This is a genomic window from Nocardioides albidus (assembly GCF_006335005.1).
GTDB classification, from domain to species: Bacteria; Actinomycetota; Actinomycetes; order Propionibacteriales; family Nocardioidaceae; genus Nocardioides; species Nocardioides albidus.
This window is the reverse complement of record NZ_VDMP01000027.1, coordinates 94,555-145,266: the sequence shown is the minus strand read 5'-3', so window position 1 is coordinate 145,266 and position 50,712 is coordinate 94,555. Positions and strand designations below refer to the sequence as shown.

Annotated in this window: 48 protein-coding genes and 1 pseudogene; 14 read left to right on the top strand and 35 right to left on the bottom strand. The window is 72.8% G+C overall.

Annotated elements, in window-relative coordinates; translation table 11 throughout:
- A partial coding sequence (locus FHP29_RS19090; RefSeq protein WP_139624461.1) for an HAD family hydrolase occupies positions 1-473 on the top strand: 473 nt, incomplete at its 5' end.
- Here the strand turns inward: FHP29_RS19090 and proC are convergent.
- From proC to FHP29_RS19060, 6 genes are all read right to left on the bottom strand, one after another.
- Positions 470-1,288, bottom strand: a complete 819-nt coding sequence (gene proC / locus FHP29_RS19085; RefSeq protein ID WP_275669460.1) for a pyrroline-5-carboxylate reductase — start codon at positions 1,286-1,288, stop codon at positions 470-472. The two genes, FHP29_RS19090 and proC, sit on opposite strands and share 4 nt — an antisense overlap.
- A 59-nt stretch (positions 1,289-1,347) precedes the next feature.
- A complete protein-coding gene (locus FHP29_RS19080; protein ID WP_139624460.1) occupies positions 1,348-2,082 on the bottom strand; it encodes an ABC transporter permease in 735 nt (244 codons plus the stop codon).
- On the bottom strand, positions 2,079-2,792 hold the full coding sequence (locus tag FHP29_RS19075; protein ID WP_139624459.1) for an ABC transporter ATP-binding protein: 714 nt from the start codon (positions 2,790-2,792) through the stop codon (positions 2,079-2,081). The genes FHP29_RS19080 and FHP29_RS19075 overlap by 4 nt, the downstream gene beginning before the upstream one ends.
- Positions 2,793-3,088: 296 nt before the next feature.
- Positions 3,089-3,676, bottom strand: a complete 588-nt coding sequence (locus FHP29_RS19070; protein WP_139624458.1) for a TetR/AcrR family transcriptional regulator — start codon at positions 3,674-3,676, stop codon at positions 3,089-3,091.
- A complete protein-coding gene (locus FHP29_RS19065) occupies positions 3,673-4,509 on the bottom strand; it encodes a sugar phosphate isomerase/epimerase family protein (protein WP_139624457.1) in 837 nt (278 codons plus the stop codon). Before FHP29_RS19065 ends, FHP29_RS19070 begins: the two co-directional genes overlap by 4 nt.
- Entirely contained in the window at positions 4,506-5,444 is a 939-nt protein-coding gene (locus FHP29_RS19060) for a Ppx/GppA family phosphatase (protein ID WP_139624456.1), read from the bottom strand. The genes FHP29_RS19065 and FHP29_RS19060 overlap by 4 nt, the downstream gene beginning before the upstream one ends.
- Positions 5,445-5,482: 38 nt before the next feature.
- Between FHP29_RS19060 and FHP29_RS19055 the strand changes: the two genes are divergently transcribed.
- From FHP29_RS19055 to FHP29_RS19045, 3 genes are all read left to right on the top strand, one after another.
- A complete protein-coding gene (locus tag FHP29_RS19055; protein WP_139624455.1) occupies positions 5,483-6,244 on the top strand; it encodes a DUF3109 family protein in 762 nt (253 codons plus the stop codon).
- Positions 6,245-6,459: 215 nt separating this feature from the next.
- The gene (locus FHP29_RS19050) at positions 6,460-7,098 is read left to right on the top strand and encodes a VOC family protein (protein ID WP_139624454.1); all 639 of its coding nucleotides are present in this window, start codon (positions 6,460-6,462) and stop codon (positions 7,096-7,098) included.
- A gap of 36 nt (positions 7,099-7,134) precedes the next feature.
- On the top strand, positions 7,135-7,842 hold the full coding sequence (locus FHP29_RS19045) for a class I SAM-dependent methyltransferase (protein ID WP_139624453.1): 708 nt from the start codon (positions 7,135-7,137) through the stop codon (positions 7,840-7,842).
- Between the two features lie 27 nt (positions 7,843-7,869).
- On the opposite strand, the gene FHP29_RS19040 is transcribed toward FHP29_RS19045, so the two are convergent.
- Positions 7,870-8,904, bottom strand: a complete 1,035-nt coding sequence (locus FHP29_RS19040) for a LacI family DNA-binding transcriptional regulator (RefSeq protein ID WP_240044608.1) — start codon at positions 8,902-8,904, stop codon at positions 7,870-7,872.
- 80 nt (positions 8,905-8,984) lie between these two features.
- Between FHP29_RS19040 and radA the strand changes: the two genes are divergently transcribed.
- Positions 8,985-10,415: a DNA repair protein RadA gene (gene radA, locus FHP29_RS19035; protein ID WP_139624451.1), complete on the top strand. Its 1,431-nt coding sequence runs from the start codon at positions 8,985-8,987 to the stop codon at positions 10,413-10,415.
- 129 nt (positions 10,416-10,544) lie between these two features.
- Positions 10,545-11,618 carry a DNA integrity scanning diadenylate cyclase DisA gene (disA, locus tag FHP29_RS19030; protein WP_139624450.1) on the top strand — a complete coding sequence of 358 codons (1,074 nt, stop codon included), beginning with the start codon at positions 10,545-10,547 and terminating at the stop codon, positions 11,616-11,618.
- A gap of 91 nt (positions 11,619-11,709) precedes the next feature.
- Here disA and FHP29_RS21895 read toward each other — a convergent pair whose 3' ends face one another.
- Positions 11,710-12,462 carry a hypothetical protein gene (locus FHP29_RS21895; protein ID WP_158296645.1) on the bottom strand — a complete coding sequence of 251 codons (753 nt, stop codon included), beginning with the start codon at positions 12,460-12,462 and terminating at the stop codon, positions 11,710-11,712.
- Between the two features lie 88 nt (positions 12,463-12,550).
- Here FHP29_RS21895 and FHP29_RS19020 point away from each other — a divergent pair, with 88 nt between their 5' ends.
- Positions 12,551-13,423: an HhH-GPD family protein gene (locus tag FHP29_RS19020; RefSeq protein WP_139624449.1), complete on the top strand. Its 873-nt coding sequence runs from the start codon at positions 12,551-12,553 to the stop codon at positions 13,421-13,423.
- Here the strand turns inward: FHP29_RS19020 and FHP29_RS19015 are convergent.
- Entirely contained in the window at positions 13,408-13,992 is a 585-nt protein-coding gene (locus FHP29_RS19015; protein WP_240044607.1) for a TetR/AcrR family transcriptional regulator, read from the bottom strand. The two genes, FHP29_RS19020 and FHP29_RS19015, sit on opposite strands and share 16 nt — an antisense overlap.
- A 63-nt stretch (positions 13,993-14,055) precedes the next feature.
- On the opposite strand from FHP29_RS19015, the gene FHP29_RS19010 reads away from it, so the two are divergent.
- The gene (locus FHP29_RS19010) at positions 14,056-14,379 is read left to right on the top strand and encodes a DMT family transporter (protein ID WP_205014279.1); all 324 of its coding nucleotides are present in this window, start codon (positions 14,056-14,058) and stop codon (positions 14,377-14,379) included.
- Positions 14,380-14,470: 91 nt separating this feature from the next.
- On the opposite strand, the gene FHP29_RS19005 is transcribed toward FHP29_RS19010, so the two are convergent.
- The 8 genes from FHP29_RS19005 to FHP29_RS18970 form a co-directional block, all read right to left on the bottom strand.
- Positions 14,471-17,032: an ATP-dependent Clp protease ATP-binding subunit gene (locus FHP29_RS19005; RefSeq protein ID WP_139624446.1), complete on the bottom strand. Its 2,562-nt coding sequence runs from the start codon at positions 17,030-17,032 to the stop codon at positions 14,471-14,473.
- A 166-nt stretch (positions 17,033-17,198) separates the two neighbouring features.
- On the bottom strand, positions 17,199-17,537 hold the full coding sequence (locus tag FHP29_RS19000; protein WP_139624445.1) for a histone-like nucleoid-structuring protein Lsr2: 339 nt from the start codon (positions 17,535-17,537) through the stop codon (positions 17,199-17,201).
- Between the two features lie 88 nt (positions 17,538-17,625).
- The gene (locus FHP29_RS18995; protein WP_139624444.1) at positions 17,626-18,402 is read right to left on the bottom strand and encodes a type III pantothenate kinase; all 777 of its coding nucleotides are present in this window, start codon (positions 18,400-18,402) and stop codon (positions 17,626-17,628) included.
- 3 nt (positions 18,403-18,405) lie between these two features.
- Complete coding sequence (gene nadC, locus FHP29_RS18990) at positions 18,406-19,320, bottom strand: carboxylating nicotinate-nucleotide diphosphorylase (protein ID WP_240044606.1); 915 nt, start codon at positions 19,318-19,320, stop codon at positions 18,406-18,408.
- Entirely contained in the window at positions 19,317-20,999 is a 1,683-nt protein-coding gene (locus FHP29_RS18985; RefSeq protein ID WP_139624443.1) for an L-aspartate oxidase, read from the bottom strand. Before FHP29_RS18985 ends, nadC begins: the two co-directional genes overlap by 4 nt.
- A gap of 25 nt (positions 21,000-21,024) precedes the next feature.
- The gene (gene panD, locus FHP29_RS18980; RefSeq protein WP_139624442.1) at positions 21,025-21,444 is read right to left on the bottom strand and encodes an aspartate 1-decarboxylase; all 420 of its coding nucleotides are present in this window, start codon (positions 21,442-21,444) and stop codon (positions 21,025-21,027) included.
- Complete coding sequence (gene panC, locus FHP29_RS18975) at positions 21,444-22,394, bottom strand: pantoate--beta-alanine ligase (RefSeq protein WP_139624441.1); 951 nt, start codon at positions 22,392-22,394, stop codon at positions 21,444-21,446. Before panC ends, panD begins: the two co-directional genes overlap by 1 nt.
- The gene (locus FHP29_RS18970) at positions 22,391-23,308 is read right to left on the bottom strand and encodes a Rossmann-like and DUF2520 domain-containing protein (RefSeq protein WP_139624440.1); all 918 of its coding nucleotides are present in this window, start codon (positions 23,306-23,308) and stop codon (positions 22,391-22,393) included. Before FHP29_RS18970 ends, panC begins: the two co-directional genes overlap by 4 nt.
- 195 nt (positions 23,309-23,503) lie before the next feature.
- Here FHP29_RS18970 and FHP29_RS18965 point away from each other — a divergent pair, with 195 nt between their 5' ends.
- Both FHP29_RS18965 and FHP29_RS18960 read left to right on the top strand, forming a co-directional pair.
- Entirely contained in the window at positions 23,504-24,697 is a 1,194-nt protein-coding gene (locus FHP29_RS18965; RefSeq protein WP_139624439.1) for a hypothetical protein, read from the top strand.
- Between the two features lies 1 nt (position 24,698).
- On the top strand, positions 24,699-25,829 hold the full coding sequence (locus tag FHP29_RS18960; RefSeq protein WP_139624438.1) for a hypothetical protein: 1,131 nt from the start codon (positions 24,699-24,701) through the stop codon (positions 25,827-25,829).
- Here FHP29_RS18960 and FHP29_RS18955 read toward each other — a convergent pair.
- From FHP29_RS18955 to folP, 10 genes are all read right to left on the bottom strand, one after another.
- A complete protein-coding gene (locus FHP29_RS18955) occupies positions 25,813-27,219 on the bottom strand; it encodes a bifunctional cytidylyltransferase/SDR family oxidoreductase (protein WP_139624437.1) in 1,407 nt (468 codons plus the stop codon). The genes FHP29_RS18960 and FHP29_RS18955 overlap by 17 nt on opposite strands.
- A gap of 34 nt (positions 27,220-27,253) precedes the next feature.
- Positions 27,254-28,483 (bottom strand): hypothetical protein, encoded by a 1,230-nt coding sequence (locus FHP29_RS18950; protein WP_139624436.1) that lies wholly within the window; start codon positions 28,481-28,483, stop codon positions 27,254-27,256.
- Positions 28,480-29,313 (bottom strand): hypothetical protein, encoded by an 834-nt coding sequence (locus FHP29_RS18945; RefSeq protein WP_139624435.1) that lies wholly within the window; start codon positions 29,311-29,313, stop codon positions 28,480-28,482. Before FHP29_RS18945 ends, FHP29_RS18950 begins: the two co-directional genes overlap by 4 nt.
- Positions 29,310-30,482, bottom strand: a complete 1,173-nt coding sequence (locus FHP29_RS21890; RefSeq protein ID WP_158296644.1) for a hypothetical protein — start codon at positions 30,480-30,482, stop codon at positions 29,310-29,312. Before FHP29_RS21890 ends, FHP29_RS18945 begins: the two co-directional genes overlap by 4 nt.
- A 9-nt stretch (positions 30,483-30,491) precedes the next feature.
- Positions 30,492-34,076 (bottom strand): CDP-glycerol glycerophosphotransferase family protein, encoded by a 3,585-nt coding sequence (locus FHP29_RS18935; RefSeq protein WP_139624434.1) that lies wholly within the window; start codon positions 34,074-34,076, stop codon positions 30,492-30,494.
- Positions 34,077-34,245: 169 nt separating this feature from the next.
- Positions 34,246-34,842, bottom strand: a complete 597-nt coding sequence (locus tag FHP29_RS18930) for a hypothetical protein (protein WP_139624433.1) — start codon at positions 34,840-34,842, stop codon at positions 34,246-34,248.
- A gap of 84 nt (positions 34,843-34,926) precedes the next feature.
- A complete protein-coding gene (locus FHP29_RS18925; RefSeq protein ID WP_240044605.1) occupies positions 34,927-35,427 on the bottom strand; it encodes a DUF3180 domain-containing protein in 501 nt (166 codons plus the stop codon).
- Complete coding sequence (folK, locus tag FHP29_RS18920) at positions 35,424-35,993, bottom strand: 2-amino-4-hydroxy-6-hydroxymethyldihydropteridine diphosphokinase (protein WP_139624432.1); 570 nt, start codon at positions 35,991-35,993, stop codon at positions 35,424-35,426. The genes FHP29_RS18925 and folK overlap by 4 nt, the downstream gene beginning before the upstream one ends.
- Complete coding sequence (folB, locus tag FHP29_RS18915) at positions 35,990-36,397, bottom strand: dihydroneopterin aldolase (protein WP_139624431.1); 408 nt, start codon at positions 36,395-36,397, stop codon at positions 35,990-35,992. Before folB ends, folK begins: the two co-directional genes overlap by 4 nt.
- A gap of 2 nt (positions 36,398-36,399) precedes the next feature.
- A complete protein-coding gene (gene folP / locus FHP29_RS18910) occupies positions 36,400-37,272 on the bottom strand; it encodes a dihydropteroate synthase (RefSeq protein ID WP_240044604.1) in 873 nt (290 codons plus the stop codon).
- Positions 37,273-37,304: 32 nt separating this feature from the next.
- Here folP and FHP29_RS18905 point away from each other — a divergent pair, with 32 nt between their 5' ends.
- Positions 37,305-38,870: a glycosyltransferase family 2 protein gene (locus tag FHP29_RS18905; RefSeq protein WP_139624430.1), complete on the top strand. Its 1,566-nt coding sequence runs from the start codon at positions 37,305-37,307 to the stop codon at positions 38,868-38,870.
- Positions 38,871-39,041: 171 nt separating this feature from the next.
- Here FHP29_RS18905 and rfbA read toward each other — a convergent pair whose 3' ends face one another.
- Entirely contained in the window at positions 39,042-39,935 is an 894-nt protein-coding gene (rfbA, locus tag FHP29_RS18900) for a glucose-1-phosphate thymidylyltransferase RfbA (RefSeq protein WP_139624429.1), read from the bottom strand.
- A gap of 95 nt (positions 39,936-40,030) precedes the next feature.
- On the opposite strand from rfbA, the gene rfbB reads away from it, so the two are divergent.
- Together rfbB and FHP29_RS18890 are read left to right on the top strand one after the other, a co-directional pair.
- A complete protein-coding gene (gene rfbB, locus FHP29_RS18895) occupies positions 40,031-41,020 on the top strand; it encodes a dTDP-glucose 4,6-dehydratase (RefSeq protein WP_476703672.1) in 990 nt (329 codons plus the stop codon).
- A gap of 2 nt (positions 41,021-41,022) precedes the next feature.
- Positions 41,023-42,414 carry a sugar nucleotide-binding protein gene (locus FHP29_RS18890; protein ID WP_139624427.1) on the top strand — a complete coding sequence of 464 codons (1,392 nt, stop codon included), beginning with the start codon at positions 41,023-41,025 and terminating at the stop codon, positions 42,412-42,414.
- A gap of 53 nt (positions 42,415-42,467) precedes the next feature.
- Here FHP29_RS18890 and folE read toward each other — a convergent pair whose 3' ends face one another.
- The 6 genes from folE to dacB form a co-directional block, all read right to left on the bottom strand.
- Positions 42,468-43,094 carry a GTP cyclohydrolase I FolE gene (gene folE, locus FHP29_RS18885; protein ID WP_139624426.1) on the bottom strand — a complete coding sequence of 209 codons (627 nt, stop codon included), beginning with the start codon at positions 43,092-43,094 and terminating at the stop codon, positions 42,468-42,470.
- Between the two features lie 16 nt (positions 43,095-43,110).
- On the bottom strand, positions 43,111-45,180 hold the full coding sequence (gene ftsH / locus FHP29_RS18880) for an ATP-dependent zinc metalloprotease FtsH (RefSeq protein ID WP_139624425.1): 2,070 nt from the start codon (positions 45,178-45,180) through the stop codon (positions 43,111-43,113).
- Between the two features lie 121 nt (positions 45,181-45,301).
- Positions 45,302-45,853 (bottom strand): hypoxanthine phosphoribosyltransferase, encoded by a 552-nt coding sequence (gene hpt / locus FHP29_RS18875; protein WP_139624424.1) that lies wholly within the window; start codon positions 45,851-45,853, stop codon positions 45,302-45,304.
- A 5-nt stretch (positions 45,854-45,858) separates the two neighbouring features.
- Positions 45,859-46,839, bottom strand: a complete 981-nt coding sequence (gene tilS / locus FHP29_RS18870; protein WP_139624423.1) for a tRNA lysidine(34) synthetase TilS — start codon at positions 46,837-46,839, stop codon at positions 45,859-45,861.
- Positions 46,840-46,864: 25 nt separating this feature from the next.
- The gene (locus FHP29_RS18865; protein ID WP_240044603.1) at positions 46,865-47,914 is read right to left on the bottom strand and encodes a zinc-dependent metalloprotease; all 1,050 of its coding nucleotides are present in this window, start codon (positions 47,912-47,914) and stop codon (positions 46,865-46,867) included.
- Between the two features lie 203 nt (positions 47,915-48,117).
- Positions 48,118-49,581 carry a D-alanyl-D-alanine carboxypeptidase/D-alanyl-D-alanine endopeptidase gene (gene dacB, locus FHP29_RS18860; RefSeq protein ID WP_139624422.1) on the bottom strand — a complete coding sequence of 488 codons (1,464 nt, stop codon included), beginning with the start codon at positions 49,579-49,581 and terminating at the stop codon, positions 48,118-48,120.
- Positions 49,582-49,734: 153 nt separating this feature from the next.
- Here dacB and FHP29_RS18855 point away from each other — a divergent pair, with 153 nt between their 5' ends.
- Positions 49,735-50,223 carry an inorganic diphosphatase gene (locus FHP29_RS18855; protein WP_139624883.1) on the top strand — a complete coding sequence of 163 codons (489 nt, stop codon included), beginning with the start codon at positions 49,735-49,737 and terminating at the stop codon, positions 50,221-50,223.
- Positions 50,224-50,340: 117 nt separating this feature from the next.
- On the opposite strand, the pseudogene FHP29_RS18850 reads toward FHP29_RS18855, so the two are convergent.
- Positions 50,341-50,712, bottom strand: a pseudogene (locus tag FHP29_RS18850) (hypothetical protein); the annotation flags it as partial.

The window sequence follows — 50,712 nt, the reverse complement described above, 5'->3', positions numbered from 1 at the left end:
TCCGTGACTTCCTGCCCGGCTGGGACCTGGCCGACGACGCCCTCGCCGACGACGTGTACGCCGGCTTCCTGGGCTGCTACCGAGCGGCCTGGCGCGCGTTCGACGACGCGGCCGCGGCGATCGAGCGCGCCCGGACGGCCGGACTGCCGGTCGGCGTCCTCACCAACGGACAGCTCGCGATCCAGACCGAGAAGCTGAGGCGCACCGGGCTGCTGCGCGCCGACGTGCCCGTCTTCGCGTCGTCCGCGCTGCCGGCGGCCAAGCCCGACCCGCGCGCCTATCTCACGGCGTGCGCGTCCCTCGGCGCCGAGCCGGGGGCGACCCTGATGGTGGGCGACTCGCTGCGCCACGACGTGGTCGGCGCGCAGCGGGCCGGGCTGCAGGCCCGGCTGCTCGACCGCTACGGCCGGCACGACGCGCGCCGGGCCGGCGTACGGGTGCGGACCGTGCGCGGACTGGCGGAGGTGGCCTAGGAGCCGAGCTCGCGCGAGCGGTCCCGGGCCGCCTCGAGGGCGGCGAGGAAGGCCGCCCGCACGCGGTGCACCTCGAGCTCGCGCAGGGCCGCGGCCGTCGTACCGCCGGGCGAGGTGACCTGCTCGCGCAGCACCGCGGGGTGCTCGCCCGTCTCGCGCAGCATGGTCGCGGAGCCGACCAGGGTCTGCACGACGAGCTCGTGGGCGATGGTCCGCGGCAGGCCGAGGTGGACGCCGGCCTCGATCATCGACTCGACCATGAAGAAGACGTACGCCGGCCCGGAGCCGCTGATCGCGGTGACGGCGTCCTGCTGCTTCTCGGGCACCTGGACCACCCGGCCCACCGAGGCCATCAGCTCCTCGGCCTCGGCGAGGTGGCCCTCGTCGCAGTGGGTGCCGGGGGAGATCGCGGCCATGCCCTGGTCGACCAGGGCGGGGGTGTTGGGCATGACCCGGACGACGGCGACGCCGTCGGGCACCCGGGACTCGACGAAGGCGGTGGTGATGCCGGCGGCGAGGGAGACGAGGAGCTGGCCCGGCCGGAGCGCGGGCGCGAGCTCGGCGAGCACCTCGGCCATGTCCTGCGGCTTGACCACGAGCAGCACGGTCTCGGCCTCCGCGGCCACGGCGACGTCGGCGACCACGCGCACGGCGTACCTCTCGGCGAGCTCGGCCGCGCGCTCGGGGCGCTTCTCGACGACCACGAGCGACGCCGCGCTCCGGCCGGCCCGGATCAGTCCGGACAGCAGGGTCTCCCCCATGACACCGGCACCGATGACGGCGGTCCGCTTCTCGCCCACGCTCTGCTCGCTCACGTCCCGAAGAGTCTCAGGTCCGGGCGACGCGACGCCACTCGGCCCGGTCCGAGGACGGATCAGTCGGTACGACGCCGCAGGGTCGCCGCCCCGAGGGCCAGCGCGGCGAGCGCGAACCCGACCACGATGCCGACGTCGCGCCACACCTCGCCGGTCCGGGTGGTGGTGGCCAGGTGCTCCATGGCGTCGACCGCCCACGTCAGCGGCAGCACGTCGGCCACGGACTCGAGGACGCGTGGCAGCCGCTCGCGCGGCACGATCAGCCCGCACAGCAGGATCTGGGGGACGACCACCGCCGGCAGGAACTGCACGGCCTGGAACTCGGTGCGGGCGAAGGCGGAGACGAACAGCCCGAGCGCCGTACCGAGGACGGCGTCGACGACGCCCACCACGACCAGCAGCGCGTCCGGTCCGCGCAGGTCGAGGTCGAGCAGCCCGACCGCGACCCCGGCGGCCAGGGCGGCCTGGACGGCGGCGACCGCGCCGAAGGCCAGCGCGTAGCCGACGAGGAAGTCGAGGCGGCCCATCGGCATCGTGAAGAGCCGCTCCAGGGTGCCGCCGGAGCGCTCGCGCAGCGTGGTGATGCTGGTGACCAGGAACATCACGAAGAAGGGGAAGATCGCCAGCAGCGCCGGGCCGATCCGGTCGAACACGAGCGGCGTGTCCTGGAAGATCCACCACAGCAGCGCCTGGAGCAGGCAGGGCAGGACCAGCAGCATGGCCAGCGTGCGATGGTCGCGGCGCAGTTGCGTCAGCACCCGTACGGCGATCGCCAGGGTGACGCGCGGGGTCATCGCCGACCCTCCTCGACCAGGGCGAGGAAGGCGGACTCGATGTCGGCGACGCCCTGCGCCGCCTTGATGTCGGCCGGTGGGCCGTGGGCGATGATCCGGCCCTCGCGCATCAGCAGCAGCGTGTCGCAGCGCTCCGCCTCGTCCATGACGTGGCTGGAGACGAGGACCGCCGTGCCCTGCTCGGCGATGCGGTGGAAGAGCGCCCACAGGTCGCGGCGCAGGACGGGGTCGAGTCCGACGGTCGGCTCGTCGAGGACCAGCAGCGCCGGGGTGCCGAGCAGCGCGACGGCCAGTCCCACCCGCGAGCGCTGCCCGCCGCTGAGCCGCCCGGCGACGTCATCGCCGTGGCGGGCGAGGTCCACGGCGAGGAGGGCGTCGTGCGCCGCGGACGGCGGGAGGCCGAGGACCCGAGCGAAGAAGCGGAGGTTCTCCAGCACGCTCAGGTCGTCGTACACGCTGGAGGACTGGGTCTGGTAGCCGACCCGGTCGCGCAGCGGCCCGCTCCCCGCAGGCTCGCCGAGCACCGTGACGGTCCCACCCGCCACCCGCTGCACCCCCACGATCGAGCGCAGCAGCGTGGACTTCCCGCACCCGGAGGGGCCGAGCAGTCCGGTGACGCCCGCCCCGATCACCAGGTCGAGCCCGTCGATCACCGGCCTGCCCCCGCGGACCACGCGAAGAGCGGCGACCTCGACGACAGAATTCATCATGTGTTGAATATGCGCCTCGGGGTGGTCCGGGCGCAAGGGGTCGGCATGTAACACGCTGTTCACTACGGTCTGGAACGTTCCAATGGCCCCGGAACCGCAGTCATGCGGCGGGCAGGTCGGCGAACAACGTGTTAGAGGTTCCGCCGATAGGTGGCGGCGTCGCGAGCGTCGCGAGACGCGGGTGATGGCAAGGCGGCGGAGCGAAGACGTGCTGGGCCGCCCATCGAGCGACGCCAACGCCGCCAGCGCCCGTGTGTCGCGGGCGCGCAGCAGGCGCCACCTATCGGCGGAGCCTCTTACAGCGGACCGGCCAGGAAGCGGTCCAGCACCGGCGCGTACGCCGCCACGAGAGCCTCGGCGTCCATGGCAGCGAGAGCAGGGGCACGGACGACATAGCGCAGCATGATCAGGCCGATCACCTGGCTGGCGACCAGCTGCATCCGTCGCTCGGGGGCGTCGATGCCGAGGGCCTCGCCGAGCGGCGCGAGCACGACGGGCAGGAAGCCCTCGCGGAAGAGCCGCTCCCCGCCCGGCTCGACCAGGCGACGCACCATCGCCAGCAGCGCCGGGCGCATCGACGGGTCGTCCCAGACCGACAGCAGGGCGCGCAGCAGCCGCTCCCCCGCGCCGTCCAGCGGGCCCACGACCTGCTCGGCCATCACCGCCCGCGGGTCGACCGGGAGCTCGAGGGCCGCGACGAAGAGGTCGTCCTTCGAGCCGAAGTAGTGGTGCACGAGCGCCGGGTCGACACCGGCGTCGCCGGCCACGCCCCGGATCGTCGTCCCCGCGAACCCGGCCTCGGCGAAGCGGGTGCGGGCGGCGGCCAGGATGGCGGCGCGGGTGTCCGGGCTGCCGCGCCGGCGGCCGCGAGCGGTGGCGGTCACGACGGCTCGACCGGCACGGCGGGAACGGCCGGAACGGCGGGTACGGCGGTCAGGTGCTCGATCGCGAACTCGAGGGACTCGCGCAGGTCGGCCTCCCGCTCCTCGCGGGTCGTGCAGCGCCGGGTGTTGATCTCGAGCACCACCTCGCCGGCGAAGCCGGACGCCGCGAGGTGGCGCAGGAACCGGTCGGCACCGATCTCGCCGCGACCCGGCACGAGATGCTCGTCCATCGCCGAGTCGGTGCCGTCGGTGAGATGGACGTGCCGCAGCCGCGGACCGAGCCGCTCGGCCATCGCGACCGGGTCCGAGCGGGCGATGGCGGCGTGGGACAGGTCGATCGTGGTGTTGGCGTAGGGCTCGTCCGACGGGTCCCAGCCGGGCAGGTACATCTCCATCCGGCGGCGCGAGGCCCGCCAGGGATACATGTTCTCCACCGCGAACGCGATGCCCGAGGACTCCTCGAGGGCGGCGATGCCGTTGACGAAGTCGCGGGCGTACTCCTTCTGCCAGCGGAACGGCGGATGCACCACCACGACGCCGGCACCGACCGCCTGCGCCATCGCGGCCGACCGCTCGAGCTTGCCCCACGGCTCGACCCCCCAGACGCGCTGCGTGAACAGCAGGCAGGGTGCGTGGATCGCGCTGACCGGCAGGTGATGGTGCTCCGAGAGCTGCCGCACCGCGTCGACCTCCTGGGAGAGCGCGTCGATGCCCACCATCACCTCGACCGCCTCGTAGCCGACCGCGGCGGCGTACCCGAACGCGTGGGCCGTCGACTCGGGGTAGACCGAGCTCGTCGAGAGCCCGACCCGAGGACGCGCCCGACCGGTCATGACCGGTCGTCGACCCCGAGCTCGTCGATCCGCTCGAGGATCACGCCCTCGCGCAGGGCCCACGGGCAGATCTCCAGCTCGGGCAGGTCGAAGATGTCCATGCACGCCTCCGCGACGAGCGCACCCGGCACGATCTGGTGGGTCCGGCTCGGCGAGACGCCGGGCAGCGCGGCCAGCTCCTCGGGCGTCATCGCCACGAGCTTCGGGATCCACTCGCGCAACGCCGCCTGCGGAAGGGTCCGCGCCACGAGCGGGCCGTCTCCCGACGGCGCGGCGCCGCAGATGCGGGCCAGAGAGCGGAAGGTCTTCGAGGTCGCCGACGCGCGGTGCGTCGTACCGGCGCGCAGCAGGTGGCCCGCGTCGCGGGCGATGTCGGCGCGGATCCGGCGCCGGATCGCGCGCAGCTGATCGTCGTCGGGCCGGGCCGCGAACTCCGCCCGCGCCAGCCGGGCCGCGCCCAGCGGCAGCGACCAGGCGACGTCCGGGCGCTCGTCGGATCCGGCCGCGATCTCCAGCGAGCCGCCGCCGATGTCGAAGACGGCGAGCCGTCCGGCCGACCAACCGAACCAGCGGCGTACGGCGAGGAAGGTCAGCCGCGCCTCGTCCTCACCGGGCAGCACCTCGATCCGTACGCCGGTCTCGGCCTCGACATGGGCCAGCACGGCCTCGGAGTTGCCGGCGTCGCGGACGGCGGAGGTCGCGAACGGCAGCAGCTCCTCGCAGCCCTTCTCCTCGGCCACGACCAGCGCCTGCGCGGTGAACGCGGTCAGCGCAGCGATCCCGGTCGGCGACACGTCGCCGCGCTCGTCGAGATGCTCGGCCAGCCGCAGCGGCTCCTTGTAGGAGTACGCCGGTAACGGGGCCGCGCCCCCGTGGGCGTCGACCACCAGCAGGTGGCCGGTGTTCGAGCCGATGTCGAGGACACCCAGACGCATGGTTCGAGCCTACTGCGTCGCACCCCTAGGATTGGGCGGTGCCCGAGGTCCCGCTCGACTTCCCCCGTGCGTGGGTGGAGTTCACCAACCCCGCCGACGAGACCGAGGTCCTCAAGTGCGACCTCACCTGGCTGACGTCGTCCTTCACCTGCATCTTCGGCAGCGGCTGCGCCGGCATCTACGCCGACTCGCCCGACGTCGGCTGCTGCACGCTCGGCGCGCACTTCGCCGACAAGGACGACGAGAAGCGGGTCGCGGTCTTCGTGGAGCTGCTCACCCCGGCGCACTGGCAGGCCCACCCGGGCCGCCCGGTCAAGCGCAAGGACTGGGTCGAGAAGGACGAGGACGGTGAGCGGAAGACCCGGATGCACGAGGTCGACGGACAGCGATCCTGCGTCTTCTCCAACCGGCCCGGCTTCGCCGGAGGCGCCGGCTGCGCGCTGCACGGGCTCGCGCTCGAGCTCGGCCGCAACCCCCTGGAGACCAAGCCCGACGTGTGCTGGCAGCTGCCCATCCGGCGTACCTTCCGCGAGGTCGAGCGGATGGACGGCACGTCGTACGTCGAGGTCACCATCACCGAGTACGACCGCCGCGGCTGGGGCGCCGGCGGCCACGACCTCGACTGGTACTGCTCGGGCAACACCGAGGCCCACGTCGGCGTCGAGCCGGTCTACGTGACCAACGAGGCCGAGCTGGTGGCCCTGATGGGACAGGAGGCGTACGACGAGCTCGTCCGCCACTGCGAGGCCCACCTGCGCTCCCGGTCGGCGCTCGCGCTGCATCCTGCCGATCCCCGCTGAGGTCTGACCGGCTGGCGCGCCGCGCCCGGGGACGGTTCACCACGGGATGTAGCCGAATCGGAGCTTCCCGGGCGGAGGTCCGCTACAGAAGCGCGGGTTCGCCTACATCCCGTGGTGAACCGGCAGCCCCGCGCAACCCTGCCAACCCATCTCGACATCAAGAGACGGGGACCCCGATTCGTCGGACCTCTCAGCGCATGCTCAGAATGTGTGACATGCGCCTGGATCATCTCTCCTACGCGGCCGGCCCCGACGGACTCGCAAGCACGGCAGCCCGGCTGGGCGCGGCGATCGGGCGTGAGTTCGTCGACGGCGGCGTCCACCCGCGCTTCGGCACCCGCAACATGATCCTGCCGCTGACGGACTGCACCTACCTCGAGGTCGTCGAGGCTCTCGACCACCCCGCGTCCGACAAGGCGCCCTTCGGCCAGGCCGTCAAGGCCCGCTCCGCCCTCGGCGGCGGTTGGCTCGGCTGGGCCGTCGCCGTCCCCGACATCACCACCGTGGAGCGGCGTCTGGGCCGCCCGGCGGTCCCCGGGTCGCGCCACCGGCCCGACGGCACCGAGCTGCGCTGGAAGCAGATCGGCATCAACGGCCTGATCGCCGACCCGCAACTCCCCTTCTTCCTCCAGTGGGACGTCCCCACCGAGCTGCACCCCTCCACCGGCGCCGACGGCACCGTCTCCCTCGCCGGCATCGAGATCGCCGGTGACCCGCAGCGGGTCAGCGAGTGGCTCGGCGAGACCGTCGAGGCGCCGCTGGAGGACGTCAAGGTCGAGTGGGTCGCCCCGCACGGCACCCCCGGCATCCTCGCCGCGCAGGTGCTCACGCCGGACGGCATCGTCCGCATCTGACCGGCCGGCTCCGCGCGCCTGTGAGCCGGTGAGCCCGTGAGCGCACCGCCCAAGGGGGCCATCCCGAGCCCCAACATCTGGCACCACACGGCGACGTACGAGCTCGAGAACCGGGCCGCCGATCCCGACGGTCGGCTCTGGTCGGCGATGTCCGCGCGCGCGGACTGGTCCGGGCGCACGGTCCTCGATCTCGGCTGCGGCACCGGCTTCCACCTGCCGCGCTTCGCCGAGCGCGCCGCGCGGGTCGTCGGCGTCGAGCCGCACCCGGCGCTGGTGCGGCTCGCGGACCGCCGGCTGCGCAGCCGTGGTGTCGCGAACGCCGAGGTGCTGCAGGGCACGGCGCAGGAGATCCCGCTCCCGGACGCCTCGGTCGACGTGGTCCAGGCGCGCTGGGCGTACTTCTTCGGTCGCGGATGCGAGCCCGGCCTGGCCGAGCTCGACCGCGTCGTACGCCGGGGCGGGGTCGCGCTGGTCATCGACAACGACGGCTCACGCTCGACCTTCGGCGGCTGGTTCCGCCGCGGCTATCCGCACCTCGACCCGCCCGAGGAGACCGAGCGGTTCTGGAGCCTGCGCGGATGGACCCTCGACCGCGTCGACATGGGCTGGCGGTTCGGCTCGCGCGCCGACCTCGAGGCGGTCGTGCGCATCGAGTTCACCCGGGAGGTCGCCGACCAGGTCCTGCGCGAGCACGACGGGCTCGAGGTGGACTACGCCGTCAACCTCTGGTCGAGGATCTTCTGATTTGACGGGGCCGAGCGGCCTGGCCGGCTACCGGACGCTCGACGCCCTGATCCGAAGGCTGGGCTGGAGAAGCACGCCGTCGCTCGCCGGACGGCCGGGCGCCAGCAGGGCCCGCAACGCCGCGACGAGGTGGACCGCCACCTCCTCGAGCGGCTGGCGCACCGACGTCAGGCCCATGACCTGGGCGACCTGGGAGTCGTCGAAGCCCACGACGCCGACGTCGGCCCCCGGCTTCTGACCGCGCTGGGCGAGAGCGTGCAGGACACCGACGGCCAGCGTGTCGGAGGCGCACACGAACGCCGTGGGGCCACTCGTGTCGAGCAGCGTCGCGGCGGCCTCCCGACCCGCGTCCACGGTGTCGGAGACCGCCGCCTCGAGGCCGGTGGTGGACAGGGCGTGCGTCGCCATCGACCGGTGCCAGCCGGCCCGGCGGTCCTCGCCGATGCGGGAGCCGGGCTGCCAGCCCAGCCACGCGATCCGCTCGTGTCCCTGGGCGCGCAGGTGCTCGGTCGCGGCCTCGACGCCGGCGGCCCCGTCGACGTCGACCCAGGGATGGCTCGCCGCCGTGTCGTCCCACGGCCGGCCGAAGGCGACGAACGGCGCGCGCCGCTGCGCCAGGCCGACCGTCTGCGGATTGCCGAGATAGGTGTCGGTCACCACGAACGCGTCGACGGCCGTGGAGCGGAGGAGGTCGTCGTACCCGCCGAGCGGGTCGGGCAGCTCCCCCTCCGCGACCCGGCCGCCCGAGAACAGCAGGATGTGGTAGCCGGCCTCGCGGGACGCCTCGACGAGCGCGTGCACGAACCGGTCCATGGCCATGTTGGCGGTGAACTCCTGGGCTGGGCCCAGCCGCAGACCGACCAGGTGCGAGGAGCGGGTGCGCAGGTGGCGGGCGGCCTGGTTCGGCGTGTAGTCGAGCTGCTCGATGGCCTCCTGGACCCGGGCGAGGGTGTCGGGCCGGAGCAGGGCGGGATTGTTGATGGCGTTCGAGACGGTCTGCCGCGAGACGCCGGCCCGCTCTGCGACGTCGGCGAGGGTGGCCGGCGGGCGGGGGGTGTCCACCACCCGATCCTCCCACGACGATCTCCACAGCCTCCGCGTGCCAGGGCGGTTGCGTCGGCGGTCTGTTCTAGTGTCGTGCCATGGCTGGTTCGAAAGCACGTTCGACTTACCGATGCGGCGAGTGCGGCTGGTCCACGGCGCGCTGGGTGGGCCGGTGCGGCGAGTGCCAGGCCTGGGGCTCGGTCTCGGAGACCGCGGTCGCCAGCGCCGGACCGTCGGCACGCACGGCGGCCGCGCCCGTCACCAGCGCCGCCGTCCCGATCGGCCAGGTGTCGGCCGAGCGCGCCGTCCACCATCGCTCCGGCGTCCCTGAGCTCGACCGCGTGCTCGGCGGCGGCCTCGTGCCGGGGGCGGCCGTGCTGCTCGCCGGCGAGCCCGGCGTCGGGAAGTCGACGCTGCTGCTCGAGGTGGCCGCCCGCACCGCCGCGGCCCGCCAGCGCACCCTCTACGTCACCGGCGAGGAGTCGGCCGCGCAGGTCCGCCTGCGCGCCGATCGCACCGGCGGCATCCACGACCAGCTCTACCTCGCCGCCGAGACCGACCTGGGAGCGGTCCTCACCCACATCGAGCAGGTCCGTCCGAGCACGGTCGTCATCGACTCGGTGCAGACGATCAGCGCGTCGGGCGTGGACGGCGTGCCGGGCGGCGTGACCCAGGTCAAGGAGGTGGCCCAGGCGCTGGTGCGGATGGCCAAGAGCCGCGACATCACGGTGGTGATGATCGGCCACGTCACCAAGGACGGGGGGATCGCGGGACCTCGCGTCCTCGAGCACCTCGTCGACGTCGTCCTCCACTTCGAGGGCGACCGCAACTCCCGGTTCCGGATGCTGCGTGCGGTCAAGAACCGGTTCGGCCCGGTCGACGAGGTCGGCTGCTTCGACCTCGGCCCCGACGGCATCCGCACGGTCGAGGACCCGACCGGCATCTTCGTGGAGCGGCACCACGGCCGCGTCCCCGGCACCTGCGTCGCCGTGTCGATGGAGGGACGTCGGCCGCTGCTGACCGAGGTGCAGGGCCTGGTCACCCTCTCGCCGGCCGAGCGCCCGCGTCGCACGACCTCCGGGATCGACGGGTCGCGGCTGGCGATGATCCTCGCGGTCCTGCAGCAGCACTGCGGCCTGCGCCTCCACCAGCACGACGTGTTCGCCTCGACCGTCGGCGGCGCCCGGCTCAGCGATCCGGGCGCCGATCTCGCCCTCGCGGTCGCCATCGCCTCCGCCCACTTCGTGAGCGCACCGCCCGCCGGCGTGGTCGCGCTCGGCGAGATCGGCCTGTCCGGCGAGCTGCGGCGGGTGCGCGACCTGCCCCAGCGCCTGGCCGAGGCGGCGCGGCTCGGCTTCGCGATGGCCGTCGTCCCCGCGGACCCCGGCGCCGCCCAAGGCGTGCGCCGCACCGGCAGTGAGCGCAGCGTCGACGGGATGCGCGTGGTCGAGGCCCCCGACGTCGCGTCCGCGCTGCGCGTGATGCAGGTCCATCAGCGCACGAAGCACGCTTTGGAGGTGGTCGAGTAGGACTCCGCCCGGGTCCCGCCGGGATCCCCCACAACCGAAGGACAGCGTCCTCGGCGATAACCAGGCATGAGCAGCCACGTGCGCGGATAGGGTGACCACGTCCATCCAGCACGTCAGCAGGGAGCACCCGTGGTCACGTCGGCCGATCCGCGACTCCGCGAGGCCCTCGCATCGATCGCACCCGGCACTCCCCTTCGCGACGGGCTGGAGCGCATCCTCCGCGGCCGGACCGGTGCGCTGATCGTGCTGGGCCGGGACCGTCTCGTCGACAGCCTGTGCACCGGCGGCTTCGAGCTCGACGTGCCGTTCACCGCGACCGGCCTGCGCGAGCTCGCCAAGATGGACGGCGCGATCATCGTCGACGGCAGCGTCAACCGGATCGTCCGCGCGGCGGTGCACCTGATGCCGGACCAGGGCATCCCCTCCGACGAGACCGGCACCCGGCACCGCACGGCCGATCGGGTGGCGAAGCAGACCGGGCACCCCGTCATCTCGGTGTCGCAGTCGATGCAGATCATCGCCGCGTACGTCGGGCACACCCGCCACGTCCTCGAGGACTCCGGTCAGATCCTCTCGCGCGCGAACCAGGCGCTGGCCACCCTGGAGCGCTACAAGCTGCGCCTCGACGAGGTCTCCAGCACCCTGTCCGCGCTCGAGATCGAGGATCTCGTGACCGTGCGCGACGTGGCGGTGGTCGCCCAGCGTCTGGAGATGGTCAGCCGGATCGCGCGCGAGATCGAGGACTACGTGCTCGAGCTCGGCACGGACGGTCGTCTCCTCGCGCTCCAGCTCGAGGAGCTGGTGACCGGCGTCGACACCGAGCGCGAGCTGGTCATCCGCGACTACGCGCCCTCGCGGCGCCGCAGCCGCGAGCCCGGCGACCTGCTCTCCAAGCTGGAGCAGCTCTCCTCCACCGACCTGGTCGACCCGTCCGCGGTGGCGAAGGTCCTCGGCATCGGCACCGGCGAGCACCTCGACGGCGCCGTCGCACCCCGCGGCTACCGGCTGCTGACCAAGGTCCCGCGCCTTCCCGCCGGCGTCATCGAAGGCCTGGTGGACCACTTCGGCACCCTGCAGAAGCTGCTCTCGGCCGGCATCGACGACCTCCAGGCCGTCGAGGGCGTGGGCGAGCTGCGAGCCCGCAGCGTGCGCGAGGGACTGAGCCGGCTGGCCGAGTCCACCATCCTCGAGCGCTACGTCTGAGACCAGCCGGGACGGGCAGCAGGGCCGGAGGCTCCGAGGCTCCTCGCTGCGGCGGATTCAAGCGCTCGTCGCACCTCAACCACTGGCCGGCTCAGTTGACCGGCGTCTCCGGCAGCTTCTGCTTCTTCGTGTGCTTGGCCTTGGGGGTGACCTGGATCGTCGCCGGCGCCGGGGCGCCGAGCTCGAACTGCGCCTCGGCGGGCTCCCCACCCAACGCGGCGGCCGCGATGGTGAAGGTGCCGGGCGCGGCCCATCCCGCTCGCCGGGTGCAGCCGTCGGTGGACTCGCGCGCCTCCGCCCACACCAGCTGGACCGTGGTGGCGACGGCGCGGCGTACCACGACGGGCTGGGCGCTGAGCGCCTGCGGGCACTGTCCGGTGGTCCACACGTCCTCGGTGCCCTGCGCGACCTTCACGACCACGGTGTCCGCGCTGACCTGCCAGGTGCACGCCTCGGACTCCCGGGTCTGCAGCGACAGGGTGAGCGGGACGTCGCGCCCGGCGACGGCGCCCGGCGCGACCGAGGGCGTCACGAGGACGTCGGACGCATCGCACTCCCCGTCGGGCTCGGCCAGGCTGGGCGCGGTCGGCGTGGTGGGTCCGGTCCCCGTCGGCGCGGTGGCACCGCGCCCGCCTGACTTCTGGTCGTCGTCCGCGCGGGCCGTGGTCCCGGTCGACGCGACCCGTCCACCTGCCTGCTCCGCCGCCGGGCGGGGGTCGGAGCTCGCGTCGCTGCCCGCGGTCAGCACGCGCGCGATCACGAAGACCAGCGCGAAGGCGATGCCGAGCACGAACACCCGTCGCCGCCAGTACACCCCGGGCGGGAGCGGGCGCGACGTGGGCATGGGACGACGGTAGTCAGCCGGGCGCGGTGAACCCGGCTGACCCGCCGAGGTCCCTCGCGATCCGGAGCCACGTCACAATGGAGGTCCCATGACGACAAGCCCCCTGGTCGAGACGGTTCTGCGCTGGTACGACGAGAACGCCCGCGACCTCCCGTGGCGACGCCCCGAGGCCAGCCCCTGGTCGGTCCTGGTCAGCGAGTTCATGCTCCAACAGACCCCCGTCGTTCGGGTCCTTCCGGTCCACGAGGCCTGGCTCACGCGCTGGCCGACACCGGCGGACCTGGCCGCGGAGGCCTCGGGCGAGGCGGTCCGGGCGTGGGGACGACTCGGCTATCCCCGCCGCGCCCTGCGCCTGCACGCGGCCGCCGTGGCGATCACCGAGCAGCACGGCGGCGAGGTCCCGTCGTCGTACGACGAGCTGCTGGCCCTGCCCGGAGTCGGCGACTACACGGCGGCGGCGATCGCGGCGTTCGCCTACGGGCAGCGCCAGGTCGTCCTCGACACCAACGTCCGCCGCGTGCTGGCCCGCGCCGTCACCGGCACGGAGTTCCCGCCGCGCTCGGTCACCCGGGCGGAGCGCGCGCTCGGAGCGGAGCTGCTTCCGAGCGATCCCCCGACCGCGGCGACCTGGTCGGTGGCCGTGATGGAGCTCGGCGCGCTCGTCTGCACCGCCGACCGCCCGCGCTGCGCCGACTGCCCCGTCGCGGGCCTGTGCGCCTGGCGGCAGGCCGGGTCGCCGGCGTACGACGGCCCGCCGCGTCCCGTGCAGACCTACGCCGGCACCGACCGGCAGTGCCGCGGCCGGCTCCTGGCGGTGCTGAGGGACGCCCCCGGCCCGGTCGCCGAGGAGCGCCTCGACCTGGCCTGGGACATCGACGAGCAACGGGAGCGATGTCTGGCGTCACTGGTCGCCGACGGGCTCGCCGCCGTCGACGCCGACGGGCGCTACCGGCTGCCCTGATCCGCGACCGCCGCGACCGCATCCGCGAGGTCGGCGACACAGCGCTCCAGCGCCGCGGTGCCCCGCTCGAGCGGCAGGTCGAGGTGCAGGCCCATCAGCGCCACATCGAGCAGGTTCGCCGCTCGGGGCGCGGCGGCGCGGCTGCAGCCCGAGGCCACGAGCAGGTCGACGAGGGCGGCGAGCCAGGCCTGGTTGGACGCGCGCACCCCGCCGGCGTACGGCTCGCGTCCAAGGAGTCCGAGGGCCGCGGCCTCGACGTAGAGCCGCTGGCAGCGCTCGAGCCGGCCCTCGGTGGACGCGGCCCACAGGGCGAGGACCGCCTCACGCACCGAGGACGCCGCCGGCAGCGAGCGGAGGTGCGCGATCGACCTCTCGTTGGCGGTGTGCAGGACGGTCGCGATCAGATCGTCCTTGCCGGAGAAGTGGTAGAGCAGCATCCGGTCGCTGGTCCCCAGCGCCGCCGCGACCGGGCGCAGGCTGAGCCCGATCAGGCCGTGCTCGAGGGCGTAGTCGGTCACCTCCTCGGCGAGCTGCGCTCGTCGCTCGCCGTCCTTGGCCGCCGTTTTCACACCGGCAATGTAGCAGGTGCTACAGTTGCGTAGCAGTCGCTACATGAAAGGACGTGTGTCGTGGTGATCGCTTGGGTTGTCCTGTTCGGAGCCATCGGGGTCGAGGTCGCCGCCAGTGCTGCCCTGCCCCGCACCGAGAGCTTCCGTGACCCGCTGTGGACCGCGCTGGTCGTCGGGGGGTACGCGACGTCCATCTGGATGCTGGCCGTCGTCGTCAAGCACCTGCCCGTCTCGGTCGCGTACGCCGTGTGGGCGGGGCTCGGCACGGCGGGGATCGCCGTCGTGGGGAGCCTGTTCCTCGGCGAGAGGCTCGACGCGTTCAAGATCGCGGCGCTGGCGCTGATCATCCTCGGCGTGGTGCTCCTCAACCTGACCGGCGCTCACTGAGGATCCGCCCGCCGCGGAAAAGCGACCCGGCGCCTCCTGAAACGAGCTCAGGAGGCGCCGGGTCGAGTGCGTTCGGGCTGGTCCGCGACGGTCAGTCGTTGCCGGCGACGGGCAGGTCGCCCTCGCCGGGCTCGCCGCCGTCCCGCTTGTCGGCGACCGTCTCGAGCGGCGGCAGGTCGGGGAGCGTCCCGACCTTCTGGCCCTCGAAGGTGAAGGTCGCCGCGGGACCCTCGCCGTCGACGTCGACGAGCACGATCTGGCCGGGGCCGACCTCGCCGAAGAGCATCTTCTCGGCGAGCACGTCCTCGATCTCACGCTGGATCGTGCGTCGCAGCGGCCGCGCGCCGAGGACCGGGTCGAAGCCGCGCTCGGCCAGCAGGTTCTTCGCCTTCTGGGTGAGCTCGAGCTTCATGTCGCGGTCCTTGAGGCGCAGCTCGACGCCGGCGATCATGTTGTCGACCATCGCGACGATCTGCTCCTGCGACAGCGGCGGGAACACGATGATCTCGTCGACGCGGTTGAGGAACTCGGGCCGGAAGTGCTGCTTGAGCTCGTCGGAGACCTTCGCCTTCATCCGGTCGTAGGAGCCCGCGGCGTCACCGGAGTTGAAGCCGAGCCCGACGGACTTGCCGATGTCGCGGGAGCCGAGGTTCGTGGTCATGATGATGACGGTGTTCTTGAAGTCCACGATCCGGCCCTGCGAGTCGGTCAGGCGACCTTCCTCGAGGATCTGCAGCAGGCTGTTGAAGATGTCGGGGTGGGCCTTCTCGACCTCGTCGAAGAGCACGACGGAGAACGGCTTGCGGCGCACCTTCTCGGTGAGCTGGCCGCCCTCCTCGTAGCCGACGTAGCCCGGAGGCGAGCCGAAGAGGCGCGAGACGGTGTGCTTCTCGCCGAACTCCGACATGTCGAGCTGGATGAGCGCGTCCTCGTCACCGAAGAGGAACTCGGCCAGCGTCTTCGAGAGCCAGGTCTTGCCGACGCCCGAGGGGCCGGCGAAGATGAACGAGCCGCCGGGGCGCTTGGGGTCCTTCAGGCCGGCACGGGTACGACGGATCGCCCGGGAGAGTGCCTTGACGGCCTCCTCCTGGCCGATGACCCGGCGGTGCAGCTCGTCCTCCATCTTGAGCAGCCGCGTGGACTCCTCCTCGGACAGCTTCACGATCGGGATGCCGGTCGCCACGGCGAGCACCTCGGCGATCAGCTCCTCGTCGACCTCGGCCACCTCGTCCATGTCGCCGGCGCGCCACTGCTTCTCGCGCTCCGACTTCTTCAAGATGAGCTGCTTCTCCTCGTCGCGCAGGCGCGCGGCGGCCTCGAAGTCCTGGCCGTCGATGGCCGCCTCCTTGCGCTGGCGGACCTCGGCGATCTGCTCGTCGTACTCGCGCAGGTCGGCGGGAGCGGTCATCCGGCGGATCCGCAGCCGCGAGCCGGCCTCGTCGATCAGGTCGATCGCCTTGTCCGGCAGGAAGCGGTCGGAGATGTAGCGGTCGGCGAGGGTGGCCGCGGAGACCAGCGCCTCGTCGGTGATCGTCACCCGGTGGTGCGCCTCGTAGCGGTCGCGGATGCCCTTGAGCATCTCGATGGTGTCGGCGATCGACGGCTCGGGCACCTGGATCGGCTGGAAGCGGCGCTCGAGCGCGGCGTCCTTCTCGAGGTACTTGCGGTACTCGTCGAGGGTGGTCGCGCCGATGGTCTGCAGCTCACCGCGGGCCAGCATCGGCTTGAGGATCGAGGCCGCGTCGATGGCGCCCTCGGCCGCGCCGGCGCCGACGAGGGTGTGGATCTCGTCGATGAACAGCACGATGTCGCCGCGGGTGCGGATCTCCTTGAGCACCTTCTTCAGGCGCTCCTCGAAGTCACCGCGGTAGCGCGAGCCGGCGACCAGCGCACCCAGGTCGAGGGTGTAGATCTGCTTGTCCTTGAGCGTCTCGGGCACGTTGCCCTTGACGATGTCCTGGGCCAGACCCTCGACGATCGAGGTCTTGCCGACGCCGGGCTCACCGATGAGCACCGGGTTGTTCTTGGTGCGCCGCGAGAGCACCTGCATCACGCGCTCGATCTGCTGCGCGCGGCCGATGATCGGGTCGAGCTTGCCCTCGCGGGCGTCCTGGGTCAGGTTGCGGCCGAACTGGTCGAGCACGAGGGACGACGACGGCTGGTCGCCGCTGCTGGCGCTGCCCGTGCTGGCGGCCGCGGCCGTGCCCTCCTTGCCCTGGAACCCCGAGAGCAGCTGGATGACCTGCTGGCGGACCCGGTTGAGGTCGGCGCCGAGCTTCTGCAGCACCTGGGCGGCGACGCCCTCGCCCTCGCGGATCAGGCCGAGCAGGATGTGCTCGGTGCCGATGTAGGAGTGGCCGAGCTGGAGCGCCTCGCGCAGCGAGAGCTCGAGGACCTTCTTGGCGCGGGGGGTGAAGGGGATGTGTCCGGACGGCGCCTGCTGGCCCTGGCCGATGATCTCCTCGACCTGGGCGCGCACGGCCTCCAGGGAGATGTCCAGCGACTCGAGCGCCTTGGCGGCGACACCCTCGCCCTCGTGGATGAGGCCGAGCAGGATGTGCTCGGTCCCGATGTAGTTGTGGGAGAGCATGCGGGCCTCCTCCTGGGCCAGCACGACCACCCGGCGGGCACGGTCTGTGAACCGCTCGAACATCTGCACGCTCCTCACACGTCACACGGGGCTGTTCAAGGGATACAACCCCGCAACCACCCTACGCGTTCCGATCCAGCGACCCTGATCCGTCCGCTGTCAGCGAACAGTGCTCACCCGTGTGGTCGAGGGGGTGCCGCCGGAGCGGTCACGAGACCCGCGGTCAGGCTCAGTGGGCGGACTCGTACGCCTCGCGCACGTCGGCGGGGATCCGGCCCCGCTCCGGGACGTCGCGGCCGGTCTCGCGGGCCCACTCGCGGATCTCCTTGGCCGCCGCTCCGCCGGCCGCCGCGGCGGACCGGGCACCGTTGCGCCTCGCGCCGCCACCGCCGCGACCGACCTTGCGGCCGTGGCCGACGTACGGCGCCAGCGCCTCGCGCAGCGCGGAGGCGTTGTCGTCATTGAGGTCGATCTCGTAATTGGCGCCGTCGAGACCGAAGCTGACCGTCTGTGTGGCGTCGGTCCCGTCGATGTCGTCGACGAGGACGATGTTCACCTTCTGTGCCATGAGCGAGAACTCCCTCGGGAAGTGTCAGGAATCGAATGTGCCGAAAGCGGCGATATCGGATCCTTGCACAAATGTGGGAGAAAGCGAATCATCGCTGATTGCGCAGGAATACCTTCTCGAGTCCGCGGAGAGTCAGCCACGGAGCGTTATGGGTGAAGCAGCGGCACTCGTCGACCACGAGCGGCGCGAGATAGCCCGTCGCGATCACCGAAGCCTCGTCGACCCCACAGCCCAGGGCGGTGATCAGCCGTTCGACCATGCCCTCCACCTGGCTGGCGACGCCGAAGACCATGCCCGACTGGAGCGCCTCGACGGTGTTCTTGCCGATCACGCCGCGGGGGCGGACCAGCTCGACCATCCGCAACTGGGCGCCGCCACGGCTGAGCGCGTCGAGGGAGATCTCGATGCCCGGCGTGATCGCGCCGCCGACATAGCGGCCCTGCTCGTCGACGACGTCGTAGGTGGTGGCTGTTCCCCCGAAATCGACGACGATGGCCGGACAGTCGAAATCGGCGGCCGCGGCGAGCGCATTCACGATCCGGTCGCTGCCGACCTCGCGAGGATTGTCGACGAGAATGGGCACACCGGTGCGAATACCGGGCTCGACGATCACGCAGGCGATGTCGGGGAAATGCGCGGGCAGCATCTCGCGCCAGGCATTGAGCACGGCCGGGACGGTCGCGCACACCGCGATCCCGCTGACCTCGCTCTCCCGGGGGCCGAGCAGTCCGCGCAGGAGGACGCCCCACTCGTCGGCGGTGCGGTGCTCGGCCGTCGAGACCCGCCAGTCGGCCAGGACCGTGCCGTCGGCGACGAGGCCGAGGACGGTGTGGGCGTTGCCGATGTCGGCGGCGAGCAGCGGCATCGGTCAGCCCGTCCGGAAGTCCAGGCCGAGGTCGAAGACGTTGACGGAGTGGGTGAGCGCGCCGACGGAGATGAAGTCGACACCGGTCTCGGCCACCTCGCGGGCCCGTTCGAGGGTGAGCCCGCCGGAGGCCTCGAGGGTCGCCCGGGCGCCCGCGGCCTCGTTGATCCGCACCGCCTCGGCCATGTCGGCGGTGCTCATGTTGTCGAGGAGCACCTCGGTGCAGCCCGCGGCCAGCACGGCCTTCAGCTCGTCGAGGTCCATCACCTCGACCTCGACCCGCAGGCCGGGGTGCGCTGCGACGACCGCCTCGTACGCCGCGACGACACCGCCCGCGGCGACCGCGTGGTTGTCCTTGACCATGGCCCGGTCCACCAGGCTGAAGCGGTGGTTGACGCCGCCGCCGCAGCGCACGGCGTACTTCTGCAGCGCCCGCCAGCCGGGCAGCGTCTTGCGGGTGTCGAGGACGCGGGCGCGGGTGCCGGCCAGGGCATCGACCCACTGCGAGGTCGCTGTCGCGACCCCGGAGAGGTGGGAGGCGAAGTTGAGAGCGGTGCGCTCCGCCGTGAGGACGCCGCGCACCGGTCCGGACACGGTGAGGACCACGTCGCCGGGAGCCACCCGGGTGCCGTCCGGGACCCGGCCGGAGATCGCCACGGAGTCGCCGAGGGCGTAGACGAAGGCGAGCTCGGCGATCGCGAGGCCGGCGACCACGCCCGGCTCACGCGCCGCGAAGTCGGCGACGGCGTGGCCCATGTCGGGCATCGCGTCGCTCGTGACGTCGTCGACACCGCCGGGGAGGTCCTCCTCGAAGGCCAGCACCACGTGGTCGTAGACCGCCCGGGGATCCAGCCCGGCCTCGGCGAGCTCCGCGACGAGACGGGCGGGCAGGTCGTCGTACGGCGTGCGGACGATCACCGCAGCCCTCCGTCCGTGGCGGGCGCCGGCACGAAGGACACGGCCGTGACGCCGTCGTCCATGGTCGCGTCGAAGTGACCCGCCCACTGCGCGTCGTCGCGCTCCGGGAAGTCCTCGCGCCAGTGGGAGCCCCGGGTCTCCTCGCGCAACGCGGCGGCGTCCGCGAGCGCGGCGCTGATGGTGAGCAGGTTGGTGGTCTCCCAGGACGCCTGGTCGACCGCCTCGGCGCCATGGCCGGCGAGCTTGTCGAGCACGGCGCAGGCCTCGGCCAGTCCGGCGGCGGTCCGCAGCACGCCCACCCGCGAGCTCATCGTCTCCTGGAGCTCACGGCGCACCTCACCCCCGACCAGGCCGGCGGTACGACGATCGGGCGACGGCTCCCGCCAGGCCGGCAGCTCCGCGGGCAAGACGTCGGCGATCCGGCGTGAGAAGACCAGTCCCTCCAGCAGCGAGTTGGAGGCGAGCCGGTTGGCGCCGTGGACGCCGGAGCAGGCGACCTCGCCGGTGGCGTAGAGACCGGGGACGTCGGTGCGTCCGTAGAGGTCGGTGCGCACCCCGCCCGAGGCGTAGTGGCACGCGGGGGCGACGGGGATCAGCTGGGTCACCGGGTCGATGCCGTGGGAGCGGGCGGTGGCCAGGATGGTCGGGAACCGCCGCTCCCAGAACTCCCGCCCGAGATGGCGTGCGTCGAGCCACATGTGCGGGCGCCCGGTCTCGAGCATCCGCTTCATGATCGCCTTCGCGACGACGTCGCGCGGGGCGAGGTCGGCGAGCTCGTGCACGCCCTGCATGAAACGGGTGCCGCCGTCCTCGGGGGGGCCGTCGACGAGGAAGGCGCCCTCCCCGCGGACGGCCTCGGAGATGAGCGGCTGCTGGCCGCGGGAGTCGGGGCCGAGATACATCACCGTCGGGTGGAACTGCACGAACTCGAGGTCGCGCAGAGTCGCCCCCGCACGAAGCGCGAGGGCCATCCCGTCGCCGGTGGAGACGACGGGATTGGTGGTCTGGGTGAACACCTGCCCGAGGCCGCCGCTGGCCAGGACCACGGCGCGGCAGTGGACGGCGCCCACGCCGTCGCGCTCGCCCTCGCCGATGACGTGCAGGGTCAGCCCGGCGACCGAGGTGCGCCCCTCGTCGTCCTCGCCGAGGAGCAGGTCGACGGCCAGCGCGTGCTGGATGACCTCGATGTCGGGCGCCGCCTCGACGGCGGCGATGAGGGCTCGCTGGATCTCCGCGCCGGTGGCGTCGCCGCCGGCGTGCGCGATGCGGTCGCGGTGGTGGCCGCCCTCGCGGGTGAGCGAGAGCTCGCCGTCGTCGGTGTGGTCGAAGTTCGTGCCGAGCGCGATCAGCTCGCGCACCGCCTCCGGCCCCTCGTTGACCAGGACCCGGACGGCGTCGGCGTCGCACGCGCCCGCTCCGGCGACGAGGGTGTCGACCTCGTGCTGCTCCGGGGTGTCCTCAGGACCGAGGGCGGCGGCGATGCCGCCCTGGGCCCACTGGGTCGATCCCGCGTTGAGCACGTCCTTGGTGACCACCAGGACCTTGTCGACGTGGGCACGCAGCCGGAGCGCTGCGGTGAGGCCGGCGATGCCGGACCCGACGATGACGACGTCGGCGCGCGTCGTCCAGCCGGGGCCGGGCGCGGTCAGGCGCCCCGGAAGGCGCAGAGCTGCTGGCATCCCCGCAGGCTACCGAGTCCGGCAGTCAGCGACCGGCGGTGACGTCACCGCGGGACAGGCCCGGGTCGCCGAAGGTCTCGGCGGGGTCGAACCCGGTCGCCATGATCTTGTTGTCGGCGTCGACGAAGACGACGTGCGGCTGGTGCTCCTTGGCCTCCTCGGTCGTCATCTGGCCGTAGCCGATGAGGATGACGAGGTCGCCGGGGTGGACCAGCCGGGCGGCGGCGCCGTTGATGCCGATCACGCCGCTGCCGCGCTCGCCGGCGATCGTGTACGTCTCGAGGCGCGCGCCGTTGGTGATGTCCACGATGTGCACGAGCTCGCCGGCCAGCAGGTCGGCGGCCTCGAGCAGGTCCTCGTCGACGGTGACCGAGCCGACGTAGTGCAGGTCGGCCTGGGTCACGGTGGCCCGGTGGATCTTGCTCTTCATCATGGTGCGAAGCATCAGTTGCCTCCGGTGTGGGTGGTGGTGCCCGCCGCGGTCGCGGTCGAGCCCGGGTGGGAGTCGGTGTCGAAGCGCAGGGGAAGGTTGTCGATGAGCCGGGTGGTGCCGACCCGAGCAGCGACGAGGATCCGGCCCTCGGTGCCGGGGTCGGGGTAGTCGGGCAGCTCGCCGAGGCCGGTGGTCGTCAGGGCGAGGTAGTCGAGCTCGATGCCGGGCTCGCCCTTGAGGACGCTCATCGCCGCCCACCGCGCCGCCGGGACGCCGTACGGCGCCCGCTCCTGGGCAGCGCGCAGCGCCCGGCTCAGCGCGGCCGCCTGCTGCCGCTGCTCGGCGTCGAGGTAGCGGTTGCGGCTCGAGCGCGCCAGCCCGTCGGGCTCGCGGTCCGTCGGCGCACCCACGATCTCGATGCCGAGGCACAGGTCGGAGGCCATCCGCCGGATCAGCGCGAGCTGCTGGTAGTCCTTCTCACCGAAGATCGCCACGTCGGGCCGGACCAGGCCGAAGAGCTTGGCGACGACGGTCAGCACCCCGCGGAAATGGCCGGGACGGCTGGCTCCTTCGAGGAGGTCGCCGAGCGGTCCGGGCTCGACGGTCACGGCCTGGGAGTCCACGCCGGGATGGGGCACGCCGTCGGGGTACATCTCCGCGACCGTCGGCGCGAACACGACGTCGACGCCCTCGGTCGCGGCGATCTCGAGGTCGGCGTCGAAGGTGCGCGGGTAGCGGTCGAGGTCCTCGCCCGGCCCGAACTGCAGCGGGTTGACGAAGATGGAGAGCACGACCCGACCCTGGTCCCCGGCGCGCTCGCGCGCCATCCGCAGCAGCGAGGCGTGGCCCTCGTGCAGCGCTCCCATGGTCGGCACGAACACGACCGGCGCGCGGCCGGGGCCGACGAGGCTCGCCAGGTCCGCCCGGCTGCGCGCGACCGCAGGCGTGGTGAGGACGCTCATGCGCCGAAGGCGGTGGAGTCGAGATGGGGCAGGACCCGGCGCTCGCCGTACGCGCTGAGCACGGTGGCGATCGCGCGCGCCCTGATCGGCAGCAGCCGACCGTCGGTGACGGCGTGGTCGAGGGTGGCCCAGGCCATGGCGACGTACGACGGCAGGGTGTCGGGCGCGTTGGTCGAGATGTCCTTGAGGTGGGCCGCGACCGTGCGGACGTCGCCGCGGACGATCGGGCCGGTGAGCGCCGCGTCGCCGTGGGCGAGCGCGTTGTCGAGGGCGGCGTCGAGGAGGGGACGCAGGGTGCCCGCGGGGTCGTCGACGCCGGCGGCGCTGAGCAGCCCCATCGCCTCGCTCACCAGGGTGACGAGGTGGTTGGCGCCGTGGGCGAGGCCGGCGTGGTAGAGCGTGCGCATCTCCTCGGGCACCCAGGTGGGGCGGCCGCCGAGGTCGGCGACGAGGGACTCGGCGAGCTCGCGCTCCTGCGAGCCGGCCGTGAGTCCGAACACGCAGCCCTCGAGGCGCTCGAGGTCGACCGCCGTGCCGGTGAAGGTCATCGCCGGGTGCAGCGCGATCACCCGCGCGCCGAGCGCGGCGGCGGGAGCGAGCACGGCGAGACCGTGGCGGCCGGAGGTGTGCGCGACGACCTGGCCGGCGCGCAGCGCACCGGAGTCGGCCAGCACCTTGACGACGTTGGGAAGCATGTCGTCGGGCACCGTGAGCAGCAGCAGCTCGGCCTCGCGAGCGACCTCGCTGGGCTTGCGGAGCGGGACTCCCGGAAGCAGGTCGGCGGCACGGCGCCGGGACGCGTCGGACTCGCCGGCAGCGGCGACGACGGGGTGGCCGGCCGCGCGGAGACCCGCGGCGATGACGGCGCCGACGCGGCCAGCGCCGATCACACCCACACGGAGGAGGTGGGACATCGTGAACCTTTCGTTCCCGTCCCTCCGACCACTCCTGCCGCGAGGCGGGAGCCGGGGTGGGTACCGGACGATGTGCTCAGTTGTCGTCCCGGGGCTCCGGAACGGCCTCAACGGTACGCCTGCACCGCGAGCCCGGGAACCGCCCGATCCGGTGGCCTGCGTCACAGGAGCGGGCCGTCTCCTAGGCTCGGAGCCATGTCGACGCCCTCCGCCCTCCCCGCCGGCGCTCGGCTGCTGCACATCGGTCTGCCCAAAACCGGCACCACCGCGCTGCAGGCGTCCTTCCACGCGGCGCGCGCGGAGCTGGCACAGCAGGGTGTCCACTACGCCAGCAAGGGCCCGAACCCGCTCCGCGTGGCCCGGTACGCCGCCGGCACGGCCGTGCCCGCGGACGCGGCGGGACGCGAGGCGCTCGAGGGCCGGTGGCGGCGCCTGTCGGCGGAATTCCGCGATTCCCGCGCCCGGGTCACGGTCCTGTCCAGCGAGGCGTTCAGCGGCGCCGCCCCCGAGCGGGTCGACGCCATCGCCGAGGCCCTCGGGGCCGACGCCACCGTGGTGGTCACACTCCGCCCGGTCGCCGCCCTCCTCCCCTCGCACTGGCAGCAGGCGATCCGGCACGGAGCCACCGAGCCGCTGGAGGAGTGGCTGGGGCACGTGCTGGATCCGGACCACCCCTTCGCCGCGGCCATGGGCAGGTACGCGCCGGAGACCCTGCTCGCGACCTGGGGCCGGAGCTTCTCCGAGGACCGGATGGTGTTCGTGTGCGGCGACCCCCAGGACCGGCAGTTCAACCACCGCACGTTTGAGGCCCTGCTCGGGATCGAGGGCGTCCTGAAGCAGCAGGACGTGGCGAACTCGTCGCCGCCGTACGCCGAGATCGAGTTGCTGCGTCACCTCAACCTGGCGCACGGCGACCGCGGCTCGGACGAGCGGTGGACCCGGGTGCTGCGCCGGGCGGGGCGCCGGATGGGCGACACCCCGCCGCCCGGGGCCAGCGCGGAGAGGCTGCAGCTGCCCCGGTGGGCGGTCGAGCGGATCAACGAGACCGCTCAGGCGTCGATCTCGGCGCTGCGGGCCTCCGGTGCCGTGGTCGTCGGCGACCCCGCGAACCTGATCTCCGATCCGGACCGGCACCCCGTCGACGTCCGTAGCCCCGAGGCCGTCAGCCTCGAGATGGCCGGCTGGTTCGCCCAGGCCGTCGCCGAGCTGGCGGTTGCGGAGGCCGACGAGCCCGCGCAGGAGCGGGTCCGGCGCCTCGAGGCCGACCTCGCCGCGGCGGAGGAGCGGGCGAGCCGGGTGCAGGACGTCCCCGCGAGCCGACTGGCCCGCGCGCTCGCCGCGAAGGCGGCCCGAAGGCTCGGCCTCAAGGGCCCCGCGAGGAGATCCTGAGATGAGCGCCTCCTCGCCCGCCGCGCTGCCGTCCGGCGCGCGCCTGCTGCACATCGGCCCGCACAAGACCGGCACCACGGCGCTGCAGAGCGCCTTCCACCAGGCCCGGGACGAGCTGGCCGAGCAGGGCGTCCGCTATCTCTCCCGCAGCCAGCACGACGCCCGTGCCGCACGCTGGGTGACCGAGCGGATGGTCGCCGGACGGGACCCGGTCAAGGCCGAGAGCACCTGGCGACGAGTGGTCGGGGATCTGGTCGCCCCGTCGACGGAGCGGCGGATCTTCAGCAGCGAGCTCCTGTCCGACGCCACCGACGAGCAGATCGCGCGCATCGTCGGCGAGGTCGGGACCGACGACCTGTGGATCGCGATCACGATGCGGCCGCTCGCCCGGATCCTGTCGTCGCAGTACCAGCAGAGCCTGCAGCGCGGAAGCATCCACCGCTACGACGACTGGCTGACGATGATGCTCGCCGATGACACCAGTGCGCCGGAGCCTCAGGAGTTCTGGCGACGCCACGGAAACGACGAGCTGGTCCGCCGGTGGGCTGCCCGTGTCGGGGCCGACCGGGTCGTGGTCGTCGTCCTCGACTCACGCGACCACGCCTTCCTGCCACACACCTTCGAGCACCTGCTCGGCCTGCGCCCCGACACCCTGGCGGGCAAGGACGCCCAGGAGAACCGGTCCCTGACCGCCGGCGAGGCCGAGCTGCTGCGGCTGTTCAACGCCGACTTCGCGGCGCTGGGCCTGGGACCGGCGCACTACGCGCGGGTCCTGCGCCACCTCCGCCCGCACCTCCAGGATCGTGCGCCGAGGCCCGACGAGGCCACCCTCGCCACGCCGGACTGGGCGGTCCTGCGCGCCAACGAGGTCGCGGCCGCGATGGCGGCCAGGATCCGCGATCTCGGTCCACAGGTGTACGGCGACCTCGCCTCGCTCTCGGCAGCGCCCACGGCCGGGGTCCCCGCGACACCGCCGCCGCCGGCGGACGTCCCCGCGGACGTGGCGGCGTGGTTCTCCGCCGGCCTGGCCCTCGCAGCCGACCGCCTCGCGTCGGCCCCGGGACCCGCCGAGGGAGCGCCAGGGACCCGGCCCGGCCGAGGGCTGCGCAGCCGGCTCAGTCGCCGAGGCTGAAGGGGTCGTCCCGGCGGACGTCGTACACGTGGCCCGACTGCTCGGAGATGAGCACGTCGACCGACGTGCGCGCGACGGTCAGCGAGTCGAGCAGCGTGCCGGGCGCCTCCTCGCCGAACGCCTTGGTGCGCATCGGCGTGGCGGTCCGCTCGGGGTTGATGCAGTTGACCCGCACGCCGGCGTCCGCCCACTCGTCGGCGAGCGCCTGGGTGAGGTTGACGGTCGCCGCCTTGGCCGAGGAGTAGAGGCTGTAGCCGCCCCGACCGCGGGTGTAGGAGCTCGACGTGAACAGCAGCAGGGAGCCGTGCGACGCGGCGAGGTGCGGGTAGAACTCCTGGGCGATGAAGATCGGACCGAGGTAGTTGATGTCGGTCGCGGCGTAGATCGTCTCCTCCGTGGTCTCGAGGAGCTCGCCACGGGGCAGTACGCCGGCAGTGTTGACGACGAAGTCGATGGAGCCGGTCTTCGCGATCGCCTCCTGGGCGGCGGCGGCGATGTCGGCGCGCCTGCCGACGTCGGTGCCGGTGGTCGAGCGGCTGAAGCTGAGCACGGTCGCTCCGTACGACCGAGCGAGGTCGGCGATGTCGGCGCCGATGCCGTAGCTGCCGCCGAAGACGACCATCGTCCTGCCGTCGAGCGCGGTCCGGTAGCCGGCCTCGTCCCGCGCGCGGGGCAGGTCGATGCCGGTGAGCTGGAAGAGCTTGTCCGCGATGAACACGTCGATCGGCTCGGTGACCTTCATGTTCCGGTCGTCGCCGTGGACCACGATGATCGGCTCGTCGGGCAGGTACTTCAGCACGACACTGCAGTCGTCGGTCGCGGTGAAGTCGGGATCGCCGGCAGCGATCTCGTAGGCCTTCGCGAGGACGTCGAGCCGGAAGGCCTGCGGTGTCTGGCCGCGCCGGAGCGAGGCGCGAGGCGGGATGCTGCTGATGGTGTCGTCGGGAGCGACCTCGATGATCGTGTCGGCCGACGGGATCGCGACATCGACCGCCGGGTAGCGCTCGAGAGCGGTGAAGCACTCCCCGATGATCCGCGGAGTCACCAGCGGACGGACGGCGTCGTGCAGCAGGATCCGGGTCTGCGCGGTGTCGCCGCCGGCGGCCAGGTGGTCGATGGCGCGCTGCGTGGTGTCGTTGCGCGTCTCGCCGCCCTCGAGGATCGCGGTGACCTTGGGATAGCCGCCCTTGCGGGTGATGTCACGGACCGCGTCGGTGTGCCCAGGCGTCATCATCACGACGACCTCGTGGACGTCGGGGTGGTCGTGCAGGGCGAGCAGGGTGTGCTCCAGCAGCGTCTTGCCCGCGACCTTGATCAGCTGCTTGGGGATGTCGAGCCCGACCCGGCTTCCGACCCCACCGGCGAGAAGGACGGCGACATTCCTCGTCATGGACGGCAGTGTCCCACGGCCGCCGACGCCGTCCCTAACCGCGGATGCGGCGACGCGCGCGCCTGGCGATCTCCCGTGCCGCGGCGCCGCGGGCGCCGTCCCGGGCGGCGTCGGCCTCCCAGAGCTCGGCGACCGCGCGGTGCCGGGACCACGCGGCCCGTTCCACCGGACCCGCGAGATCGCGGTGCTCCGGCCGGGGGTGGACGCCGGTGAGCTTGCTGATGATTCCCACGGCGAGGGCCGCGGCGGCGCCGGGATCGATCGCGCCGACGGGAGCGTTCTCGCCCTCGGCGGGCGCGAGGGCCCGGTCGGAGAGCAGGGCCAGGTCGCCGATCACACGAGCGCCCGAGGCGCCGATCCGCTCGGCCATGCCGGCCCCGATCTCGAGGGCGCGGTCGACCGCCCAGGCGGGGGTCAGCAGGCGCTCGGCTCTCGGGTCCGGGGGCGCCGCCTGCAGTCCGCGCGCCGCGCCGAACCGCACGAAGCGGGCGTGGTCGGCGCTCGACCAGGGCGCGGCGGACGTGCGTCCGACGAGCTCCTGCATGACCAGCGCCTCCGGGTAGGTCAGCGACCGGTTGGTCTTGTCCGCCGGAGGGCGCAGCAGGCCGTCGGGAAGGCCGAGCAAGCCTTCGAAGGCCGCGGGGAGCCCGCGGTGGTCACGGTCGTCGACCACGACCACGCTCACCCGGTCGGCACCCGCGAGCCCGACCCAGCGCTCCACGAGCCGGTCGTGCCGGTGACGTCGCCAGAACGACGGGGTGATCGTCCCGCTCTCGGGCTCGCCGCCCTCGCTGTCCTGGCCGAGGATCACCCGGAGCCACTCGTCGTACGGCGGCACGGGGATGTTCTGCGTGTACTGCTGCCACTGCGAGCCCAGGAGACGGACGATCGGGCGCACCGTGATGACCACATGCGTCTGCGGCCCGAGTGCGTCGAGCACGGCGCGTGCACCGTCGTCGGTCGCCTCGCAGTAGACCTCGCTGCTCAGGACGCCGATCCGCGGTCGGGCGGCCCGCATCTCGGCGACGAGGTCGAACCAGCGCTGCCGGTAGACGTCCAGGCTCTTGCCGGCGTAGACGTATCCGAGCGCGACCGCCATCGAGGCGTCGATCTCGTGCGCCGCATCGCCGGGGTAGACGATGCCGTACTCGGCGAGGGCGGGGCGGGCCTCCCACAGCGCCCCCTGCATCGCCGTCGTGCCGGTCTTGTAAGGGCCGATGTGGACGAGCGTGGTCCCCGCGGGAAGGGCTGGCGTGCCGGTCATCGGCGTCCCCCGAGCCGGGCGAGGAGGGCGCGTGCCGGCAACTGCTCCAGGGGTACGACGACGGGCCGGTCCGGCGCGAGGTCCGCGGGTCGCTCCAACTGGCCGAGCATCACCTCGAGCGCTGCATCCGCCGCGACGTCGATCGGGATCTGTCCGTGTTCGGCCGGCACCGGCCACAGCAGCGCGTCGCGCGGGCCGCTGATCGTGACCCCGTCGGCCTCCAGCTCGGCCAGGGTGGACCGGCAGGCGTCGCGCAGCACGCGGGCGTCGGCCGCGCTCACGTCGGGGTCGGCGTCGAGTGCCCTGCTGATGCAGGCGGTCGCCTCCGCTGCGCCGTCGGCCGCGGTCTGCCAGCTGGGAGGAAGCAGGACCTCGACCTGGGCGACCAGCGCGTCGGCGTACGCCCGGGCGGCCGCCTGCCCGCCGGTGACGCTCTGCTGCGGGACCGGGTCGGCGTCGGTCCGGGCCGCCGCGGCACGGACGTCGAACGGCGGCCAGCGCCGACCACTCGCGAGGGTCAGCAGTTGCTCGAGGGAGGTCACCTCGTCCAAGGAGACGGCGAGGTGCACGGGCGCCGCGTCGCTGTGCAGGGCCCGCACCTCCTCAGCCCAGGATGCGAGCGCCTCGGGCGTCGGCTCGGCGAGCAGCTCGGCCACGGCGCCGACCACGAGCAGGGTGCGCCCGGCGGAGGGCCCGGCCAGCTCGACGAGGGTGACGTCGGGGAGCTCGTCGTCGTCGCGGATGACCCGCTCGTCCTCGAGGGACGCCCACCACGTCGGGACGGCGAAGGCGTTCATCCCGGCACGAGCGTCGTGGACCTGCAGGATCATCGGCGGACCACGCGGCGCCGGACCCTGCGGCCCAGCTCACCCAGCAGGTCGCGGCCGCCGAGGCCGGCGAGGTCGGGCGAGGCGGTCGACGCCTGTCCGGCCGTGTGCCGCAGGGCAGCCCTGAACGCGATGTCCATCAGGCGGCCGGCGCTCTCGACGTCGACGGTGGCCGGCACGTCGACCTCGTCCGCGTGCTCCGCGGGATCGACGAGGAGGTCGCCGAGATCGCCGACCACCGTGACAGCCGATTCCTCGACCGCGGTGTTCCACGCGGCGACGTACTCGTTGGCGCGCTCGGCCACCCAGCGCGGCGCGCGGATCGGGTGGGCGGGGAGGGTGGTGGTGTAGTCGCGCAGGGGCTGTCGGGCCAGGACGTTCATGGCGGCCATCCACGTGGGATGGTCGCCGCCGTTCGCCGTCCAGGCCCGGTTGAAGTGGCGCAGCATCTCCGCTTGGGGGTAGGGCAGGGAGGCGTTGCCCTCGGGAACCGCCTCGAGGACCTCGGGGACGCCCATCAGATTCTCGAAGACGCGCAGGGTCCGCTGCCGGTCGGCGGGGTCCGGGACGACCAGGAGGATGTTCTCCTCGCCGAAGACCGCGCCCCACTCGGCGATGATGCGGCGCAGGCTGAAGCGGTGGAGCACCGGCATGAACCGGGTGTAGTCGACGGTCACGTCGCCGCCGACCGTGACGGCGGCGAACTGGTTGGCCGCCCACTCCTCCAAGGACTCCGTGCCACGGCGCCGGAGCCACTGCTGCCACTGCGAGACCATCAGCGGGGCCAGCGGACGCAGGGTCACCACGATCCGGGTGCTCTGCCCGAGCTGCTCGGCGAGATAGGGCAGGCGCGGCGCCTGCGCCACGCACAGCGACTCGCTGGACCAGAAGGTGCAGCGCGCCGCCGAGGTCCGGAAGTCGGTCGCCAGCTCCTGCCAGCGGGCCTCCCACTCGGCGTGCGAGGTCCAGTAGTCCTCGAGACCGCCGGCCGCCAGCTGCGCCACGCGCATCTCGTGGCGGCCCTTGCCGACGTTGTGCGCGCCGAGCTCCTCGAGCCGGGGGCGGGCCCGGTCGAGAGCCCCCTGGAGCGCGGTGGTTCCGGTCTTGGGCAGACCGATGTGGAGGAAGCGCGAGCCGTCCGGGAGGGCGTCGGGCAGGTCGACAGAGCGCATCGGCAGATCCTAGGACGGCTCGCCGAAGAAGGCCGCGGCGACCCGCTCGGCCGCGTGGCCGTCCATGTGGCGGTTGAACCGCTGGTGGAAGGTCTCCATCGCGTCGGCGTACCTGCGCCGCAGGCCGTCGAGGTCGCGCAGCAGGTCGACGACCTGCTCGGCGGTGTCGACGTGCGGGCCGGGGGCGGTGGGGGCGTAGTCGTAGAGGAAGCCGCGCACGCCGCCGACATAGGTGTCGAGATCGGGGACGAGGAAGACCATCGGCCGCTGGGTGAGGGCGAAGTCGAAGCGCAGCGAGGAGTAGTCGAGCACCGCGGCGTCGGCGGCGAGGATCAGGTCGTTGATCTCGGGATACTCGGTGACGTCGAGGAAGCGGGCGCCGCCGGCGTCGCCTGCCGGGTTGTGGAAGCGGTGGCCGCGCAGCAGCAGGACGTAGTCGGGGCCGAGGTCGCGGGCGGCGGCGGCCACGTCGAGGTGGTGCACGGCGTCGGCGGCGCGCCAGTTGGTGGCCTGGTCGTCGCGCCAGGTGGGGGCGTAGAGGATGGCCTTCTGGTGGAGCGCGATGCCGAGTCGGCGGCGGGCGTCCTCGCGTACGACGTCCGCGCGGTCGCCGACGAGCACGTCGTCGCGCGGGTAGCCCTCGCTGTGGATCGGCCCGTCGTAGGCGTACTCCCGGCGGTAGTACTGGTCCATGTCCGGGTCGGGGGTGAGGATCAGGTCCCACTGCTGGGAGGTGCGGGCGAGCTCCAGCTGGATCCGGCGCGGCGGGTAGTGCTTGGCGTCCCACATCCGGATGCCCATCGACTTCGACGGGTAGCCGTGGAAGGTCTGCAGCAGGCGCTGGCCCGGCCGCTTGCGGAACCACCGCTCCGGGTCGATGTTCATGCACAGCTGCCCGGCGGAGGCCAGGACGCGGTACCACTCGCGGGTGGTCATCACGACCGGTACGCCGCCCTCCGGGACCCAGGAGGCGGCCGACGCCACGCCCCAGTAGAGCTTCAGGTCGGGGCGGGTACGACGCAGCTCCTCGTGCAGCGCGAGCTGGCTGTCGGTCGCCGAGGCGCCCACATAGGACTGGAAGTAGACGGAGTCCGGCTCCAGCGGAAGGTCCGCGTCGGCGTACCACTCCTGGAGCTGGGTCTGGCCGTAGGGGACGCGCTCCTCGACGGGCACCGGCGGAAGGAGCTCGACGCCGGCGACCCGACCCTCCTGCACGACGCGGGCGGAGTAGCTGCGGTGGTCGGTGCCGACCATGAAGTGGTGGAGCCGGTCGATGGCACGCTCGCCGAGGAGGGCGCGGGTGGTGGTGCCGTCGCGGGTGACGGCCAGCCAGAGCCAGCCCGGCGCGAGGGGGCGCTCCCCGAGGCCCCAGCGGTCGGTGGTCAGCTCGACGCCGGCGCGGACGGACCCGGGCTCGTCGCCGGGGGCGAGGTCGGCGGTGAGGACCTCGGCGCCGCCGACCTGGGCGAGCAGGGCGAGCCGGGCCCCGTCGGCCGGTGCGCCGAGCCAGCGGCCGGTCACCTCGAGGCGCAGGCCCTCGACGGCCACCTCGTCGACGACCAGGGTGTCCGCCGCCTCGTACAGCTCGGTGTCGCCGGAGGCCGTGCGCGAGGCGACGACCTCGCCGGCGCCGACGGCGAGCCACTGGGGCGCGCCGGCCGGCCAGCCCAGGGCGAGCTCGCCGCCGTCGGAGGTCAGGACCCGCACCTGCCAGCGCCGCTGCCCGGTCCAGGCGGCCGGGAGCACGAGGCTGAAGCGGAGACCGTCGTCGACGGGCGTGGCCTCGGCGCGGACCTGCTGGCTGCCCTGGGTGACCCGCAGACCGGTGACGTTCGCGTCCCCGGGCGCCACCAGGACGCCGGTGACGGTGCGCCCCGCGACCTCGAGCGAGCGCAGGCGCGGCGCGCCGTCGGGACGGATCCGCAGGCCGACGACGTCGGAGCGCGGGTTGAAGGCGACCACCGAGCCGGCCACCGGACGAGGGGCGAGATGGTCGCGGCCGATGAACCCGGCCGAGGCCTGCTCGTCGATGAGCGGGACCGGGCCGGAGCGTCGTACGCCGTCGACGTCGATGTCGATCTCGACCACCCAGACCGCGTGGTCGCGGTCCTTGCTGGCACGGACGACGTCGGCGACCGGCACGACCGCGTCGAAGGCGCCCCACGAGAAGTCCTGGTGGCGGCGCAGCGCCTGGTTGGCGCGGGCGTCGCGGAACTGCCGGATCTGCAAGGGGATCCGCTGGCCGCTCCCCTGCTCGACGAGGGCGCAGTCGACGGTCGGGAGGCCGCTCATGTGGACGAAGTCGATGGCGGCGAAGATCGTGAGCTCGAGCGTCTCTGCGTCGATCCAGCGGGCCTCGCGCAGCATCGCGCGGAAGCGGGTCTCGTCGGCGGTCATCTCGAAGAGCTCGGCGGGGATGCCCAGCGCGGTGTCGTCGTGGTGCGGCAGCAGGGCCCAGACCTTGCCGTCGCGGACCTCGGTGGGGCGGTTGCCCCGGGTGAACAGGCGCCCGCCGAGGAAGTCCTCGAGCGCGGCGCGGTGGTCGTGCTGGAGCAGCCACAGCTTGACCCGGGCCTCGGCGTTCAGGCGCGACCAGACGTGCTCGTCTGCGGCCTCGAGCAGCATCGTCGCGTGGTCGCGCAGCGTCCGCCACTGGTGGGCGTCGGCGCGCTCGACGTCGGCGACCAGCGGCTGGATCGCGGTGTCCAGCACTCCCCACAGGAACCAGTCGCGGACCTCCGGCAGGCCCAGGCCCTCCACCCGGTGCCAGGTGTGGTCGTTGCGGTCGATCCAGTCGGGCAGGCCACTCAGCACGTCCGGGACGGTGCCGACCTGGACGCCGTCGCGGCGCTTGGTCGGGATGTAGGTGAAGTCGGCCAACAGGTCGAAGGTGGTCGCCCGCTCCAGCAGCCCCAGCGCGACGTCGGCGCCGTCGGGGAACTCCTCGGTGAAGCGCAGTCCGGAGCTCGCCCAGAACCCCCGCTCCACGAGCTTGTTGCCCAGGCCGAGGTCGGTGACCGCGACCGGCGTCGCGGCGAGCGTCGTGCTCCGCACCGGGGCGTGGTGGGCGGCGTCGTACGCCGAGTCGGGGATCCAGCCGGCGATGTCGGGCTCGCGCATGGCGCCCACCACCACGGGCGAGCCCGAGCGCGCGTGTGCCTCGACGAGCCGCTCGATGCCGGTGTGGACGAAGTCGTCACCGGCGTGGGTGACGACGACGACCAGCTCGCCCGAGGCGGCAGCGACTCCGGCGTTGCGGGCGGCGGCCAGCGAGCGCTCGATCTTGACCCGGGTCTTGATCCGCCAGTCCTGGGCGGCGTGCTCGCGCACCGTCGCGGTGACCCGCTCGTGGCGCCCGAAGCGCACGACGAGGATCTCGAGGTTGCGGTGGGTCTGGACCTTCAGCGAGTCCAGGCAGGTGCCGATCCGGGTGGTGTCGTCGTCGCCGACCGGCAGGACGACGGTGACCAGCGGTCCGGAGAACTCACCGCGGAAGCGTCGCGTCGCGCGGCCCAGCGGCCCCCTCAGCCGACCGGGTCCCGCCTTGGCGAGCCGGATCAGCTCCTGCTGGGCGCGGGCGCGGTCGAAGGCCACGGCGGCAGCGTCCTTCCGGTTCGGCGGGTGGGTCGCCCGATGCTACCGACCCGTCACGCCCCGGCGAGGTGCCAGGTCTGTCCCGTCGAGGTGCCAGGTCTGTCCCGTCGAGGTGCCACCGAAGGTCACCCCTCGACGGTGCTTTCGTGGCACCTCGGCGGAGAGGGAGTCAGGCGGGGCGGCGGGCCCGGGTGCGGGCCTGGGCCTCGAGGGCGTGGATCTGGGCGGTGAGGACGTCGAGCTCGGCCTCCAGCTCGGCGACCCGTACGACGGCCTGACCCGCTCGCTCCTCCGCGTCGGAGAGGCGCTCGGCGAGTCGGTCGGCGGTGCGCTGCGCCTCGTCGGCCCGGTCGCCGGTCTCGGCCAGCTCGCGGCGGGCGTCGGCCAGCTCGGCGGCGGCGTCGCCGAGACGCTTCTCGAGGCGGGCGATGGTGGCGTCGCGCTTGGCCACCTTGCCCGTCATGTCCGCGGCGAACTCGACGTTCTCCGCGGTCCGGACCTCGGTCAGCTCGGCGTACGCGCGCGCCTGGACGGCACGGTCGCGGGCCGCCTCCCGACGGGAGTCCAGGAGCTCGGAGTGGGTGATCTTGGTGGCGACCGCGCCCAGGACGACGGCGGCGACGGCGGCGATCGTGACCAGGACCCAGGATCCGGTCACGGTGGTGCCGGCGACGGCGAGCGCCGCGAGCACGAGGAGGAGGACAGCGACCAGGACCCGCGTGGAGCGCTGACGGCGGCGATTGCCGGACATGACAGGGGAAGTCATGACCAGCACGTTATGCCTCGGGGGCGCTGGGACGGCGCAGACACGCACGTCACATTCGTCCCAACCGTCACAGGTCGGATCGGCTCACTCGTCGTCGTGGACCCGGCACGCCCGCTCCAGGAGCAGACCGGTGACGACGGCGGCGAGGGCGCAGACGGCCGCCACGAGCGAGCGCACCATCCGCTCGTCGGCCAACTCGGCGGGGTCACCGACCCACGACAGGGCGTAGCCGACGTACCCGCCGGTGGCGAGGGCCGCGACCAGTGCGCTGGCTCGGGCGAGCACGAAGCGGTTCACCGCCTGGTGGGACTCGAGGCGCTCGCGGCGCACGTGCACGGCGCGGTGGGTCACCCACGCGACGTACCCCAGGATCGCGGCGAGCAGGAGCATCGCGAGCGGCTGGGCCGCGGACACCAACGGCGGGACGACGCCGAGGCGGTCGCACACGGGGTGGAGGGCCCAGCCGGCCACGAGTCCGACGGCGACCCAGCGCAGCAGCGTTCCGGCGCCGGTCGGGCGCAGGTCGCCGGCCGGGGCGGGCGGGGGCTCCTCCTCGGGCTCCTGGACGGGGCCCTCGCGGCTCACTCGAACTCGAGGACCAGGTCGTCGCGCAGCTTGAGGCCGTCGGAGTCGATCTTCTCGAGCAGCTCGGCGACCGGCCCGTGGTCGAGCAGCTGGGCGTCGGGCTCGAGGTCGAGCCACGGCTTGAGGACGAAGGCACGCTCGTGGGCGCGGGGGTGCGGCAGGCGCAGGGCGTCGGTGTCGCTGCGGCGGTCGCCGACGACGATCAGGTCGACGTCGAGCGTGCGCGGGGCGTTCTTCACGTCGCTGCGCTCGCGGTCGAAGGCGTCCTCGATGGCCAGGGCCCGGTCGAGGAGGCGGTGGGCGGACAGCGTGGTGTCGGCGAGGACGACCGCGTTGAGGTAGTCCTGCGCCTCGGGCGGGCAGTCGACCGGCGCGGTCTCGTAGACCGGCGACACGCCGGTGACCCAGACCTCGGGGGTGTCGGCGAGGACGCCGAGCGCGCCCTGGAGCGCCGCGAACCGCTCACCGACGTTGGACCCGAGAGCGATCACCACCCGACGGATCGGTCGCATCTCGCCGGTCAGCGTGTCCGCATCGACGATGTTCGGATTCGGGGTCTCGGTCATGCTGGGCCCTCTGCCTTCCCGTTTCGGTCTCCCACCCCGGCCGCCTCGCGGCGTCGGGTGATGGTCAGCTGTACATCGGCGAACGTCGCCTGGATCGGCGCATCCGGCTTGTGGACACTCACCCGCACCCATTCAACACGAGGGTCCAACAGGCAGGTGTCCGCGATGCGCTGCGCGAGGGTCTCGATCAGGTCGACCGGGTCCCTCGTCACGGCAGCCACGACCTGGTCGACGAGGCTTCCGTAGTCCACCGTGTCATGCAAGTCGTCCGACGCCGCCGCCGGGGCGGTGTCGACGCCGAGGGCGAGGTCGATCCTGAAGACCTGACCGTCGCGTCGCTCGTGGTCGAAGACGCCGTGGTGGGCGAAGCACTCGATGCCGAGGATGCTCAGCTCGTCAGTCATTCTCAGTCCCTCTCCGGCGCCCCGGCCCGATCCGCGGCTGGACCCCACTGTGCCGCAACCGCGAGGGCGTCGCGATGGGCACGCACATCGTGGACCCGCAGGCACCACACCGGGGCGCCGCCGAACCCGGCCGCCAGCAGCGTCGTGAGCGCCACGCCGGCGGCCTCCCGCTCGGCCACGGGGCGCGGCTGTCCGGACGGGTCCTCGAGCAGGCGCCCGAGGAAGGTCTTGCGGCTTCCGCCGACGAGCAGCGGGTAGCCGAGCCCGGCCAGCACGTCGAGGTGGCGCAGCAGCTCCCAGTTGTGGTGTGCGTGCTTGGCGAAGCCCAGGCCGGGGTCGAGCACGATCTGCTCGTCGCGGACGCCGGCGGCCCGGATCGCCGCCACCCGCTCGCCCAGCTCGTCGCGCACCGCGGCGACGACGCCGCCGCGGTCGTCGTACTCGGCGAACTCCTGCATCCGGTCGCTGTGCGCGCGCCAGTGCATCGCGACGTAGGTGACGCCGGTGCGCGCCACGACGTCGACGATCGCCGGGTCCGCCAGGCCCCCGGAGACGTCGTTGACGATGCTGGCGCCCGCGGCGACGGCGCGCTCGGCGACCTCGGCGCGCATCGTGTCGACCGAGACGGTCGCGCCGGCAGCGGCCAGCGCCTCGATGACGGGTACGACGCGGTCGAGCTCCTCCTCGAGCAGCGGACGGGTCGCGCCCGGACGCGTCGACTCGCCGCCGACGTCGAGGATGTCGGCGCCCTGCGCCAGCAGCTCGCGTCCGTGCGCGATCGCGCGCGTGGGGTCGTCGTACCGCCCGCCGTCGGAGAAGGAGTCGGGCGTGACGTTGACGACCCCCATCACGAGAGGCGTCGACGGGCCGGTCATGGCGGAAACCCTAGACTCCCTAGACTCGCGGCATGGCCGAGGCTCCCGCGGTGTCCGTCGTGATCCCGACCTATCGCTCGGGCGCCGGGCTGGATCGCGCGATCGCGTCGCTGGACGCGCAGACCCTCGCGCAGGACCGGATCGAGGTGCTGCTGCTCGACGACGGCTCACCGGACGACACCGCGCAGCGCATCGAGGCGATCGCGGCCGGACGGGCCAACTACCGCGCCTTCGCGCTCGAGGCCTCCGGGTGGCCCAGCCGGCCGCGCAACATCGGTGTGCGCGAGGCGCGCGGGCGCTACGTGCTCTTCATGGACCACGACGACGAGCTCTACCCCGACGCGCTGCGGGCCGGGGTCGAGCTGGGCGATGCGGCCGGAGCCGACGTCGTCAACGGCAAGGAGGTGCGCACCCAGATCGCCCGCTGGGGGCTGACGCACTACGCGCGTGACCTGACGGACGCTACGGGCGAGCCGCTGCGCGGGCTGCTGCCGATGACGCCGCACAAGCTCTACCGGCGGGAGTTCCTGGTCGGGCACGACATCCGGTTCCCCGAGGCGCCGCGGCACCTGTGGGAGGACCTGTTCTTCCACGTCGACGTCATCCGGCACGAGCCCGCGGTCGCGCTGCTGAGCTCGACGCCGTTCTACCACTGGCGCAAGACCGCCGAGAACAACTCGACGTCCACCGATGGCACCAAGCTCGACTACAGCGGCGACCCGGAGTACTGGCCCTATCTCGAGAAGCTGTTCCGGCTGGTCTCCACCGTGGAGAAGCCGGAGATCCGCGACGAGCTGCTCGCCCAGAACGTCCACGTGCGCCTGGTCTCCCAGCTCGGGCAGCGCGACGCGGACGCCGACGCGGCGAGTGTCGCCGAGGCCCGCGCCGAGGTCGCCCGGATGCTCTCGACGTATGTTCCCGTTGAGCTCGACGCCCTGCTCCCCGAGCGCAGCCGGGTGGCGATCACCCTCTTCCGCGACGGCCATGCCGACGCCGCCGCCGACTTCCTGCGCGACGGGATCGACCGGCGTCCGGAGTTCACGGTCACCGCGGTCGAGGAGTCCGTCGACGGTGGCGTCACGGTGACCGGGTCCGTGTCGTGGAGCCGGGTGCCCGGCCAGCCCTTCGCCCGTCGTACGCCGTCCGGCGAGGTGGTGCGCGACCTGCCCGAGCCGCTGGCCGGCCTGCTCGCCGAGCGCGGACTGACGCCTTCGGCCGACGTCTCGACCGCCTTCGTCGACGTGGCGATCCGGCACGCCCCGACCCGCGTCAACTGGCTGCTGCCGTCGACCTCCCGGGTCGAGCTGGTCGAGCAGGAGGACGGCACGCTCGAGCCGGCCGGCTCGTTCACCGCCCGCTTCGACCCGGCCACGGCCGCGATGGGCCACCCGCTGCCGCCCGGCGCGCACCTGGTGCTGGGCATGTGCGAGCTCGACGGCCGGACCGGCATCAAGCGGGCGTTCAGCGACCTCCCCGCAGGCACGCGCGTCGGCCAGGTGACGCTGGACTACTCCGCCCAGGACGGGCTGTTGCTGCGGGTCCCCGCCGACGAGCCGCCCGCGCGGCGGGGTCTGCTCGGGCGGCTGCGGCGGGGGTGAGCTGCTCGGGTGGCGCGCCGGTGGCGGGTTCACCACGGGATGTAGGCGAACCCGCACCTCTATAGCGGAACTCCGCTACAGGAGCTCTGCTTCGACTACATCCCGTGGTGAACCCGCCCGCAGCCGAAGCGAGCGACCGGCCGCATTCGCCGATCGGGCGACACGCTCGCGTCAGAGCAGGTGGTTGGGGCCGGCGTCGGCGGCCTCGGCGAGGAGGTCGAGGAGGTAGCGGCCGTACCCGCTCTTGAGCAGCGGCGTGGCGAGCTCCTCGAGGCGGGCGTCGTCGATGATCCCGAGCCGCCAGGCGATCTCCTCGGGCGCGCCGACCTTGGTGCCCTGCCGGGCCTCGAGGGCGCGCACGAAGTTGCTGGCGTCGTTGAGGTCGTCGAACGTGCCGGTGTCGAGCCAGGCGGAGCCGCGCGGGAGGACCTCGACCTGGAGCCGGCCCTCGTCGAGGTACATCCGGTTGAGGTCGGTGATCTCGAGCTCGCCGCGGGCCGACGGCTTCAGCGTCTTGGCCTTCTCGACGACGTCGGAGCCGTAGAAATAGAGCCCGGGGACGGCGTAGTGGCTGCGCGGCTTCTCGGGCTTCTCCTCCAGCGAGAGCGCCTTGCCCTCCGCGTCGAACTCGACGACGCCGTACGCCGTCGGGTCGGCCACGCGGTAGCCGAAGACCGCGGCGCCGTCGAGGTCCTCGAAGCGGCGCAGGCGGGTGCCGAGGCCGGCGCCGTAGAAGATGTTGTCGCCGAGGACGAGCCCGGCGCCGCCGCCGGCGAGGTGCTCCTCGCCGATCAGGAAGGCCTGGGCGAGCCCGTCGGGCGAGGGCTGCACGGCGTAGGTGATCTCGATGCCGAACTGGCTGCCGTCGCCGAGCAGGCGGCGGAACTGGTCGGCCTCGTGGGGCGTGGTGATGACCAGCACCTCACGGATGCCGGAGAGCATCAGCGTCGAGAGCGGGTAGTAGATCATCGGCTTGTCGTAGATCGGCATCAGCTGCTTGCTGATGGCGTGCGTGATCGGGTGCAGTCGGCTCCCGGTGCCACCGGCCAGGATGATCCCGCGCATGATGTCTCCCGCTTCTCGATCGTGGTGCTGCCGTCCCGGCGTCGGTCTCGATACGCCCGGACGGCATTGTCCTTCATACACTGGCACGCGTGCGCATTCTCGTGACCGGCGGAGCCGGGTTCATCGGCTCGAACTTCGTCCACCACCTCGTCCGCCACACCGACGCCTCGGTGACGGTTCTCGACAAGCTGACCTACGCCGCGAGCCGGGAGTCCCTGGCCGGGCTGCCCGAGGAGCGGGTGCGGCTGGTCGTCGGCGACATCGTCGACGCCGGGCTGGTCGAGCCGCTGGTGGCCGAGCACGACGCGGTCGTCCACTACGCGGCCGAGTCGCACAACGACAACTCCCTCAACGACCCGTCGCCGTTCATCCAGACCAACCTGATCGGCACCTTCACGCTGCTCGAGGCGGTCCGCAAGGCGGGCGTCCGGTTCCACCACGTCTCCACCGACGAGGTGTACGGCGACCTCGAGCTGGACGACCCGAAGCGGTTCACCGAGGACACGCCCTACACCCCCTCGTCGCCGTACTCCGCGTCCAAGGCTGGCTCCGACCACCTGGTTCGCGCGTGGGTTCGCAGCTTCGGCGTCCAGGCGACGATCTCGAACTGCTCCAACAACTACGGCCCCTGGCAGCACATCGAGAAGTTCATCCCACGCCAGATCACCGAGGTGGTCGACGGCCGCCGGCCCAAGCTCTACGGCTCGGGCGAGAACGTGCGCGACTGGATCCACACCGAGGACCACTCCTCGGCCGTGCTCCGGATCCTGGAGAAGGGGCGGATCGGCGAGACCTACCTGATCGGCGCCGACGGCGAGAAGTCGAACCTCGAGGTGGTCCGGATGATCCTGACCCTGATGGGCCGCGACGCCGACGACTTCGAGCACGTCACCGACCGCGCCGGCCACGACCTGCGCTACGCCATCGACTCCGGCAAGCTGCGCACCGAGCTGGGCTGGACCCCGCAGTACGCCGACTTCGAGTCCGGCCTGGCGCAGACCGTCGAGTGGTACCAGCAGAACGAGGCGTGGTGGCGCCCGAAGAAGGACGCGACCGAGGCGGCCTACGCAGCCAAGGGACAGTGAGCGTGAGCGACCTGCGCGTCGAGACGACGCCGATCCCCGGCCTGCTCGTCGTCCACCTGCCGGTGCACGGTGACGACCGCGGCTGGTTCAAGGAGAACTGGCAGCGCGAGAAGATGGTCGCGCTCGGCCTGCCCGACTTCGGGCCCGTGCAGAACAACATGAGCTACAACGCCGCCCGTGGCGCGACCCGCGGCATCCACACCGAGCCGTGGGACAAGTTCGTCTCCGTCGCCACCGGCAAGGTGTTCGCGGCGTGGGTCGACATGCGCGAGGGCGAGACCTTCGGGGCGACGTACTGGACCGAGGTCGACGAGAGCAAGGCGATCTTCGTGCCGCGCGGCGTCGGCAACTCCTACCAGGCGCTCGAGGACGGCACGGTCTACTCGTACCTCGTCAACGACCACTACGTCGCCGGCCGGGTCTACCCCGCGCTCAACCTCCAGGACGAGACGGCCGCGATCCCGTGGCCGATCCCGCTCGACTCCGCCGAGGTCGAGATCTCGGCGAAGGACCTGGCCAACCCGGTGCTGGCGGACGTCGAGCCGATGGCGCCCAGGAAGACGCTCATCACCGGCGCGCGCGGGCAGCTCGGGCAGGCGCTCGCGTCGCTCCACCCGGGCGCGACCCTCGTCGACCTCGACGAGCTCGACCTCACCGACGACGCCGCCCTGGCCGCGTGGCCGTGGGAGGAGTACGGCCTGATCCTCAACGCGGCCGCCTACACCGCCGTCGACAAGGCCGAGACGGCCGAGGGCCGTCCCGTCGCCTGGGCCGCGAACGCCGCCGCCCCCGCCGCGCTGGCGCGCATCGCCGCCGCCCGCGGCATCACGCTGGTGCACTACTCGACCGACTACGTCTTCGACGGCTCCGAGGTCGAGGGCGGTCACCGCGAGGACGAGGGCTTCGCGCCGCTCGGCGTCTACGGCCAGACCAAGGCCGCCGGCGACCTCGCCGTGTCGGGCGCACCGCGCCACTACATCCTGCGGACCTCGTGGGTCATCGGCGAGGGCCACAACTTCGTGCGCACCATGGCGCGCCTGGCCGCCGACGGCGTCGACCCGGCTGTGGTGGACGACCAGGTCGGCCGGCTGACCTTCACCTCCGAGCTCGCCCGCGCGACGGCCCACCTCGTCGCGAGCGGCGCGCCGTTCGGCACCTACAACGTCACCAACTCCGGCACGCCGCGCTCGTGGGCCGACTACGCCCGCCGGGTCTTCGAGCTCACCGGCCACGACCCCGCCCGGGTCGGCACCGTGACCACCGAGGAGTACGCCGCCGGCAAGGACCTCTCCCCCCGCCCGCTGCACAGCACGCTGGCCCTCGACAAGCTCGCCTCCACCGGGTTCGTGAGCACGGACGCCGACGAGGCGCTGGCGGCGTACCTGGCGGGCTGAGCAAGCCGCTGCAGGAATCCCCGGACGTCCGGCTGCCGGGACGACCTACCGGCTCAGCCGCGGCCGCGCGAGCTGTGGATGAGCGCCATCGCCTCGGCGCGGGTGGCGGGGTCGCTGAGCATGGTGCCGCGGACGGCGGAGGTGATGGTGCGGGCGCCGGCCTTGCGGACGCCGCGCATCGTCATGCACAGATGCTCGGCCTCGATCACCACGATGACGCCGCGGGCGTCGAGGAGCTCCATGAGGGAGTCGGCGACCTGGGTGGTCAGCCGCTCCTGCACCTGGGGACGCTTGGCGTAGACGTCGACGAGCCGGGCGAGCTTGGACAGGCCGGTGATCTTGCCGGTCTCGGCGGGGATGTAGCCGACGTGGGCGACCCCGGTGAACGGGACCAGGTGGTGCTCGCACATCGACCACAGCTCGATGTCGCGCACCAGGACCATCTCGTCGTGACCGAGGTCGAAGGTCGTGGTGAGGACGTCCTCGGGCACCATCCGCAGGCCGGCGGTGAGCTCGGCGTACGCCCGCGCCACCCGGGCCGGGGTGTCGCGAAGCCCCTCACGATCCGGGTCCTCGCCGATGGCGGCGAGGAGCTCCCGGACAGCGGCCTCGGCGCGCGGCTGGTCGAACGGAGGGATGTCCTGCGGCCCGCGATCGGGCGCGCTGACGGGATCGATCATCGACGAAGGCTCCGGGTCAGGTGCCGGCGGGCGGGCTCGGCGGGGTGGGATCGCTGGGAGGTACGGCGGGCCCGCCGCCGTACACGTCGCCACCCGGTCCCGGCGGGGTCAGGATCTGGCCGCCCTGGCCCCGGTCGGGCTCGGCCGTGCGCCCGTTCTGCGCGGCGCGGCGGCGGATCTCCTCGGGGATCTCCACCGGCGGGATGTCGGACGGCACCCGGTTGGGCGAGCCGGTCCACGCGGGTCGCGCCGGACGCAGGCGCAGCGCGGTGAAGATCTCCGCGACCTGCTCCTTGTCGAGCGTCTCCTTGTCGAGCAGCGCGAGGACGAGGGCGTCGAGCACGTCGCGGTTCTCGACCAGGATGTCGAAGGCCTCCTGGTGCGCGGTGGCGAGGAAGTTCTTGGTCTCCTCGTCGATGATCGCCGCGACGTCCTCGGAGTAGTTGCGCGCGTGGCCGATGTCGCGGCCCAGGAAGGGCTCGCCGTTGGACTCGCCGAGCTTGATCGCGCCGAGGCGGTCGGTCATGCCGTACTGGGTCACCATCGCGCGCGCCAGCCCGGTGGCCTTCTCGATGTCGTTGCCCGCGCCCGTGGTCGGGTCGTGGAAGATCAACTCCTCCGCTGCCCGGCCGCCGAGCATGTAGGCGAGCTTGTCGAGCATCTCGGAGCGGGTCTGGGAGTACTTGTCCTCGTCGGGCAGCACCATCGTGTAGCCCAGGGCGCGCCCGCGCGGGAGGATCGTGATCTTGTGGACCGGGTCGGTGCCCGGCAGCGCCGCCGCGACGAGGGCGTGGCCGCCCTCGTGGTAGGCGGTGATCAGCTTCTCCTTCTCCGACATCAGGCGGGAGTTGCGCTGCGGCCCGGCCACGACGCGGTCGATCGCCTCGTCGAGGGTCGCCGAGGTGATGACCTTCTCGTTGTTGCGGGCGGTCAGCAGCGCGGCCTCGTTGAGGACGTTGGCGAGGTCGGCGCCGGAGAAGCCGGGGGTACGACGCGCGACCGACATCAGCTCGACGTCGGGACCCAGCGGCTTGCCGCGGGAGTGGACCTCGAGGATCCGCTTGCGGCCGGCGAGGTCGGGCGCGTCGACCTGGATCTGGCGGTCGAAGCGGCCCGGGCGCAGCAGCGCCGGGTCGAGGACATCGGGACGGTTGGTGGCGGCGATCAGGATGACGCCGCCGCGCACGTCGAAGCCGTCCATCTCGACGAGGAGCTGGTTGAGGGTCTGCTCGCGCTCGTCGTGGCCGCCGCCCATGCCGGCGCCGCGGTGGCGTCCGACGGCGTCGATCTCGTCGATGAAGACGATCGCGGGGGCGTTCTCCTTGGCCTGCTCGAACAGGTCGCGCACGCGCGAGGCGCCGACGCCGACGAACATCTCGACGAAGTCCGAGCCGGAGATCGAGTAGAACGGGACGCCCGCCTCGCCGGCGACGGCGCGCGCGAGCAGGGTCTTGCCGGTTCCGGGCGGGCCGTAGAGCAGAACGCCCTTGGGGATCTTCGCGCCCACGGCCTGGAACTTCGCGGGCTCGGAGAGGAACTCCTTGATCTCCCCGAGCTCCTCGATCGCCTCGTCGCAGCCGGCGACGTCGGCGAACGTGGTCTTCGGCATGTCCTTGCTGATCATCTTCGCCTTGGACTTGCCGAACTGCATGACACCGCGGCCGCCGCCCTGGACGTTGTTCATGAGGAAGATGAACAGCAGGATGATCAGCGCGAACGGCAGCAGGGTGGCGAGGATCGAGCCGAGCAGGCTGGGCTGCGGGTTCTTCGAGTTGGACTTCTCGATCGTGCCCTCGGCGATCTGCTCGTCGACCGCCTGGATGAGCAGCAACTGCTGCTCGGTGACCCAGGACGACATGACCTTGTCGCCCTGCTTGCGGGTGCCCTTGTCGAGGGTGGCCTCGATCGTCTGGTCGCCGTCGATGAAGGTGATCTCCTCGACCTGGCCCTTGTCGATGTACTTCGCCATCTGCGAGGTGGGGACCTCGTCGTAGCCGCCGCCGGGGGCGAGGAACTCGAGGGCGAGGACGACGGCGAGGACCGCCACCACGATCCAGACCCACGGCCCCCTGAAAACGCGCTTCACAGACTTACTCGCTCCCCAACTACGTCGACAGGATCAGACGACGGTACACGCCGCCGACGGGTCCCATTCTGTCTGGTCCCTGGTTGGGCGGCCGAGCGCTCGGCGCCGGATCCGCCGGGGATCAGGAGTAGACCGAGGGCGACAGCGTGCCGATGTCGCGCAGGTTGCGGTAGGTCTCGCGGTAGTCGAGGCCGTAGCCGACCACGAACTCGTTGGGGATGTCCCAGCCGACGTACTTGGCCTTGACCGGCATCTGCAGTGCCTCCGGCTTGCGCAGCAGCGTGGCGATCTCGACGCTCGCCGGGCCGCGGGAACCGAGGTTGGAGGTGAGCCACGACAGGGTCAGGCCGGTGTCGATGATCTCGTCGACGATCAGGACGTGGCGCCCGGAGATGTCGGCGTCGAGGTCCTTGAGGATCCGTACGACGCCCGACGACTTGGTGCCGGAGCCGTACGACGACACGGCCATCCAGTCCATCTCGACATGCTTGTCCAGGGCCCGGGAGAGGTCCGCCATGACCATGACCGCACCCCTCAGCACGCCGACGAGGACGAGGTCCTTGCCCTCGTAGTCGCGGCTGATCTCGGCAGCCATCTCGGCGATCCTCGTCTGGATCTGCGCCTCGGTGAAGAGCACCTCGACCAGGTCGTCCCCGACGTCTGCTGCGTCCATGGGCGTCAGCCTGCCACAGCCGTCGGGCGGAACCGGAGGTGGCCGTCGCGGCGGTACGCCGTCACGTGGCCCGGCAGCTGGACCTCCCCGTCGATCTCGCCGGCCGCCAGCCCCACCAGCGCCGTCACGTGGACGTGGAACAGCTCGCTGTCGGTCGCGCCCGCGTCGAGGGCAGCCAGTCGCAGCACCCGGGAGGCGACGGCCAGGTGGTGGTCGTGCAGGGGGCGGAGCGGCAGGCCGGACTCGGTCCGCAGCCCGTCGTCCGCCGTCGCGGCGAGGGCGTCGAGGGCCTCGACGTCGGCGCGGACCTGGTCGGCGGTGCGGGCCAGGGTGGCGGCCACGCCGGGGCCGAGCTCGTCCTCGAGCACGGGCAGGACGCGCTGCCGGACGCGGACCCGGGCGAAGCCGGGGTCGCTGTTGTGAGGGTCGTCCCAGGGCTCGACGCCGTCCGCCAGACAGGCCGCCACGGTGTCGGCGCGCGCCACGTCGAGCAGCGGGCGGCGGTAGTGGTCGAACGCGCGGCGCATCCCGGCCAGGCTGCGCCCGCCCGAGCCGCGGGCGAGTCCGAGGAGCACGGTCTCGGCCTGGTCGTCACGGGTGTGCCCGAGCAGGACGAGCTCGGCGGCGAAGTGCTCACGCAGCTGCTCGAGGACGGCGTACCGCGCGCGGCGGGCCGCCGCCTCCACGCCGAGGCCGGCCGGGTCGACCTGGACGCGGGCCGTCGCGGTCTCGTCCGCGCCGAGTCCGGCCATCTGCGCGACGACCCGCGCCGCGTGCGCGGCGGAGCCCTCCTGGAGGCCGTGGTCGACGGTCGCCCCGACCACCCGCAGGCCGGCTCGATGGCCCTCGAACACCGTCGCGGCGAGGAGCGCGAGCGAGTCGGCGCCGCCGGAGCAGGCCACCAGCACGGTGGCACCGGGATCGAGGTCGGCGAGCGCGCGTCGTACGCCGCGGCGGACGGCGGCGATCGCCGGGTGGAGGCCCATCGGTGCGGAGGCTGGTCGGCCCGGATCAGCCCAGGACGCGGCGGACCCAGCCGTCGGGGTCGCTGAGCTCGGCCTTGCTGGGGAGGTTCTCGGGGCCGGCCCACACGGCGTTGAACTCCTCCATGCCGACCTTGTCGACGACCGAGCGCACGAAGTGGGCGCCGTCGCGGTACTGAGCCATCTTGGCCTCCAGGCCGAGCAGGCGGCGCAGGATGCGGTCGAGCGTGCCGACGCCCTGGCGCCGCTTGGTGAACTTCTTGCGGATCTGCGCGACGCTCGGGATCACGGTCGGGCCCACGTCGTCCATCACGACGTCCGCGTGGCCCTCGAGCAGCGACATCATCCCGGTCACCCGGTCGATGACCTCCCGCTGCTCGGGGGTGCTGAACATCTCCACGATGCTGGCGCCGTTGCGGCCGGCCTTGATCGCCTCGGTGATCCGCTCCAGGCCGCCCTCGAGGAAGCTGGCCGGCTCGACCGTGTCGCTGATCGCGCGGATCTCGGAGAACAGGTGCTCGCGCATCCACGGCACGGCCGTGAACTGCACCCGGTGGGTCTCCTCGTGCAGGCAGACCCAGAGCCGGAAGTCGTGCGGGTCGACCTCGAGCTCCCGCTCGACGTGCACGATGTTGGGCGCCACGAGCAGGAGCCGTCCGTGCGGCTCGTGGAAGGGGTCGAACTGGCCGAGCACCTTGCCCGCCAGGAAGCCGAGCAGCCCGCCGACCTCGGCACCGGTGACCTTCGCGCCCACCTTCAGGCCCAGACCCTTCGGCTGCTTGCTCGCGACCAGCTTCTCGATCATCGGGCGGGTCGCCACCGCGAAGCCCTCCGCGTTGGCCTGCACCCACCCCGGCCGGTCGACGACCAGGATCGGCGCCGTGCCCTCCGGCGCATCCAGCCCGGTGAACTCCCGCACCAGCCCGGTCGAGCGGTGGGCTCCCGCGCGCAGCTCGGCGACCGCCTCCTCCGCCTCCGCCCGGGACACCACCGGCCCCTCGCCGGCCAGCCGCGAGCCGAGCGCGACGGCGAGGTCCCAGTCGATCATCGCGGGCAGCGGCGCGGCGGGTGCGGTCATGCCCGGAAGCCTAGGACCCTGCCCCCAGTCCCCCACCCCCCGCGAGGTGCCACCCCGGTACCGGCGAGGTGCCGATGAAGTACCGGCGAGGTGCCGATGAAGGTCCGCAGGTCTGGACAGCGACGCCACAGGGGCGGACCGCTCCTGGCACCTTGCAGGGCCAGGGTTGGCACCTCGCAGGGCCAGGGTTGGCACCTCGGCGGTCAGCAGGAGCAGGCGCCGAGGCCGGCTGCGGCGTTGTCCATGGCGACCCGGGCGAGCACGCCCTTGACCTTCTTGACCTTGTCGGCCATCAGCGCGAAGGCGAGGAGGTGTCCCTCGGCGTCGATCGCGATGCCGGCCAGCGAGGTGACGCCGGTGAGAGTGCCGGTCTTGGCCCGCACCCGGCCCCGGCCGGCCGCGGGACCGTGGTCCATCCGGTCGGTCAGGGAGCCGGTGTAGCCGGCGACGGGGCGGGCGGCCAGGAGCGGGCGCAGCTGCGGATGGTCGGCCGAGGCGGCGAGGCGGAGTACGTCGACCAGGACGCCCGGCGCGAGCCGGTTGGCACGCGAGAGACCGCTGCCGTCGTACAGCACCGAGCCGCGCAGGTCGATGCCGTTGGCGGTGAGCACCCGCTCCACGGCGCGCTGGCCGCCCGCGAAGGAGCCGTCGCCCTGGTCGACGAGCCCGGCCTGGCGCAGCAGCACCTCCGCCGCGGCGTTGTCGCTCACCTCGATCAGTCGCTGCACGATCTGGGCGACGGTGGGGCTGGTGACGCGGGCCACCTCGGTGGCTGTGGGGGTGGCGGTGGTGCGCGCCGGGGCTCCGGTGACGGTGATGCCGCGCCGGGCGAGGGCCTGCGCGAACGTCGTGGCGGCCTCCAGCGCCGGGTCGGCGACCGGCCCCTGGCCGGGTCGGGCCCGCCCCTCGTCGACCCACAGCGAGCTGACCGGATTGATCTCGTCGGGGACGTAGACCGGTCGCCAACTCGGGTGCAGGGCCGGCCCGGTGAACAGCGAGTCGTCGAATCCGAGCTCGACGCTCGCGACGCCGGACCCCTTCAGCGCACGGGCGGTCCGCTTGGCGAGGGTGCGGACGTCGGCGCGCTCGGGGTCGTACGTCGCCCCCGTGGCTGCCGGGTCGGGCTCACGCGCGAGCAGGGGGTCGCCGCCGCCGACGAGGACCAGCCGCGGCGTCGTACCGCTGGTGTCGAGGACGGTCGTCGTCGCGAAGGTCCGCTCCGGACCGAGCAGGAAGAGGGCGGCTGCCGCGGTGACGATCTTCGTGGTCGACGCGGGGATGGCGACGGCGGCGCCCTCGGCCGCCTCGTAGGCGTAGCCCGCGCCCTCGAGCGGACCGACCGCCGCGATGACGTGGCGGCCGAGGTCGGGAGAGTCCAGCGGCCCGAGCGCCTGACGGACCGCCGCCGGATCGAGCGGCGCGGCGCCGTCGGCCGCGGGGGCGAGCGCATCAGGTACGACGACGGGCGGCACGTCGACCTCGGGGGGCGGGGCGACCGCGGCCGGGTCCTGCGGCGGGCCGGCATCGGCACGCAGATCGTGCCACCACCGCTCGGCCCAGCCGGTCCGCCAGGCGACGCCGGCGCCGGCCAGGAGCGCGATGACGAGCACGCCCGCGAGCACGCGTCGGGCACGCCTGGCGCCGGGCTCGCGGTCCTTCTTCGCCACTGCTCTCCTCCCCGACTGCGCGTTCGGGGACATTGTGCGGGACAATGCTGCGAACAACGGCGCCGGGCCGGCTCACAACTCCCGCGAGCAGGTGCGTGCCCGACCCGATCGCCCGCCCCGATCCGGGCCCAGATTGTGTGGAGGAAGCCAGTGCTGGAATTCGACGTCCTCGTGGAGATCCCCAAGGGGAGCCGCAACAAGTACGAGGTCGACCACGAGTCCGGGCGCATGCGCCTCGACCGTTTCCTCTTCACCTCCACGATGTATCCGGCCGACTACGGCTACATCGAGGACACCCTCGGCCAGGACGGTGACCCGCTCGACGCGCTGGTCCTGCTCCAGGAGCCGACCTTCCCGGGCTGCCTCATCAAGTGCCGTGCGATCGGCATGTTCCGGATGACCGACGAGGCCGGCGGTGACGACAAGGTCCTCTGTGTCCCCGCGGGCGACCCGCGGATGGAGCACCTGCGCGACATCAACCACGTGCCGAACTTCGACCGGCTCGAGATCCAGCACTTCTTCGAGGTCTACAAGGACCTCGAGCCCGGCAAGTCCGTCGAGGGCGCCGACTGGGTCGGCCGCACCGACGCCGAGGCCGAGATCGCGGCCTCCTTCGAGCGCTTCAAGACCACCGGCCACTGATCCCACGTCGAGTTGCCGCCAACTCACCGTCGAGTTGCCGCGTTCTCACCGTCGAGCCGCCCACAGCGGCAACTCGAGAGTGAGTTTGGGGCAACTCAACGGTCAGTTTGGGGCAACTCAACGAGGGGCCAGGAGCACGGACAGCCCGGCGGCGATGGCGGCCGGGCTGTCGTCGTACTCGGGCGGCATCGTGACGTAGCCGACGGCGAGCCGGGCGAGCACGCGGGCGAGCTCGCCCCGGGTGGCGGGGTCGACGTGGGGCCAGGCGGCCGTCGCGGCGGTCTCGAGGTGCTCGGCGACCCGGACGAGCAGCGGCGCGGCGTCCGTGGTGACGATCCGGACCAGGTCGTGGTGGGCGTCGCCGGAACGCACCCGGCCGATCAGCGGGTCCTCGGCAGCGGTCTCGAGGAAGAGCCGCAGCCCCTCCTCGAGGCCCGTGCGCGGGTCGTCGGCGTGCCCGACCAGCATGTCGGCGATCAGCGCGCACAG

Coding starts and splice junctions, on each gene's coding strand:
- FHP29_RS19080 (WP_139624460.1), bottom strand. CDS start 2,082: ATGACCCCGCGCGTCACCCTGGCGATCGCCGTACGGGTGCTGACGCAA.
- FHP29_RS19075 (WP_139624459.1), bottom strand. CDS start 2,792: ATGATGAATTCTGTCGTCGAGGTCGCCGCTCTTCGCGTGGTCCGCGGG.
- FHP29_RS19065 (WP_139624457.1), bottom strand. CDS start 4,509: ATGACCGGTCGGGCGCGTCCTCGGGTCGGGCTCTCGACGAGCTCGGTC.
- FHP29_RS19060 (WP_139624456.1), bottom strand. CDS start 5,444: ATGCGTCTGGGTGTCCTCGACATCGGCTCGAACACCGGCCACCTGCTG.
- FHP29_RS19050 (WP_139624454.1), top strand. CDS start 6,460: ATGCGCCTGGATCATCTCTCCTACGCGGCCGGCCCCGACGGACTCGCA.
- radA (WP_139624451.1), top strand. CDS start 8,985: ATGGCTGGTTCGAAAGCACGTTCGACTTACCGATGCGGCGAGTGCGGC.
- FHP29_RS21895 (WP_158296645.1), bottom strand. CDS start 12,462: ATGCCCACGTCGCGCCCGCTCCCGCCCGGGGTGTACTGGCGGCGACGG.
- FHP29_RS19020 (WP_139624449.1), top strand. CDS start 12,551: ATGACGACAAGCCCCCTGGTCGAGACGGTTCTGCGCTGGTACGACGAG.
- FHP29_RS19005 (WP_139624446.1), bottom strand. CDS start 17,032: ATGTTCGAGCGGTTCACAGACCGTGCCCGCCGGGTGGTCGTGCTGGCC.
- FHP29_RS19000 (WP_139624445.1), bottom strand. CDS start 17,537: ATGGCACAGAAGGTGAACATCGTCCTCGTCGACGACATCGACGGGACC.
- FHP29_RS18995 (WP_139624444.1), bottom strand. CDS start 18,402: ATGCCGCTGCTCGCCGCCGACATCGGCAACGCCCACACCGTCCTCGGC.
- FHP29_RS18985 (WP_139624443.1), bottom strand. CDS start 20,999: ATGCCAGCAGCTCTGCGCCTTCCGGGGCGCCTGACCGCGCCCGGCCCC.
- panD (WP_139624442.1), bottom strand. CDS start 21,444: ATGCTTCGCACCATGATGAAGAGCAAGATCCACCGGGCCACCGTGACC.
- panC (WP_139624441.1), bottom strand. CDS start 22,394: ATGAGCGTCCTCACCACGCCTGCGGTCGCGCGCAGCCGGGCGGACCTG.
- FHP29_RS18970 (WP_139624440.1), bottom strand. CDS start 23,308: ATGTCCCACCTCCTCCGTGTGGGTGTGATCGGCGCTGGCCGCGTCGGC.
- FHP29_RS18965 (WP_139624439.1), top strand. CDS start 23,504: ATGTCGACGCCCTCCGCCCTCCCCGCCGGCGCTCGGCTGCTGCACATC.
- FHP29_RS18960 (WP_139624438.1), top strand. CDS start 24,699: ATGAGCGCCTCCTCGCCCGCCGCGCTGCCGTCCGGCGCGCGCCTGCTG.
- FHP29_RS18955 (WP_139624437.1), bottom strand. CDS start 27,219: ATGACGAGGAATGTCGCCGTCCTTCTCGCCGGTGGGGTCGGAAGCCGG.
- FHP29_RS18950 (WP_139624436.1), bottom strand. CDS start 28,483: ATGACCGGCACGCCAGCCCTTCCCGCGGGGACCACGCTCGTCCACATC.
- FHP29_RS18945 (WP_139624435.1), bottom strand. CDS start 29,313: ATGATCCTGCAGGTCCACGACGCTCGTGCCGGGATGAACGCCTTCGCC.
- FHP29_RS21890 (WP_158296644.1), bottom strand. CDS start 30,482: ATGCGCTCTGTCGACCTGCCCGACGCCCTCCCGGACGGCTCGCGCTTC.
- FHP29_RS18930 (WP_139624433.1), bottom strand. CDS start 34,842: ATGACTTCCCCTGTCATGTCCGGCAATCGCCGCCGTCAGCGCTCCACG.
- folK (WP_139624432.1), bottom strand. CDS start 35,993: ATGACCGAGACCCCGAATCCGAACATCGTCGATGCGGACACGCTGACC.
- folB (WP_139624431.1), bottom strand. CDS start 36,397: ATGACTGACGAGCTGAGCATCCTCGGCATCGAGTGCTTCGCCCACCAC.
- folP (WP_240044604.1), bottom strand. CDS start 37,272: ATGACCGGCCCGTCGACGCCTCTCGTGATGGGGGTCGTCAACGTCACG.
- FHP29_RS18905 (WP_139624430.1), top strand. CDS start 37,305: ATGGCCGAGGCTCCCGCGGTGTCCGTCGTGATCCCGACCTATCGCTCG.
- rfbA (WP_139624429.1), bottom strand. CDS start 39,935: ATGCGCGGGATCATCCTGGCCGGTGGCACCGGGAGCCGACTGCACCCG.
- folE (WP_139624426.1), bottom strand. CDS start 43,094: ATGATCGATCCCGTCAGCGCGCCCGATCGCGGGCCGCAGGACATCCCT.
- hpt (WP_139624424.1), bottom strand. CDS start 45,853: ATGGACGCAGCAGACGTCGGGGACGACCTGGTCGAGGTGCTCTTCACC.
- tilS (WP_139624423.1), bottom strand. CDS start 46,839: ATGGGCCTCCACCCGGCGATCGCCGCCGTCCGCCGCGGCGTACGACGC.
- FHP29_RS18865 (WP_240044603.1), bottom strand. CDS start 47,914: ATGACCGCACCCGCCGCGCCGCTGCCCGCGATGATCGACTGGGACCTC.